This window comes from Paenibacillus tyrphae, assembly GCF_027925525.1.
Classification (GTDB): domain Bacteria; phylum Bacillota; class Bacilli; order Paenibacillales; family NBRC-103111; genus Paenibacillus_G; species Paenibacillus_G tyrfis_B.
This window is the reverse complement of record NZ_BSDJ01000025.1, coordinates 57,672-107,279: the sequence shown is the minus strand read 5'-3', so window position 1 is coordinate 107,279 and position 49,608 is coordinate 57,672. Positions and strand designations below refer to the sequence as shown.

Here is a 49,608-nt window from a genome sequence, read left to right as displayed (position 1 = left end):
CCTTAAAATGGCGGACGAATCAAAATACGCCGAACAAACTGTATTTGTTTGCCGACGCCTTCCCGATTCATCCGCTGAAGCAATACCGGGTTACCCTGCAGGCCAAGCTTTCGAACGATACGGGAGCGACCCACAGATTTGCGGTCGGCTTCGGAAGCAATTCGGATACCGAGAACTATTCGGCCAAAACGCAGTACAAAGATTTTACGGCCGAGGTCAAAACGGAATGGACGACGCTGCAATGGACATTCAACGGTTTGCAGAGCACGAATCAATTTTTTATGTACCTTGCCCGTCCTACGGGGTCGGGAGTGTCCGCCCAAATTAACATCGACGATATCGTGATTGAAGAGCTGTAAAAGGAGGAGAAGCCACCAATGATCGATTTTCGTAAAAAAGCGCTCAAGGCGCTGCTGGCCTTCGCGATTGCACTTCCGCTCGGCCATTATTTGACCGGAACGGGCGCGGCGTTCGCCGAGGGCCCTTCCGATCCGGCCCCTTTCCTTCAACCGGCCGGTCCGGCCAAGGGAATGAAGGTATTGTTCGACAATACGCACGCCCAAACGGCCGGCGCCGCAGACTGGGTCATAGACGGAGGGTTCTCGGATTTTGCGGGTGGCATTGCCAAGAGCGGATACTACGTGAAGGAGCTGCGCAAGTCGGAGCCTATTACGTACAGCGACCTGAAGGATTACGACGTCTTCGTTATCCCTGAGGCCAATATCCCGTACAAAACGACAGAGCAGGCGGCGATACTCGAATACGTGCAAAAGGGCGGCAGCATCTTTTTCGTATCTGACCATTACAATGCTGACCGGAACAAAAACCGCTGGGATGCCTCCGAGGTGTTCAACGGCTACCGCCGCGGGGCCTGGAGCAATCCGGCCAAAGGGATGAGCGCCGAAGAAGCGAACTCGGCGGCCATGCAGGGCGTACAGAGCTCCGACTGGCTTGGTCAGAACTTCGGCGTCCGCTTCCGCTACAACGCGCTCGGCGACATTAACGCCACGACGATCGTCAAACCGGCCCAAGCGTTCGGCATTACCAAAGGCGTCAAAGCGGTAGCGATGCACGCAGGCAGTACGATCGCAATTGTCGATCCGAAGAAAGCCAAAGGCATCGTCTATCTGCCGTCCACTGCGGCAAGATGGAACAATGCCGTGGACAAGGGTGTGTATGCCGGCGGCGGCTTGGCCGAAGGGCCGTATGTCGCCGTGGCGAAGGTAGGACTCGGCAAGGCCGCTTTTATCGGCGACTCCTCTCCCGTGGAAGACGCGACGCCGAAGTACAAGCGCGAAGAAAACGGCCAGTCCAAAAAAACGTACGACGGCTTCAAGGAAGTTGACGACGGCGTGCTGCTGGTCAATATCGTCCAGTGGCTCAGCAAGAAGGAGAACTACCGGACGCTGGACGAGGTGCAGGGCTTGGAGCTGGACCCGGTTACTCCGCTGCTGACGAACGGGGCGGAGAATGAAATTCCGGAGCAAACGGTCGAGCCGAAACCCGAGCCTTGGGCTGCCCCTTCGCCGGGCTACAAATGGTGGGACCCGAGCTCGTTTTCAAGCGGCTCCTACGGCAAGTAAGCTGTGACAAGGTGGTTGAGCAGAAATGTTTGCTCAACCACTTTTTTGATCCTCCTTAATAAAACCTTATGCTGCACTTTACGCGCGATTTACACAAAAAATGTATACTGGACATGGTTCGACATGGGTGTCGTCCCATTTTTTATTTTAAGAGGGGGATCGGGAATTGATATTAAGAAAAACGTTAAAGAAATCCGCCGGCATTTTATTGTCTTTCACTATGCTCTTCGCGGGTCAACTGCCTTCTGTCTCGCCAGTATCGGCAGCCGCTTCCGGCGGGGATTACGTCCGTCATTGGGCGGAAAAAGAAATCCGCAATTGGACCGACCTTGAACTGGTAAACGGTTACGAGGACGGTTCGTTCAAACCCGATGCCTCCATTACGAGAGCGGAATTCGTTGCGCTTGTGAACCGGGCGTTCGGCTTGACGCAGAAAGCCGCCTCTGGTTTCTCGGATGTAAAACCGGCAGATTGGTACAGCGATGAAGTGTCGGCCGCGAAAGCAGCAGGCTACATCAACGGTTACGAGGACGGAAGCTTCAAGCCGAATCAATCGGTGAGCCGTCAGGAAGTGGCGGTCATGCTCCAAGGGCTGCTGAAGCTCTCCGCATCGGATCAGTCCGGCCCTGCGTTTCAGGATGCCGCCGACATTCCGGGCTGGAGCCGGGAAGCCATACGAACGGTTGCCGCTCTGGGGTATATGGGAGGATATCCGGATCGTACCTATCAGCCCGCGCGGTCGATTACCCGGGCCGAGGCGGTTATGACGCTGAATCGCGCCAACCCGCTCGCTTCCAAAACCACTTCTTATGATCAGGCGGGTACATACAATGGCCGCGCCGAGGGTCATGTCATTGTCCGTTCGGCCGGTGTGAAGCTGGAGAACATGACTATCGACGGCGATTTGATTTTGTCCGAAGGCATCGGCGAAGGCAGTGCCGACATGAAAAACGTGACGGTGAAAGGCCGTACTATCGTACGCGGTGGCGGTCCGAACAGCATCGTCATTGAAGATTCCAAGCTCGGTCAAGTGACGGTGAGCAAAGCGAACGGACAAGTGCGTCTGTTCGCCAAGGGAACGACAACGATAGGTGAAGTACGTCTGAATTCGGGAGCAAAGCTCGAAACGAACGGCTCGTCGGGCGCGGCCTTCGGCAAGGTGGATCTTACCTCTCGCATGCCTGCCGGCTCTACGGCCACGCTGGCCGGAACCTTCGATGAGGTATTCGTGAACGCATCGAACGTCACGGTCCTATTCGTGAACGGGAATCTTAAAGCATTTACGGTTCGCGAGCAAGGAAAAGGTTCGAGCCTGAATGTGCAAGGCGGAACGGTAAACGCTTTGACACTGGACGCAGCTGCGAATGTCGCCTTAAACGGAGGCGTCGTCGAGCAATTGAAAGTCAACGAGAAAGCGGACAACAGCTCTATTCAGGTAGGGGAACAAGCCACCGTAAAAACGTTGACGCTTAATGCGGCGAGCACAGTCAAAGGCAGCGGAACAATCGAGAAGGCAATTGTCAATAAAAACGGCAGCACGTTTGAAAAGGAGCCCAAGAAGCTCGAACTGGCTGCCAACGTCGAAACGAAAGTCGGCGACAAGAAAATCACGGGCTCGAATGGGACCGGGTCCCCGACAGGGGGCGGCTCGTCGGGAAGCGGAAGCAGCGACGATGATGTTGTCAGACCCGCACCGCCGGCAGGCCTGACTCTTTCGACGGGAATGTACGGTCTGACGGCCAGATGGAAAGCAGCTGCCGACAGCAAGGTGACCGGGTACAGCGTCAGCTTGTTTACGAAAGACGGCAAGCAGGTCGGTTCGGAAGCCACCACACGGAACTCCTATTATTCTTTCATCGGACTGGAAAAAGGAACGGCGTACAGAGTATACGTATCGACGATCGGCAGTAACGGAACCAAATCCGAGCCGGCAGCATTGGAGACGACGACGCTCGATTCAGGCAATATCCCGGTACAGTTGCTGAGCATCAATGACCTTCACGGAAAAATCGATCAAACGTACTACGAGAAAAACGTGCCGACGCTGGCGAATCCTTCGGTCACCGAAAGCACTTATGTCGGCCGGATGGACTACGTCGCGGCCTACATGAAACAGCGCCAGGCGGCACAGCCGAACACGCTGCTTGTCGAGTCGGGCGACCTGTGGGGCGGCAGTTCTCCGGTTTCGGCCCTGCTTCAAGACGAGCCGACCATTGAAGTGGCGGAAACGATGCGTTTCCATGTCGGAACGGTCGGTAACCACGAATTTGACGAAGGTACCGCGGAAATGCTGCGCATGGTGAACGGCGGAACGCATCCGAAGGGCATCGAAAACTACAAGGGTACCAAATTCCCGCTGCTTGCAGCCAATATCGTGTATAAAGATACGGGCAAAACCGTCCTGCCTCCGTATGCGGTCGTGGAAGTGGCCGGGGTGAAAGTCGGCTTTATCGGCGTGGTTACGACATCGGCAGCCGGTATGGTGATGCCGGCGGGCATTCAAGACATTCAGTTCACGGATGAAGCGCAGGCGGTCAACAAGGCGGCAGCGGAGCTGAAAAGCCAAGGCGTTAAAGCGATGGTCGTTCTGGCCCATATGGACGCAACGCAAGGAGCGAACGGCATCGTTACCGGAGCGTCCGCGACGCTAGCAAAAAATATCGATCCGGAAGTGGACGTTATTGTGGCGGCGCACAATCATGTGGTTGTAAACGGAACGGTGAACAACAAGCTGATCGTACAGGCTTGGGAGTATGGCAAAGCAATGGCCGACATCGATCTGGAAATCGATCCGGTGACCCAGGATATCGTAAGTAAAAAAGCGGAGATCGTATATACGAGACAAGACGCCATTCAGCCGGATGCTGAAATAAGTAACATCATTAAGAAGTATGAAAATCGAATCGCTCCGATGATCAACGAAGTCGTAGGCAAGGCAACCATTCCGATGACGGGTGGTTACGCGAACGACGGCGACAATGCGCTGGGTAATTTGCTTGCGGATGGCATGAGATGGTCGATGAATGCCGATTTTGCGATGATGAACGGCGGCGGAATCCGCGACAACCTGAACGCCGGGCCTATCACGTGGGGAGAGCTGTTCAATATCCAGCCGTTCAATAACGTGCTGATGAAAGTGGAGATTAAGGGGAAAGATCTGGACGCCATCGTCAATGCCCAGATTTCCTCTACATTCGGTCCGGATTATAGCATCAGCGGCTTCCGGTATGAATATGATGCAGCCACGGGCAAAATCACCAAAAAAACATTGCCGGACGGCTCGCCGATTGACAACAGCAAGACGTATACGCTTGTGGTGAACAACTTTATGTATACGTCCACGGGAGCAAAATACGCTCCGATCGGTCAGCTTGGCAAAAATCCGGTCACCGGACCGGAAGATTTGGAGGCCACGGTTGCCTTCGTACGGAATTACAAAGGTGACATCGCGTACGTCCGAGACGGACGAATCGCCAAAGCGAAAGCGCCTGAGCCGGGCCCGGATTTGGGTAAAGTTACGATCCGGCAAGCACGCGCGGCGGCTGACAACAGCAAAGTAACGATCGAAGGCGTAGCCACATCGAAATCGGGCATTTGGGGAAGCAAAGGCTTTTATCTCCAAGATGCTACTGGCGGCATATACATTTTTCAAAGCGGCATCGAACTCAATCCCGGGGACCATGTAACCGTCACCGGTCTGATCGGCAAATACAATGGAGAGCTTCAAGTCAATGCGGATAAAAACGGAGTTATCAAATCCGCAACCGAAGCGGTTCCCTCTCCGCTTAACGTTACGCCTGCTGAGGTCGGTCCTGCCAACGCCGGGCAACTCGTCAAGCTGAGCGGCGTCACGATCGCCAATTTAACGAAGATTAACGATTACGGGACATTTGAATTCGATGCGGTAAAAGCTTCCGAGCAAGTACGGGTACGGGTCGATAACCGGATCGGCCTGACGTACGATCAGTTCCGTTATCGAAACGGGGACACCGTAGACGTAACCGGCGCATCCAGCCGGTTTAACGAGAGCGCTCAAGTAAAAGTCAAGGATTCCGCGGATATTACCGTTCCCGGCGGCATGACGATTACGGACCTGGTGTACGGAGCGAAAACTTCCACAAGCGTGACGCTTCGCTTTACGGCGCCAGCCGGGGCCGCATCCGTCAAAATGATGCAGTCCGCCAATGGGGGAGCGGCATGGACGGAAGCAGACACGCAAGGAGCGCTAGGCGCAAGCTCCGTAACGGCAACCGTGTACGGATTGATACCGGGAACGGCGTACAAGTTCAAGTTGAACGTGACGGGCGGACCGTACAACGGAGATTCCAATGCGGTGGATGTGATCACAGCCAATGCCTCCGGTTGGAACATCGAGAAACTGGACGGCATCGGAGCTCCTTCCAGCTCATATGCTTCCGGTACGGTAGCTGGGATGAATTCGATCGCTTGGAACTACGTATCGGCACGGACTGATTTGTCGACTTACGTCATTGACGGAAAAGGGATTATGCTGAAAGCGGAACGTACCGGTTCGGGAGCGGCCGCTGCAGGGGAAATCGGCGCATCCAATATTCCGGGCGGAATCGGAAGCTTCTCGGTAAAATTGCTGAAAGGTTTCACGGGAGCCGGGGAACGAAAAGTAGAGCTGTTCATTAACAACGTATCCAAAGGAACGTATACCCTGACGCTGGATACAATGGAAACTTTTACGGTCAACAACTTGAATATCCCGGGGAGCTTTGACCTCAAAATCAAACATGTCGGCGCTCCGACGAACGGCGCCAACGGTGCGCAGATCACCGTAGACGATATTTCTTGGACCGGTTACTCCGGATAATTTCATCAAACGAAGAAAAGGCCGTTTCGGAATTCGATTCCTAGACGGCCTTTTCGTATTGCGCGTATTACTCCGCTTCTTGCGCCCATTGCTTCAGCGTACCGTCGCTGGGCAGGAAGAACGTCAGCAGGCCGATGAGCGGCAGGAAGCTGACCAACTGCATGACGAGCGGCAGATGGAAGGTATCGATCAAGCTGCCGAGTCCTACCGCGCCGAGCGCCCCGAGTCCGAAGGCGAGACCCGTGATTAGACCGGACACCGTGCCGACCTTGCCGGGCATCAGCTCCTGCGCATAGACGACGGTGACGGAGAAGCTCGACAGGATGATGAAGCCGTTCACCAGCAGGATGACGTAAGTCCAGAATGCATTGGCATAAGGCAGCGCCAGAGCCAGCGGGGCCGCGCCGAGCATCGCCAGAAAAATAACGTTCCGGCGTCCGATCTTGTCGGACAGCGGGCCGCCCATAAACGTGCCGAGCGCGCCTGCGGCAGCGAACAGGAAAATGTACATCTGCGCGCGCTCCAGACTGATGCCGAATTTGTCCATCAGGTAAAACGGATAATAAATCGTAATGCCCGCATGGTACCAGGAACGGGCAAATACGAGAAAGATCAGCATGCATACGGCAAATGCGATCTGCTTCTTGCGGGCCGGGCTCATGGCGCGGGAGCCGCTTTTCCGGGCCTGCGGCGGGTTGGCCGCCATATATCCCTGATACCAGCGGGAGATATACAGCTGGACGAGGACGCCCGCCCCGGCGACGGCCGTAAACCATAAGGCGCCGAGCTGCCCCAGCGGAGCGAACACGAGCGCCGTCATCACCGAAGCGAGCGATTGTCCGGAGTTGCCGCCCACCTGAAAGATCGACTGGGCCAAGCCTCGACGGGAGCCTCCGGCCATGTAAGCGACGCGCGAACCTTCCGGGTGAAAGATGGCGGAGCCGATTCCGATCAGCAGAACGGACAGCAGAATGAGTTCGTAGTTCGGCGCGAGCGACAGCCCCAAGACGCCGAGAAAAGTAAAGCCCATGCCGATCGGCAGCATGTACGGCATCGGCTTGCGGTCCGAATACAAGCCGACAACCGGCTGCATGACCGAAGCGGTCATATTCAAGGCGAATACGATGACGCCGGACTGCATGTAGCTGAGACTCATATTGTCCTTGAGAATCGGCAGGATCGCCGGAATCACCGCTTGTATCGTATCGTTGAACAGATGCACCAGACTGATCGCGAGCAGAATGCGAAAAACCGTCGGCTTGACGTCCGTCCGAGTTGCCTGCTGGACCGCAGGCGCCGGACCGGTTTGGACTTTCATGAGAAAAGACTCCTTCCGTCTGTCAGTATGCGCTAATCCCGGCGCTTAAACGTTCCGAGCGCTTCTCCGACTTTCACCTTGCTGCCGACTTCCAGAGCGGTCCGCGGCTCGAATGTGCCGTTCTCCATCAGAAGCACGACAGTCGAGCCGAATTCGAAATAAGCCAGTTCGTCGCCGCGCTCCAACCGGTCCGGCAGCGGGACGACGTATTGGATGCTGCTGACGTTCAGCGCGCCGACCTTGACCACGGCGATTTCTCCCGCGTCGTGCTGCATGTAGGTGATGAGCCGCTCGTTGCGGCTAAGTACGCGCGTCATGTGCCGGAGACCGAACTCGTTGACCGGATACACCTTGCCGGGGACGTGCTCCTTCTCAAGAATGTCGCCTGTGACGGGCGAATGAATCCGGTGATAGTCGGTCGGGCTCAAGTAGAGCACGCAGTAGTAGCCGTTCGTATAATTGATCATCCGAGGGCTCTCGTTAAGCAGCTCCTGAATGGTATAGTCCTGTCCTTTGACATTGACGATCAGTCCCTCATGAATCGGCCCGATGCCGGTAATCATGGCATCCACCGGGCTGACCAGCGTGTCCGGCGCCGCGTCGATCGGACGAAGTCCGCTTTTGAGCCGGCGGGAAAAAAACTCGTTCAGCGATCCGTATTCGTGAACCGCCTTTTCCGCGTCCTGCACACGGATGCCGTACGTTTTCGCGAAGCGGGGAATCAGTCCGCGGCTGGCACGGGATTTGGCAAAAGCTCCTGTCAGCCTCGACACCGTTTTACGGGAGGAGAGCTCGGTCAGCAGCCGAAAAAACGAAATCTTCATAGGGTTATGGTTCACCTGTTCCTTTTAATATGGAAATGCAGTACAACGCTTATCTTGACATAGAACAAAGGACAAAGCAACCGCCAAACGGGGCCGAAAAAGCAAGAAAAGCTCCCGAAGGAGCCTTCCGTTCAGACGGTCAGGGCATTAAAGCTTCATCCGCAAAAACTTTCGTTGCGGGGCGGTCACGACTGCTCGAAGCCCAGTCCGCACTTCTTGAAATCGCCGCAGGTCAGACACGTCGCCAAATTAACCAGGATCGGGGTGTTTGACCCGGAATATTTAATGCAGTAGACGGGAGTTCGGTGCAGCGGATCGGGCGAAATCATGACGCAATAAGAACAATGCTTCACCATATCGGTCGTGATCGATTCCATCTCAAGCTGCGATCGAAGCAGTTCGTCCATAGTAAGGCTCCTTTCCTACGTTGAAGACAGCGCTTCCATCGCTTGCATCCTGCATATGGGGACGCAGGGTACAAAGGTTCCGGGTAGTACCAAGTATCCTTTATTTTAGCAGAATCCGACAAAGAAGGCCATAGTTCGTAACCGTTTCCCAAAAAGGAATGCGATTATTTTTCATTATAAGGTAAATTTCTCCTAGTGATTCTTCAAATTTCGACATGAATGCAGTACAAAGGGGCTAAATCCGGAAAGAAAGTTTAACTTCACTAAAAGCGCGAAAGCGCATGTAAACTTTCTGCTCGCAAGAAAAGCTTCCTCTAAGACACGAATGTATCTTCCTCGATAATGCTTCGATAAGAAGCTTTTCTTATTGACAATTTGGTGAACCGTGGTAATATAGGTGTGTCACTAGGGGAGCCGCTTGGGCTGAGATTGGATCGATAGATCCTAGACCCTCTGAACCTGATCTGGTTGATACCAGCGTAGGGAAGTGGAGAGCGTCAGCACGCTTGCATCATATTGTGCTTACAAGAGCCGCTTCCGTCTTATACGGGGGCGGCTTTTTTAGTTGATGCGGAGCTGTGAGCTTCACGGAAATTTACGGCTCCGCGTTTATCTTGGCGTAATCCGCTTGGGCAGACCGACGTTGCTATGTCCCGGACAACACTTTCAGTTCTTCGAAGGAGAGGAAACAGATGAAAAAAGGCTTGAAGCTGACCGACATTCTGGTCACCGTCGTCATCGCCGTCGTCTTCGGTATCGTTTACCGGGTATGGGGAGACGTGTACAACCTGGCGTCAGTGCCGGGCATCCAATTGGAGCAATTCGTATATGGCATGTGGTTTATGGCATCGACTGCCGCCTTCTTGATCATCCGCAAGCCGGGCGTCGCCTTTTTGGCGGAAGTGGCTGCAGCGCTGGCGGAAATGCTGCTTGGATCGCAATTCTCCATCGGCTCGCTGACATACGGTATCGTGCAGGGGCTGTGCGCGGAGCTCGTCTTCGCGGCGTTCGGCTACAAGCGGTATACCGCGGCCGTTGCCGGTCTGGCCGGAATGGCGTCCGGCGCAGGAGCGCTCGTGTTCGACTATTTCAAGAGCTACTTGACCGAATTGCAGCCGTGGAACCTCTCTTTGTATATCGTGCTCCGATTCGTCGGTTCGTTCCTTATTACCGGACCGCTTGCTTACGCGTTGGTTAAAGCGCTGGAGAAGACCGGCGTCACGCAGCTTGTCCGCCCGGCAAGCCTTGACGATTACCAGGCGCTGGACCGGAAATGAGCGGCACAGACCGGATCGCGCACGTATCGGGGCTGCGCTTGAAATTTCCCGGCAGTCCGTCGCTGCTGTTCGACGGTTTGAGCTTCGGCGCCGACGCAGGGCAAAAGGTGCTGCTGCTCGGGCCAAGCGGCTGCGGCAAATCGACGCTGCTGCAGGTGCTGAGCGGTCTGATTCCGCAGGCGGTCGACGTGCCGGTCAAACATGACAGCATCGGCATTCCGCCGTCCTGGGGCTACTTGTTCCAAGACCCCGACGCGCAGTTCTGCATGCCGTATGCAGACGAAGAGATTGCGTTCGTGCTCGAAAATCTTCAGGTGCCGCGCGAACAAATGCAGCTGCGGATTCGAAGCTGCCTGGAGCAGGTCGGCCTGCGGCTTGAGGAACTGCACACGCCGATCGCCGCGCTGTCGGGAGGGATGAAGCAGCGGCTCGCCATCGCGTCGCTCCTGGCGCTGGAGCCGGACGTCTGGTTCCTCGACGAACCGACGTCACTGCTCGACCCGGAAGGCACGACCGAGGTATGGGAAACCGTCAAGCAGGTTACCCGGGACAAGACGGTGCTCATCGTGGAGCATAAGATCGACGAGATCGTCGATTTCGTCGACCGGGTCGTGCTGTTCGATACGCAGGCGCGCATTTTGGCTGACGGGAAGCCGGATACGGTATTCCAAGCGCATAAGCGCGAGCTTCAGGAGTATGGCATCTGGTACCCCGGCGTATGGGAGGACTACGACCGGCGTAATGCCGCTGCGCAGCGGGAGCGGATCGAGCCGGCAGCGACGAAGGAGCCGCTGCTCCGGCTGGACCGCTTCGCCGGCTATTACGGTCCGGTGAAGAAAATCGAAGCGGCGGCGGCTGCCTTGAACGCCGGCGATTGGATCGCCGTCGTCGGCGAGAACGGCGCAGGCAAAAGCACGCTGCTGCAATCGTTGATGCAGTTGCTGCGGACGGAAGGAAGCTATGAGCTGGGCGACCGCATGGTCCGGGGTTTCGACGATGTCGCCGACACGGCGGCTTACGTCTTTCAAAATCCGGAAATGCAGTTTGTCGCGCATACGGTATACGACGAAGTGGCGTTCAATTTCCGCCGGGACGGCGAGCCGGAGCCTGCGGTCCGTGCGAAAACGGAGGAGCTGCTGGCGTGGTTCGGCCTTGGGGGCCACCGCAGCCTGCACCCGTACCAGCTCTCGCTTGGGCAGAAGCGCCGGCTGAGCGTGGCGGCCGCAACCGTCAAAGCGCAGCGGCTGCTGCTGCTGGATGAGCCGACGTTCGGCCAGGACGCGGCCAATACGTTCGCGCTTCTGGAGAAGCTCGAAGCGTGGCGGCGGGAAGGAACGGCCATTGTCATGGTGACGCATGACCCGGACATTGTAAGCCGCTTTGCCACCCGGGTATGGGAGGTGCGGCAAGGCGTCCTTGCCGCGGATATGAGCCCCGAAGCTTACGAGGCGCGGCTGCGCCCGGAGCGGCGGACGACATTCGAAGAGGTAGGGAGTTGACGAGACGTGCCATTGGCCTGGTCCTATAGGGAAACGTGGCTGCACCGCGTCAATCCGAGCTTTAAGCTGCTCGTATCGGTAAGCCTGTTCCTGCTTGTTCTGTTCACGCACGATATCAACGTGCTTGCCAATATGACGTGGATGTATCTGGTGCTGCTCTTTGCCGCCGCCGGACACCCGTGGCGCAGACTGCTGCTGCTGTCCCTGCCGTTTGCGCTGATGTTCGTCTCCTCTTCCACCTCGATGGTGTTTTTCGGCAAGGGAGAGACAACGTGGGTGCGCTGGGGGCTCGTGCATATCACGGAGGAAAGCTTCTTCCGCGGCCTATCTGTCGGGCTGAAAACCGTAAATGCGGCGCTGATCGGACTGCTGTTCGGTTTGACCACCAGCCCGGTAGGCTTGTTTTACTCGCTTATGCAGCAGTGCCGGCTCCCGGCGAAATACGCCTACAGCTTCATGGCCGCGCTGCGGCTCATGCCGATGGTGGCGGCGGAATACCGCACTTTGCAGATGGCGCTCAAAGTGCGCGGGGTCAAGATGAGAAAAGGTGTCCGCGGCTGGATCGATACGCTGAAGCGGCATTCGATTCCGCTGCTGGCGCAGAGCATCCGCCGCGCGCAGCGGATCGCGGTCGCGATGGAGGCGAAGCGCTTCTCGTCCGCCGCGAAACGTACGTATTATTACCGCATCGGATGGTCGGGCAGCGACGGCTTGCTGCTGGCCGTTACGCTGATGGTCTGGGCAGCCGCTTTGCTGCTCGGCTGGAAGTTTCCGTATTTTCCGGTCGGCGACGTGCGATAGTGATGCGGCAATGGTTGGTTTACCGAATTTCAAGGAGGCAGATTCGTTATGAAATTTTCCGAACAAGTACGTCAAGCGGCGGACGCAAGCTGGCAAGCCAGCTTCGAGCATCCGTTCGTCAAGGGCATCGGCGACGGCACGCTGCCGCTCGATTGCTTCCGGCATTACGTCCTGAACGACGCGTACTATTTGTCCCAATTCGCCCGCGTGCAGGCGCTCGGCGCAGCGAAAGCGAATGATTTGGCAACAGTGAAAAGCATGGCGCATCACGCGCAGGGCACCTATGAGGCGGAGCTGTCCTTGCATGAAAAATTCAGCAAGCTGCTCGGCGTCACCGAGGAGGAAAAAGCGGCGTTCGAGCCTGCGCCCACTTCGTATGCTTACACTTCCCATATGATCCGTGCGGCCTATACCGGTCAGCTCGGCGACATCATCGCCGCAATCCTGCCGTGCTATTGGCTGTATTACGAAATCGGCGAACGGCTGGCAGGCTGCACGCCGGAAGAGCCGATCTACCGCGAATGGATCGCAGCCTACGGCGGCGAATGGTTCCGGGTGCTCGTCGAAGAGCAGATCGCCCGGCTGGACGAGCTGGCGGAGCAGGCAACGGCTCAGGACCGGCAGCGGATGCAGAATCATTTCATTCTTAGCAGCCGGTATGAATACATGTTCTGGGACATGGCTTACCGCAAGGAGACATGGCCGGTATTATAATTCTTAATAGAGGTTACGAAGGGGTGGGGTATCCACTTCCGAAATTTTTATTGAAGCCGCTTATCAGCGGATATTTCCCGAAGACAAAACAAGCTCAGGCGCACCGCCGAAATACGGCTGTGCGCCTTTTTCATGCCTGCCGGGCTCATTGAACCGACTGCCGGATTTCACCCAGCATATAGCTGGCGAAATCGGACAGCAGCCGCTTGTCCGGCTTCATGCGGTCCGTTCTGCCGCCATACCGCTCCAAGCATAGACGTACAGTCTCCCCGTACTTCGAAGGTAGCGAATTTAAGCCCCATTCGCCGCCCTCCCGTTTCGAAGAAACGGCGCCTTCCTTGAGATAATATAACACTCTGCACAAATTTAAGACATAATACTCGGGTGCCTCCAGGATGCCTTGGGGAGCGTCCTCCGCATCGTGAAGAATGGATTCCACGTAAAATCGCTTGTCGATAGGCTGCATCACCTCGCGCAGCGGCTTCCCGTATAAAGCGATTCCCCGGTGATAAGCGACCGTAAGGTGCGCTGCCAAGTCCGGATCTTCGCGGCCTCCGCAAATATAATTCCCGTCCGTCCGATACTTGTCCTTGTGCAAAGGGGAATAATGAAATTCAAAAGGCGTAGGATAGACGAACTCGCCCAAACTACTTTCCAGAATGACGCTCAGCTCGATTCCGCCTTCGTTCGGCAGCTCGTCATCGATGGCAAGAAGCTTGTTGGCGATCCGCTTGAACGTTTCCGCTGTCACCTTGCGCTTGACCACAACCAGCAGGTCGATATCGCTTTTGTCCGGGTTAAAGCATCCCATGGCCAAAGAGCCGTGTAAATAAATGCCCGCCAGGTTGTCGTTCAGCTCTTCTTTAAACAGGTTTGTGATGTCGTCCAATGCCGACGGAACAAGCATACTCTCCCTCCTGTGCAAAATCGTTTGCCTCTCGGCGTCACCGTCCCTAGATGCCGGGCCGGTTTGCTTTTCCGGTACTAATTGCTCCCTGTCAAGACATAGGATAGGTTGACAACGTCTTGGAGGGATGGCCATGAAATATTCCCAGATGACCGCCTGGGACGAACACCGGTTCTGGCTTGAAATATTGGAGGATCACGCTTATTTCATGCGCGATTATTTGTCGCCGGCCGAAGAACAGTGGGTCGATACGGCGAAGGAATATATCGTAGCGTTCCGCCGATTGCGGGAGCGCCTGTACGCCGTCGACCCGGACTTGCCTTACGAATCCCCCGAGATGGCGGAGTTCGCCAAGGCCAGCTACTCAGTAGCCGTCGGTTATTTTCAATTCGAAGGGCATATGCAGCATTTGCGGGTGCAAAACCTCGTTATTTTGAACTTGTCGCCGACGTTTCTGAACGGGACGCTGAATGAGAATCAGGAATACCTGCGGCTTCTCCTGTATGCTATGCGGGCGGAGCGGCCTCCGGAGCTTTCGCTGGTCGAATTGTTGGACCTGTGGCTGGAGGATCAGCTGGGGCATGCGGTGTTGGCGCGCAACGCCCTAGATCCGGTCGAAATTCCCTTATCTTTGAAGGTACATCAAGTTGAGCAGGAATTTCAAGCGCATATCATCAAAAACAAAGCCATCAAAGGCTATTTGCGGTTCACTCCGCCGCTTTTTCCGGTGCAGCGGTTGTTTGCCAAGCAAGTGTCCGAGTCCGTCGTGGTCTTCTACCATCTGGTCGAGCATATTCTCGGATTGTACCGGGATTCCCAGCTTTTAAGCCGGACGACGCTTCGCTTCCTGGAGCACCATATTCCGGAGACATGTTATTTTTTGCGCAAGCTGGCGAACTTTAATATCGCCATCTTCGAGATCCCGGATTGTCCGTTAACGAAGCCGACCGTAAGGTAGTCTACATCGCAACCCCGGAGCTTTTGATGGTAACCTTTGGCATTACGCGGACCTTGGCTTCGCCTAACGCCCGACCCCAATCGTTCTCGACTTTTTTCCAATGATCGTAGTGGAACGATTTAGCATATACGCCCAATCCGATCGGATCGATGCGGTGCTTCTGAATTTTTGCGATCAGCGCTTCGCATTTTTTTTGCAGCTCCTGTTCGATAGCTTGCTCCAGCCGCTCCTTATCTTTCTCAAGGTTGTATTCGAACAGCCGTTCCGTCATATTCACATCAATGTCCATTCCGATATCGAAGGCAAACCGGTTATTCTCATGCTTGGACTTGATGTCGTACTTCACATGTCCGATCTCCAGGCTGACGTAGGCCATTCGCTGCTCCGCCTTTATTTTCTGCGGCGGAATGTGCAGCGTAAAAGGGAAGGGCTGCCCTTTTTTTTGCTGCAAAAGCATTAATAGCGTGCTCTCCTCGTTGTTTAGCGAGGTAGCGTATGTGCCTTCTTTGGACAAAAGAGCCGTTCCCGACACGACGATTTCGTTGTCCTTTAGCTTGACCTCCGTCAAGGAAGGCGTTCTTCGCGGATCGAGGAGCTGCTGATGAAATTCCTGCATGATCGTTTTTACGGCCGTTCGGCTGGTGAACGCTGCCTCCGTCTGTTCTTTAATGACGACGCCAGGCCGTCCTTTATCCGCCATATTCGCATACATAATCTCGTTGACAGAGCCGTCCACAGCCACGACGTTTGCGTTGATCTCGCTTTTCGGATCACGCATGAACACATCCAGGTAATACAGCATATTCGCGCGCTGCAGCAGCTTTTTCCCAACCAATACCGTCTGGATCTTCCCGGAAGCGAGCGGGCCGGTGCTCATCGTATCGAGCTTCGATCTGGCCTGTCTTAACGTATCGGCGGTCGTTTCCGATATATTGTATTTTTGCTTGGCCTCCACACTGAACACCGGGGTGGACGTGAAGACGGTCAAATGCTGGTCGCTGCTGAGATCGGCGCCCGTCATCAAAATAATTTGCCGGTTCTCCAAATACATTTTTCGACCGCACCCGGGAACGGCGAGCAGCAGGGAGAGCGTCAGGATGGCGATCAGGAGTCTTTTCATCGCAATGCGCCCTTTCTAAGCTTACGGAATATTCCTTGGTATACCCATAGGAAGATGGGGAACAGAACGGCCGCGCACAACCCTACATTGCCCCATAGCTTTCCCAGTCCGGTAATTTCGGAAAAGGAAGGCGTAAAAAAGAAGGGCATCACCAGCCAGCCGAGTATGATTAGACGCAAGTAGGGACGATGATCCGGTTTGCCGAGCATCCGGCTGATGCCGAATACGGACATGTATAGATAAGGGATCACCGTCATAAACAAGATAAACAAATAGAACGGAAGAAAAATAATTTCAAACCGCTCCAGGATCGGAAGGCGAATGAGCTTTAGCAGGTTCAATGTGGGGTAGACGTACTCCATGATCACATCCTGACTGAAGCGGACGTAGCTGCAGATCGTGATCAGCATAAAAATAAGCATAGACATCGTATTGGCGATAAAGACGCCTTTGACCGCCGATTTTTTGTCCTGCAGGAAAGGGTACAGCATAAACGCGACTTCAAAGCCAAGGAAAGAGAGAACGGTCGCTTTGACGGTCGTCAGAATGGGCATCCACCCCTTCTGGCCGATCGGAAAAAGATTCAGCCAGTTGCTCTCTTGCAAGGTTAAGAACAGGATCATCGGCATCCACAGGGTGAACAGAAACACAAATTCCGCAAACCGGCCGATGACCCGGACCCCTTGCTTGGTCGCCATGTAGACGGGAATGATGAACAGCGGCATCAGCACGTATTCTTTGGCATTGGGCAAAATCCATACCTGAATAATGTGAATCGACGAGATCATAGCGATAGTTGCGGAAAAGGCGGTATACAAAATCCACAGCAAGGTAAACAAGCCGCCGAGCCATCGACCGAAAACTTTTGGAAACAGGTCGAACAGCGAATCGTTGGGATGCTTCTCCATCACTTTAATGATGATGACGCTGAACAGTACGGCGAGCAGCCAGCCGAGCACAAGCGCCAGCCAGCCGTCCGTCCCGGCCGTCTCGGCCAAGTCGCGCGGGAGGGACAGCACGCCGATACCGATCTGGGTTTTGTAGATCGTAAAGATGAACTGCTTCAGGTTGATTTCATTCATGGTATATTTTTTCATGACCGGCCGTCACCTTTTCTCATCGTCCCCTTCCCGGCTGGGGCCCTGCCGTTTCATTTGAGCCGGATTCGCGGAGAACGGTCGCTTGTTCATTTTCCACAGGGGTATGCGTATCCAGATATCTTTCCAATCGGCAATTCGGATGGGGGCTACCGGGCTTCCGTATGGAACGCCGACCGATTCCATCGCTATCAGATGCAGTACGAAGATCGCAAGCCCGATTACGATGCCGACCATCCCGAACATCATGGCCAGCACCATCATCGGAAACCGGATCAGGCGCAAAGCCGAAGCCATGTCGTAATTGGGAATAATGAACGACGATACGGCCGTGATGGCCACGATAATGACCATAATATTGCTGACGATGCCCGCTTGAACGGCCGCCTGTCCGATAATGATACCGCCGACGACGCCGATCGTTTGCCCGAGAGGGCCCGGCAGACGGAGCCCCGCTTCCCGCAGCATTTCGATGGAGGTTTCCATGACAAGCGCTTCGATGATCGGCGGAAAAGGGACTTTAGCCCTCGACTCCCCGATGGAGATCAGCAGCCGCAGCGGAAGCACTTCGTAATGAAAGGAGATAATGGCTATATAAACCGCCGGCAGGCAAATCGTAATAAAAAAGGCAATAAAGCGCAGCATCCGGATAAAGGATGCCACGATCCAACGGCTGCTGTAGTCCTCGATCGATTGAAAGAACGTCAGGAAAGTGACAGGGCCGATGAGCACTCCCGGTGAATTATCGACAATAACGGCAATTCGGCCTTCCAGAAGGTGAGAGACGACCGAATCGGGCCGCTCCGTAATGATGAATTGCGGCAGCAGGCTGGCCGGATGATCTTCGATATATTCTTCCAATTCCCCCGCATTAAAGATGTGGTCCGTATCGATTTGCTGAAGACGGGTCTCTATTTCTTCCACCAAATCGGGTTTGGTGATATCCTCCAAATACAAAACCGAAACCTTGGTTTTTCCTCTTGCGCCAATGACGAATGGCTTGATTTTTAATTCACGGTTCGGCAAATAGCGGCGGATGAGCGCGATGTTCTGTCCGTCTGCTTCCACGAAGCCGAGATGCGCCCCTTTTAAAGTCTTTTCGGTATCGGGCTCCTTAATCGCTCTTTCCGGTCCTCCTTGCGTCGGAAAGATGTAACAATACGGCAGGCCGTCGATGAAGAGAACGCTGTTTCCGTGGAAAAGCGACATTTCGGCATCGGCCCAAAGGGTAATCGTCTGGATCTGCCCGGTGATCGCCGAGGAGTTTGAGAGGTCCTCGACCGAATCCAGCTCGTGAATCAGCGGATGCAGAATATGATTGCTGACGGCGGGCTTGTCCGTCAATCCGTCGAAATACACCAGTAGCGCATGCGCTCCCGGCTTCATCTGGAAATGGCGGGTGATCAGATCGGGCGTATGGCTGAAGGTACGGTAAAGAGTATCCAAATTTTCGGCGATCGATTTCGAAATAAGGTTCATGGTGTTACCTCCTGTGCGCTTCCGTACACGAATCCTCCCTTATCCTTACAAGTTGCGCAGAAATAAACAATAATATACCGTCATCGAATTTCGTCACAGCCGAAAGTGAATTCGACATTTTTCGCCTTTTTCGTCCATAAAACGTTCAATAATCCTTGACTTTAGCTGTGACTTAAATCATAGAGCCTTTTGGTCCAGGACCTCTACAATAAGGACATAAGATGTCCCGCACAAGGGGAGGGAATAAGATGGCTAAACCGCACAACGCCGCATCCCAAATGCATCAGGGGGAAACGCCGGTTGTCAAACAAAAGAACGAAGAGGAAGGCTTGAAAGGTACTTTCGCTTCCGTCATGCTGCTCGGATTGTTTCTGCTGCTGAGTTGGTTCGGGGTCTTCGTATTGTTCATAGTCAGGGGGTAAAACCGTAGACGGGTAACGGGAACGGAACAGAGATTGAAGGAGTTGAAGAAGCATGCATATCCATCGTTTGGAGAAAATTTGGCTTATTTTCGGGATTTCCATGTTAGTCTTGTTTTTGACGGTCGTCGGTGTGGGAGCGTTTGCATTGGGGATGGAGCCGCCTGGCGATCACCGGCATACGGTAAATCCGGATACGCTGACTACGACACCGCCGTTCGATAAGCCGGGGCTTCACCAAATTGGCGACAAAGAGTACGAGGCGATTTTGGTTGCTTTTGCCTTCGGGTACAATCCCGATAAATTGGAAATTCCGGCGGGGTCGAAGGTTCGCTTTCAATTGACCAGTTCCGATGTCGTGCACGGGTTTCAAGTGAACGGAACGACGATCAACATGATGGCCGTACCGGGCGAGGTGAACCATTTCTCCTATACGTTCGATAAGCCGGGGGAATACCTGGTGCTGTGTAACGAATACTGCGGCGCGGCGCACGAAGTCATGATGATGAAAATCATCGTAAAATAGGCGCGCACGGTCGTAGAGAGAACCGTAATATCTAATATTGTGAAAAATATCACAATTCGTGAAGGCGGAAGCGAGCCGATTCCTTCGTCGGAATGTCTTGCCGGTCCGCAATTAAAGGAGCGTATTCCCTATGATTCAAAATCTGAAAAGTTTCGATCGGCGCGATTCGGCCCTGGTGCTCGCCCATATTTTGTTCGCTTTCTTCGCGCTGTTTCTCGGCGGCATTGCCGGCGTCATGCAAGGGCTTGTCCGCGGGGGAATGCTTGCGCTGCCGATGGGCATCGGCTATTACCAGCTGCTGACGGCGCACGGCGTCTTGATGGCGCTCATCTTCACCACCTACTTCATCATCGGATTTTTGTATGCGGGGGTTGCCCGTACGCTCGGAGGCCGTCTGCTGCCGATTGCCCGCAATCTCGGCTGGCTCGGCTTCGGCCTGATGACGCTCGGAACGGCGATCGCGACGGTTGAGATTTTGCTGAACCGGGCGACGGTGCTGTACACGTTCTATGCTCCGCTTAAAGCATCGCCTGCGTTTTACATCGCGCTAGTGTTCGTTGTCGTCGGGAGCTGGATGAGCGGCTTCGGCATCTTCATCAACTACCGCTATTGGAAAAAAACGCACCGCGGAGAGACGACCCCGATCTTTACGTTTATGGCCGTCGTGACGATGCTGATGTGGATTATCGCAACGCTGGGCGTCGCGATCGAGGTATTGTTCCAGCTTATCCCGTGGTCGCTCGGCTGGGTCGATACGGTCAACGTCGTGTTGAGCCGGACGCTGTTCTGGTATTTCGGCCATCCGCTTGTTTACTTCTGGCTATTGCCTGCTTATATGTGCTGGTATGTTGTTATTCCGAAGGTGATCGGCGGCAAAATGTTCAGCGATGCGCTTGCCCGCTTGTCGTTCATCATGTTCTTGCTCTTCTCGATTCCGGTCGGCTTCCACCATCAGCTCATGGAGCCGGGGATCTCGAACGTCTGGAAATTCGTGCAGGTCGTTCTGACGTTCATGGTCGTAATTCCGTCGCTGATGACGGCGTTCTCGCTGTTCGCTTCCTTCGAGATGCACGGCCGCTCCGTCGGCGCGAAAGGACTGTTCGGCTGGCTGAAGAAGCTGCCTTGGAAGGACGTCCGCTTCTTCGCTCCGTTCATGGGGATGCTGATCTTCATCCCGGCCGGAGCCGGGGGACTGATTAACGCCAGCCACGAGCTGAACGCCATCGTTCATAACACGCTGTGGGTAACCGGCCACTTCCATCTGACGGTGGCAACGAGCGTGGCGCTGACTTTCTTCGGCATTACCTACTGGCTGATTCCGGCGATGCTGGGGCGGGAAATGACTCCGCTCATGCACCGGATGGGGATTATCCAAACGATCGTGTGGATGGTCGGCATGTTCTTCATGTCGGGCTCGATGCATACGGTCGGTCTGCTCGGATCGCCGCGCCGGACCGCCTTTACCACGTATCAGGACAGCGCGGATGCGGTAGGCTGGATGCCGTATCATGTGGCGATGGCCATCGGCGGCACGATCTTGTTCATCGGCGTTGTCATGATGATCATTAACATCGTCATGCTGCTCAGCGCTCCGAAAGGGGAAACCGAGTTCCCGATCGCGGAAGCGAGCGAAGCGGCGGAAAAAGCGCCGGCCATCTTCGAGCGCTGGGGCGTATGGGTCGGTGTGCTGGTTGTCCTTATTCTTGTAGCTTACTCCGTACCGGTCATGGATATTATTTCGAATGCCAGCGTTGGCTCGAAAGGATTCAAGACCTGGTAATATTCGATACTCTATTCCTCCATTTTCTCTCTTTTGCCTCCGAACGGGCCATGGGCCGGCGGAGGCCCTTTTTTTGCGCAAAAAGCCCCGCGGTTAATCCGCGGGGGAGCTTGTTGAGAAAGTGGTGAATTGAGGTAATAGAGGTGTACGAGAGGGTGGGGTATCTACTTCCGATCGCTGTTGTCAGCGGGAAATTTTGATTGAAGCCGCTTAATAGCGGGTATTTCCCGCAGACAAAGGCGAACGCTATCGCTTCTCCAGTAGATACCCCACCTACGTATACATCTCTTTTTTCGTAAAACCCCACTTTCTCAACAGCCTGCCCCGCAGTTATCCGCGGGGCTCAGCTTATGGTTAACGTTTCGGGTAAAGCGGGTAATCGACGGTGGTAGGAACCTCGAGCAGCATGATCCGCAGCGTTTCGCCGTCCGCGGCTTGAAGCGAGACGTTCGTGTCCGCGGCTGCTCCGAGCAGCATGAAATCTTTGTGCCGGAACGGAGTGACCGCGTCTTCGGCCGAAGCGTTCGTCCAGGCTCCGTGTCCGCGGACGGCGAGCGCCGTTAACGTACGGCCTGCCGGAATGATGTGCCGGTAGACGGCACCGGGCTCCAGCGTCAAATCCCACATTTTGGCGTCTGCGACCAGCTCGACTGGCGATCCGTCGCCGATGACTGTTTTGCGTACGAACCCGTTTCCGACTTCCTCCGGAAACGCCTCATGGTCGAACTGACGATAAGTCGGCTTCCGTTTCAACGCTTCATTCAGCTCCGGCTCGAACCAGATTTGGAAGCCTTCCATATCCGGACCGATAAACCGCTCTTCGTGGGATACGCCCGATCCGGTCTGCATCACCTGCGCGCCTCCGGGGCCGACGACGCTTCGCGTGCCGAGCGAGTCGCCATGCTCCGCTTTGCCGGCAAGAACATACGTGATGATCTCGAACGCTTGATGAGGATGAGACCCGATATAGCCTTCCTCCGCGGCGAAAGCCCACGCCCAATAAAACAGCGGACCGACCCGCTTAACCACCGACCGTTCGCCGGGAAATCCGATCGGCTTCTGTTCCGTAATCCGGCCTCCGTCAAAGGCTCCGGTTCCTTGCATCGTGGGGGGATAGATCATGATTTGCATCAAAATAACCTCCTAAAGAAGCATAGTTTGGTTTTGGAAAAAATCTCAATATTAAGATATGAGCTGCGGGTCCGCCGGAGGCGACCCGCTATTTGAAGCTTTCCTGCGCCGCGACCCCGAGCTTCTTCAGCAGGCCGATCGCCTGGCGCTTCTCCTCGGCGGTCAAGCCGGCGACCGCGGCTTCGATCGCTTTGCGGTGCTGCGGGAACGCTTCGTCCAGAAATGCCGTGCCTTTCTCCGTAATTTCCGCGAAGCTGACCCGGCGGTCTTCCGGGCACGGCTTTCGTACAACAAGCCCTTTTTGCTCCAGCTTGTCTACGACATAGGTGATGTTGCCGCTGGTCATCAAAATTTTGCCGCCGATCTGCTGCAAAGGCTGGGAGCCCTTATGATACAGCAGCTCCAGCACCGCATATTCGGTCGGATTCAAGCCGTACCGGCGTATATCCCGGTGGGCGTGAGCCGTGACCCATTCGCACGCCCGGGAAAGCACAATGAACAAATGCAGCGATTCGTCCCGGTTGTTTTCTGTGTTCAACGTTCGCAACTCCTTTCGCTGCCGCACGATGAGTCTGCAATCAGTATTCCTCATTCCTAAGCGGCAATACATTCCTGAAGTAGATTAAATTTTAAAATTGGTTGTAGGTGACAAATTCCCCGGTCGGCTTGCGGTAGCCGCGCGGACGTTGTCCCGACACATCCTCTTTGCCGATCGTAATCAACATAGCGGGCACGTAACGGTCCGGAATGTTCAGGACTGCGCGCATCGCATCCGGATCGAAGCCGATCATCGGGCACGTATCCCAGCCGCGGTCTTTGGCGATCAGCATGAACAGCATGGCCGATAAGCTGGCGTTGCGGATCGCTTCTTCGCGCTTGAACGTTTCGCCCCGGTTTTCATAGAAAGCATTGATGTATTCGACCGTTTGGTCATATTCCTGCTTGCTCATCACGCCGAGATGGAGGAAGCCTTCGTTGATTTTCGCCGCGTCTTTGTACGCTTCCGTATCGCCCAGCACCAGAATGGCCGCGGAAGCCGTCAGCACTTTGTATTGCTTGCTCGCAGCTTCGTGCACTTTCGTTTTTAACTCCGGGTCTTTGACGACGACGTAATGCGCGTGCTGCAAGTTGAAAGCGGAAGGGGCGAATTTGACCAGCCCGAACATCTCTTCAAGCTCTTTGTCCGGAATGTCTGTATTCGGGATGAATTTGGTTGCCGATCTTCGCGATTTTAGCAGGGCTGTAAAGTCGTTCATAGGAGGACCTCCGTCGATAGTTACTGTTTTGTCTTAAATTTAAGATAATATTTTTTAAGATGATTGTCAAGTAAAAAGAGTGAAGGTGGTTAGGGCCTTGAGTTTGTTGAGAAAGTGTGAATGAGGAATAGAGTTTACGAGGGGGCGAGGTATCTACTTCCGGTCGCTGCGCCACCCCACAAAGTGAAGTTGAATCAGGGATGCTTAGTCCGAGTACTTTGCGGGGACCCCGGGTCCTCGGGAAACTTTGATTGGAAGCCGCTTATCAGCGGACATTTCCCACAGACAAAGGCGAACGCTATCGCTCCTCCAGTAGATACCCCGCCTCCGTATGTTTCTCTATTCTATTTAAAAACGACTTTATCAACACACTAAGCTAAGCCAGTAGGCTTTGCTTTTTTCCTTGGAGTTGGGCTGCTAGCCGGTCTGTGCTTGTCGGAGGTGGCCGACGTGCTTGCGTTTACGGGAACATCGGATATCGGGCTTGAGATCGCTCCTTGGCAGGATGCCGAAAATTAGTGGGCCGAGGGGACGGAAGGGACGGGCAGAAGGCCTTTCAGACTGCCGCTATAGTATGGACGGCTGCGGCCTGCGCGTCGGCGCACGAGCTCTTTGTAATAGCTTTTGATCGAATGGCTTCCCAGCAGGCCTTTGTTTTGGAAGCGGATCACGTAGCGGTACCGGACATGCCGGTATACGGTTTTGTCGAAGGAGGGCGGCAGCAGTGGCACGAGATCATACCGGTTGGCAATGTGGGTGCTGTGGTGAATTCGGCGGTTAAACCGACGGACAAAATCAGGGTTCCCGACCTTCGGGGCTCCGAACGTGTAGACTACGGGCTGTTTGAAGGGAGTGTGAAAGACGAGGTCGAGCGCGCAGAGCGTAACTAGCGAGCCGCCGATGCTGTGGCCGGCTAGATACAGTCTTTTATGAGGGGAAGCTTTGTTCAAATAGCTCATAATCGGCTTGCGGAGCGCGGATGCGTACAGCTCAGTAAAACCGCGATGCGTTAATCCTGCATTGCGGACAAAAGGGAACGGAATTTGATCGAACTGCAAATCCTTCTTCAAATCGGATGCAGCCGCCGTGCCCCGGAGCGCGATGACGATCGATTGTCTGGACTCGAGAATGAATCCGAGGTATGGAAACTTCTTTTTGTCCAGCACGGCGGCCAGCTTATATCCGGGGGGCAGCTCGAACTTTCCGTTATTGTTATACTGCCGGATGGCCTGATATACGATAGCGGCCAACTGGATAGCCCGGTTGGAAGCGATGGTCATACGACATACTCCTAACTTTGGAATCGGTCGTATAGTGTATTCCGGCGCCTCCGGCAGTGATACGAGGAAGCGCAGAGTGGGTCGTGGGCTAGTCCCGCTTCGGCTCCCCCAAGGGCGGCGCTTCCACCCGGTCTCCCCGGGTCTGCGGGTGCGAGACGACAAGAAACTCGACGTCCCCGGAGGAAACGTTCTTCATTTGATGCGGGACACCCGGCGGCACCTCACAGCCTTCCTGCGGACCGAGGGTATGGAGCTCGCCGTCCACCTCCAGCTCGGCCGTTCCCGTCAGCACGAAAACAATTGGCGCGCCTGCTTATGGTAATGCCGGACCTCGGCTGTATGCGGGGGCATCCGCTCGTGAATAACGCTCAGTTCGGGCTGCCGAACAAGATGCCAGCCGTCGCACTGGTCGCCCCAATTATAATGCGGTGCATTCGCTTTGCTGATTTTCATGGTTACGGTTCCTCTCCCTCGACTTAAGTTGTCTCGCTTTTCTCCTCCGCCTCATCCAGCCAGCGCTGGCGGTAGCAGTTCATGCCGGCCTGCCCCAGCTCCTCAAGCAGGCCGTAGTTGGCCCATGCCCCGACGACGGCGCCGATTCCCGGGACAAGCTGCAGCATTTTGCGGAAATCGATCGTATCGCGGTATTCCTGCTGCAGCTGCCTCCAATCGATGTGCTGAGCGTACGAGTCCTCGGGAGGCAGCGTTTTGACGGTTTGCGGCCAATTCACGACGGCTCGGTACAGCTCGGGCTTTTTGTTCTGGCTGGAGAAAGCCACCTGAAATACATGCAAAATGTACAAACGTTCGCGATAATCGAGCGTGGAATGCCCATAAATGTGGGCGAGCTCGAACAAGAACTTCATCTTGATGCCGATCAGGATCGGAAAATCGGCGAGCCCGAGAAAAATTCCTCCGGCCCCCGTACCCGCGCCTTCCGCCGCTGCCAGTTTTTTGTAAAAGCCGATCAGTTCCTCGGCTTTGTGGTCGCGCGACGCCAAGGTCATGCCTTGGAGCGGTTCGCTTTTCGGAATATAGTCCAGACTGAACAGCGCTGTCTGAACAATGCCTTTGACCGCTGCGGTAATGGCGGTATGCACTTTCTCGGGTATGGCTTGATTGATTCGCGTTTGCAGCGCTCTGGACGTTTTTTCGAGCATGCCGGGCGGCTTGAGCAGCTCCTTCTCCCACCCGATCAGCTGCTTCCGGATCTGCTGCTCGTATACCGTAAATGAATGATTCATAGAACTACCCGCCTGATGTTTGGAATGGTTCGGCTTGACTGCGCCGGGTTCGGATATGTCGTGTGCGAAGCGTCTGTGCGTCGCGTAATATCCAATATTATACTTGATACGTGCCGGCATCGAAAAGATTTCAATCCGTCGAAATGTAAAACGATGACAAAAGGTGTCGCAATAATGTGGTATAGTAGGGAAAAAAGGAGAGGAGGCTTCCTATGGAATGCCGCTGTGGCTGGTGTAACGAAGATCCTTTATATATCGACTATCACGATAAGGAATGGGGAGTTCCCGTTCATGACGACCGGAAGCTGTTCGAGATGCTGATCCTGGAAGGGGCGCAGGCAGGGCTGAGCTGGTATACGGTACTCAAAAAAAGAGACCGGTACCGCGAGGCGTTCGACGGTTTCGATCCCAAGGCAGTAGCCGCTTACGACGATGCTAAATTGGACGAGCTGCTTGGCGATCCGGGCCTGATCCGCAACCGGCTCAAAATGCGTGCCGCCGTGACGAACGCGAAGGCTTTTCTCGCGGTGCAGGAAGAATTCGGCAGCTTCGACCGCTACATTTGGCAGTTCGTCGGCGGGGATACGATTCGCAACCGCTGGCAGAGCCTGAAGGACGTGCCGGCCATCACACCGGAATCGGATGCGATGAGCAAGGCGCTGAAGAAGCGCGGCTTCACCTTTGTCGGCTCGACGATCTGCTATGCGTTTATGCAGGCGACCGGCATGGTGATGGACCATACGGTCGATTGCTTCCGGTTTGCGGAGCTTTCCGGAGCCCGGGCGGATTAATCCGCCCAGCAGCCCCGCCGGAATACCGGCTCCACTGTCCCGTCCGGCAGCTCTCCGTCGATATCGAGCTCGTCCGACCCGATCATAAAGTCGACGTGTACCAAACTGTGGTTGGCTCCGTGCTGCGCCAACTGCTCCCGGGTCATGGCGGTGCCGCCTTCCAGACATAGCGGATACGCGTTGCCTAACGCCAGATGGCAGGAGGCGTTCTCGTCAAGCCCCGTATTGTAGAACAGCACGTTCATCTCGGCAATCGGCGAATTTTGCGGCACGAGCGCCACTTCGCCGAGCCGGGCCGCGCCCTCGTCGGTTGCGATGAGCCGCTGCAGCGCCTCTTGTCCTTGCTCCGCCGTACACTTCGTGACCTTCCCGTTCTCGAACGTCAAGCTGAAGCCGTCGATCAGCGCTCCGTTCCAGTTCAGCGGCATCGAGCTACGCACGGTTCCGTTGACACCGTCGGCGCGCGGAAGCGTGAACATTTCCTCTGTTGGAATATTCGGCACGAAAAATACGCCTTTGGCGTTATGCATACCGCCTGCGACCCACTGGTGCGCCGGGGGCAGCTCCACATTCAGTTCCGTCCCCGGCGCAAGATAGATCAGCCGGGCGTACCTCTTCGCATTCATTCGCTCCACCTTCGAGCGAAGCTCCGCCAGATGCTCCTGCCAAGCTTCCACAGGCTGGTCCCGGTCGGCTCTTGCCGCTTGCACGATTCGTTCCCACAGCGCACGAACCGCCTCTTCTTCGTTTGCCTCCGGGAACACTTTGGCCGCCCAAGCGGCCGAGGGGACGGATACGATCGTCCAACTGATTCGGCCGGCCTGCATCATGCGGCGGTATTCCAGCATGGCGGTGCCGTACGCTTTGCTCGCCGCGGCGATCCGCTCGGGCTTCGCCTGTTTGAGCAGATCGGGCGTGGGGGAGTAGACCTGCAGGAACGCCGCTCCTTCTTCCGCTAATTGACGGAAGCCGTCGGCTTTCCATTGCGGATATTCATGGAACGCTTCGTCGGGGGCCTGCTCGTACTTCAGCCGTTTCAGCTCATCGTCGTCCCATTCGACATAGACGTGCTTCGCTCCGGCCTCGTACGCTTTGCGGGCGACGATGCGGACGAAATCCGCAGCCGATACGGGCGAGGTTACCATAAGCGTCTGCCCCTGCTGCACGTTGATTCCCACCTTTACGGCGAGCTCCGCGTAATGTTCGATATACGTTTCTAATCGGCTCACGGTCTGCACTTCCTTTCGGGATATTCGCAAGTTCGTTCTTTTATTATGACGCCCTGCATGGCAAAATTCAAACGGCCCAAACTGCGTCCCGGACAACGATAGCCTATCCATATCCGCTGCGCCAAGAATATACTGACAAAAAGATCGCGGGGTGGCTGCTCCATGAAAGAGCATGATGTCGTCTTCGTGACGCCGGGTTCGTTCGTCATTCCTTCGGGCAACAGCAGCTCCGTCGAATTGGTCGTGGAACAAATCGTCCGCCGCTTGCAGAAGCACGTTCGACTGGCGGTGATCGGGCGGCGGGGTCGGACGCTTCGCCGGACCGAAATTCGCGAAGGTGTCCTCTACGAGCGCGTGCCCGCCGCTTCGCCCCGCCGCTATGTGGAGGGTGTCAGCCGCAAGCTGAGAAAGCTGCGGCCGAGGGTCATTCAGGTGGAGAACCGCCCGCGCTTCGCCCGGTTTCTCAAGCGAAGGCATCCGGGAGCACAGGTGTGGCTGTCGCTGCATTCCGTTACGTTCGTCTCCAAGCCACATATCCGGCGGCCCGAGCTGCGGCGTTGTCTCGCTGCGGTGGACCGGATCGTGGTGAACAGCCACTATCTGAAGGACGAAATGGTGCGCAGAGACCCGCGTGTCCAAGCCAAAATTATCGTGAATCATCTCGGGGTCGATCCGGACCGTTTTATTTCCCGATGGTCTCCGGAAGGGGCAGTCAAGCGGGAGGCGCTGCTCCACAGACTCGGCCTGCAGGGCCGAAAAATCATTCTGTACGTCGGCCGCCTGATTCCGACCAAGGGTGTGCACCATTTGCTGGCGGCGATGCCCGAAATTGTGGGCAAGGTGCCGGAAGCGCTGCTGCTTGTGGTGGGGGGAGCCTTTTACGGTTCGAGACGGCTTACCTCCTACGTGAGGCGGCTTCAGAGGACGAGTGCGCCGTTGAGCAACCATGTACGCTTCGTTCCGTATGTTCCACACGGCGAAGTGGACGATTGGTTTCGCTTGGCCGATGTCCTCGTCGTTCCGTCCGTCCGCCGCGAGGCGTTCGGTCTCGTCAACGTGGAAGCGATGGCCGCGGGCGTCCCGGTTGTCGCCACCCGTGCCGGAGGAATGCCGGAAATTGTGGAGGAGGGCGTCACCGGACTGACCGTAGAGCCGGACGTCCTGGAGAGCGGCCTTGCGCCGGCGGTCATTTCCCTGCTGCAAAACGAGGGCAAAGCCTGCCGCATGGGGGAACAAAGCGTGGAGCGGGTACAGCGGCTATTTACATGGGAGCGAATGGCGGAGCGGTGGCTGACGTTTTACGACGGGCGGTGAACGAGACCGCCTGTTTTTTGCGTGTTGCGGTTTGATGGAAAAACGGCGCGGCTTTCTTGTGCGAATGCCCATTTTTAACCGGGCGAATGACCTCCTTCTAGGTAAATGCATATGTTACAAGTGTCTAAATGCAATCATTTCCAGCATGGCCAACTAGGCACTACACCATATGGGAGGACCTAGCATGAAACGAGAAAACCGCCGGGGTTCCGGTACGCGACGTCCGGTGCGCAGCAAGCGCATGGACTCGTACGTTAACGAGCTTAAGTGGCTGGACGACAAGCCGCGAATTTTGAGGCCGCAAGCCGACTTTGATGAGGATATCAGCATCGGTCAATTAGACTTTGAGGAAGGAGAAGAAGAAGAACAGGATGCTGCCGAATCGCAGGCGGTTCCGGACACTCCCCGGGCAGTTGAAGAGCCGGTCACCCGGGTAGTTGAAAAGCCGGCCACTCGGGTAGTTGAAGAGCCGGTTACCCGTACAGTTGAGGAGCCAGTCACCCGGGTAGTTGAAAAACCGGTCACCCGTGCAGTTGAAGGGCCGGTCATCCGGTCCGTTGAAGAGGCGGTCAGACCGCGATTTATACAGGGAGCCACCGTGTATACGGACGATTTGGCCGAAGAGTCGGTCACGACGGAGAAAATCGCGCGTTATGCCGTCGACGGTACCCGGATCAAACGGAATAGCGTCGGTCGGGACAATCTGACCGACTATGCGGTCGATAGCACCAAGCTGGCGGACCGGAGCGTCACGACACAAAAGCTCGGTTTGCAGTCGGTAACGGCGGAGCATCTTGCCAAAGCTTCGGTCTCGACGGATAAAATTCAAGACCGGGCGATCAGCGGAGAGAAGCTTCAGGACAACAGCATCACTTCGGAGAAGCTGGCGGATAAGACGATCGACGGGATGAAAATTGCCGAAAAATCGATTTATACGAAGCATTTTGCCGACGAGGCGATTACCGGCGAGCTGATTCAGCATCAGTCGATCACGTCGGATAAAATCCGAAGCGGTGCCATTCATTCGATTCATTTGGCTAACGGCGTAGTCAATTCGTCGAAGCTGCTGGAAGGCGCGGTGACGACGGAAAAGCTGCGCGATTTTTCAGTGACCTCCGCGAAGCTGGCCGATGGAGACATCGGCGCCGAGAAGCTGGCTCCCCAGTCGGTTACGGAGGAGAAGCTGGCGCCATGGAGTGTAGCTTCCGAGCATTTGAAGCTGAATTCGGTGCTGAACGATCATTTGACGGCGGGGCTGATCCGGGGCGTTAACATTTCGCCGAAGCAGATCGACGCGAGCCATCTGACGGAAGATGCGGTGCAGAACGTTCATCTGAAGGACGGAGCCGTGACTTCCGGCAAATTGTCCAAGGAAGCGGTACATGGGCTGCATGTGCAGGAAAGGGCGATTGAAAGCCGGCATTTGCAGCAAGGAGCGGTGGAAGGCCGTCATTTGGCCGCTCACGCGGTGACAGCGGATAAATTGGCGCTTTATAGCGTCGGCACGCAGCAACTGGCGGATTCTACCGTCACCTCCGAGAAATTGGGCGAGCAAGCCGTTACCTCGCGGAAGCTGGCGAAAAAATCGGTATCCGGCGAGCATTTGACGGAAGACGCCGTCAATTCGATGCATCTGGCTGACAAAGCCGTGCAGACCGTGCACATTGCCTCGTCGGCTGTCGGTAGCGATCATTTGCAGGAGCGCTCGATCGCGACGGAGAAGCTGCAGGACCGGGCTGTCACCTCCGATAAGCTGGCCGGTGGGGCGGTGCAGGCCCAGCATTTGCATGAAGGGGCGGTACAAACCACGCATCTGGCGAAACACAGTGTCACCACCTCCAAGCTGTCCGGTGAATCGGTATCGACCGACAAGCTGACCAATTTGGCCGTGACGACGGCGAAGCTGGCTTCCGCAAGCGTAACATCGGAGAAGCTGGGCAAGGAATCGGTGCAGGCGGAGCATGTGGCCTTGGGTGCGATTCAACATGCGCATCTCGGAAAAGCATCCGTGAAGACGCACCAGCTCGCTACCGGTGCCGTTACCCGCGATAAGCTGGAAGACGGCGCGGTAACGTCGGAGAAACTGGCGGAAAACGCGGTAACGGCGCTGCACCTGACCGAAGGCTCGGTACGCGGTTCTCATTTGATAGAGGGAGCGGTCGACGGAAGCCGTTTGGCCGCGGGCGTAGTGACGGCGAAGCACTTGGTGTCCGGTGCGGTGACAGCGCCGCATCTAGCGGAACGGGCGGTGCGAGGCCAGCATCTGGCGGAAGGCGTGGTGAGCAGCAGCCATCTGGCGGAAGGGGCAGTCATGGCGGTGCATCTGACGCCCGGTGCGGTCGGTGCGGAGAATCTGAGGACCGGAGCCGTAGGCGAAGCGCAGCTGCAGGCGAAGGCCGTCACGACGGAAAAGCTGGCGGAAGGCGCAGTCACGGCGCTGCATCTGGCGGAAGGCTCGGTACGCGGGCTGCATTTGGCGGAAAGCGTGGTTGACGGCAGCCGCTTGGCGGCAGGGTCCGTGACGACTGCGCATCTGACGCCGAATGCGGTCGGTGCGCAGCATTTGATGGCGGAAGCTGTAGGCGAAGACCAACTGCAGGCGCATTCGGTAACGTCGGAGAAGCTGGCGGAAGGTGCAGTCATGGAGCAGCATCTGATGGAAGGCTCGGTGCGCGGTCCGCATATGGTGGATGGCGCGGTGAGCGGTAGACATATAGCGGCGGCCGCGGTGACGTCGGAGAAGCTTGCGGAAGGAGCGGTGACGGCGCTGCACCTTGCGGATGGATCGGTACGAGGCCGTCACCTGGCGGAAGGCACGGTTGACGGCAGCCGCTTGGCGGAGGAGTCCGTGACGGCGCTGCACCTGGCGGCAGGTGCTGTCGGTGCGGTGCAGCTTGCGGCGGAAGCCGTAGGGGAAGTACACCTGCAGGCGCAGTCGGTGACGTCGGAAAAGCTGGCGCTGCGTTCGGTGGCGGGGATTCATCTGAAGCCGGGCGCCGTCGGCTTGGAGCAGTTGGCGGCGGAAGCTGTTGGCGAAACGCAGCTGAAGGCGCAGGCGGTGACGTCGGAGAAGCTGGCGGAAGGCGCCGTGACGGCGGATCATCTCGCAAAAAACGCAGTCGACGGCAGCCGCTTGGCGGAGGGCGCCGTGACGATGGCGCATCTAACGCCGGGCGCGGTGGGCGCGGAGCAGCTTGCGGCGAAAGCGGTAGGCGAAGCGCAGCTGCAGGAGCAGGCGGTGACATCGGGAAAGCTGGCAGCGGAGTCCGTGACGGCGCAGCATCTGGCGCCGGGCGCCGTAGGCACGGAGCAGCTTGCGGCGGAAGCCGTAGGCGAACCGCAGCTGCAGGCGCAGTCGGTGACGTCGGGAAAGCTGGCGGAAAACGCGGTGACAACGAGGCACCTCGCAGAGGGAGCGGTCGACGGCAGCCGTCTGGCGGAGGAGTCCGTGACAATGGCGCATCTAACGCCGGGCGCGGTGGGCGCGGAGCAGTTGGCGGCGGAGGCCGTAGGCTCAGCGCAATTGCAGACGGAGGCCGTAACGTCACAAAAGCTGGCGGAAGGCGCGGTGAAGGCGAGGCACCTCGCAGAGGGAGCCGTAGGCGCAAGTAGCTTGGCGGAGGAAGCCGTAACGATGGCGCATCTGGCGCCGGGCGCGGTAGGCGCGGAGCAGCTGGCGACGGAGTCCGTAGGCGAAGCGCAATTGCAGGCGGAGGCTGTGACGTCGGAGAAGCTGGCGGGAGGTGCGGTGACGGCGAGGCACCTTGTGGAGGCGGCGGTTCGCGGCTGGCATCTGGCTGAAGGCGCAGTCACGGCGCTGCACCTTGAAGAAAGGACTGTGCACGGCCGGCATTTGGCGGAAGGCGCGGTTACAAGGGAGCACCTCGCAGAGGGCGTGGTTGACGGCAGCCGCTTGGCGGAGGGCGCCGTGACGACGGCGCATCTGGCGCCCGGCACAGTGGGCGTGGAGCAACTGGCGGAGGAGGCCGTAGGCCCGGCACAACTGCAGGCGGAGGCTGTGACGTCGGAGAAGCTGGCGGAAGGCGTAGTGACGGCGCTGCACCTCGCGGAAGGCGCCGTACATGGACGGCATTTGGCGGAAGGTGCGGTCACGACGTTGAACCTTGCCGAAGGGGCCGTGGACGGCAGCCGCTTGGCCGAAAGCGCAGTGACGCCTCTGCACCTTGCGGAAGAGTCGGTGCGAAGCCGGCATCTTGCAGGAGGCGCGGTGATGGCCCTACACATTGCGGAAGGGGCCATACGCAGCCGGCATTTGGCCGAAGGCATGATTGGTCCGGAGCAGTTGGCGGCGGAGTCCGTAGGCGAAGCGCAATTGCAGGCGGAGTCCGTAACGTCGGAGAAGCTGGCGGAAGGCGCGGTGACGGATCTGCATATCGCAGAAGGGGCGGTCCACGGCCGGCATCTGGCGCCCGGCGCGGTGGGCGCGGAGCAGCTGGCGGCGGAAGCCGTAGGCGAAGCGCAATTGCAGGCGGAGTCCGTGACGTCGGAGAAGCTGGCGGAAGGCGCGGTAACGGATCGGCATCTCGCAGAAGGAGCGGTCCACAGCCGGCATCTGGCTCCCGGCGCGGTGGGCGCGGAGCAGCTGGCGGCAGAGTCCGTAGGCGAAACGCACTTGCAGGCGCAAGCGGTGACGTCGGAGAAGCTGGCGGAAGGCGCGGTGACGGAGCTGCACTTGGCCGAAGGGACGGTACACGGCCGGCATCTGGCGTCCGGCGCGGTGGGCGTGGAGCAGCTAGCGGCGGAGGCCGTAGGTACAGTGCAATTGCAGGCAGGGTCCGTGACGTCGGAGCAGCTGGCGGCGGAAGCTGTTGGCGAGACGCAATTGCAGGCGGAGGCCGTAACGTCGGAGAAGCTGGCGGAAGGCGCGGTGACGGAGCTGCACTTGGCCGAAGGAGCGGTTCACCGCGGGCATCTGGCCGAAGGCGCGGTGGGCGCAGAACAGCTGGCGGCGGAGGCCGTAGGCGAAGCGCAATTGCAGGCGGAGGCCGTAACGTCGGAGAAGCTGGCGGAAGGCGCGGTGACGGAGCAGCACTTGGCTGACGGCGCGGTACACGGCCGGCATTTGGCCGAAGGCGCGGTGGGCGCAGAGCAGCTGGCGGCGGAGGCCGTAGGCGAAGTGCAATTGCAGGCGGAGGCCGTAACGTCGGAGAAGCTGGCGGAAGGCGCGGTGACGGAGCAGCACTTGGCTGACGGCGCGGTACACGGCCGGCATTTGGCCGAAGGCGCGGTGGGCGCAGAGCAGCTAGCGGCAGAGGCCGTAGGCGAAGCGCAATTGCAGGCGGGGGCGGTGACGTCGGAGAAGCTGGCGGAAGGCGCGGTGACGGAGCAGCACTTGGCTGAAGGAGCTGTACACGGCCGGCATCTGGCATCCGGCGCGGTGGACGCGGAGCAGCTGGCGGCGGAGGCCGTGGGTGAAGCACAGCTGCGGGCGGAGTCCGTGACGTCGGAGAAGCTGGCGGAAGGCGCGGTGACGGAGCAGCACTTAGCCGAAGGAGCTGTACACGGCCGGCATCTGGCCGAAGGCGCAGTAGGCGTGGAACAGTTGGCGGCAGAAGCCGTAGGCGAAGCGCAATTGCAGGCGGAGTCCGTGACGTCGGAGAAGCTAGCGGAAGGCGCGGTGACAGAGCAGCACCTGTCCGACGGCGCGGTACACGGCCGGCATCTGGCGGAAGGCGCGGTGACGGATAAGTACCTAGCCGACGGAGCGGTTCACAGCCGGCATTTGGCCGAAGGCGCGGTGGGCGCGGAGCAGCTAGCGGCTGAATCCGTAGGCGAAGCGCAGCTGCAGGCGCAAGCGGTGACGTCGGAGAAGCTGGCGGAAGGAGCGGTGACGCCCCTGCACCTTGCGGAGGAGTCGGTGCGAAGCCGACATCTTGCAACTGATGCGGTGATGTCCCTGCACCTTGCGGAAGGGGCTGTACGCAGCCGGCATTTGGCCGAAGGCGCAGTAGGCGCAGAGCAGCTAGCGGAGGAATCCGTGGGCGAAGCGCAATTGCAGGCGGGGGCTGTGACGTCGGAGAAGCTGGCGGAAGGCGCGGTGACGGAGCAGCATCTGACCGAAGGAGCAGTTCAAAGCCGGCATCTGGCGTCCGGCGCTGTGGGCGCAGAGCAGCTAGCGGAAGAATCCGTGGGCGAAGCGCAATTGCAGGCGGGGGCTGTGACGTCGGAGAAACTGGCAGAAGGCGCGGTGACGGAGCAGCATCTGGCTGACGGCGCGGTACACAGCCGGCATCTGTCCGAAGGAGCTGTGGGCGCAGAGCAGCTAGCGGAGGAATCCGTAGGCGAAGCGCAATTGCAGGCGGGGGCTGTGACGGCGGAGAAGCTGGCGGAAGGCGCGGTGACGGAGCAGCACCTGGCTGACGGCGCGGTACACAGCCGGCATCTGTCCGAAGGAGCTGTGGGCGCAGAGCAGCTAGCGGAGGAATCCGTGGGCGAAGCGCACTTGCAAGCGCAAGCGGTGACGTCGGAGAAGCTGGCGGAAGGCTCGGTGACGGAGCGGCATCTGTCCGAAGGAGCTGTGGGCGCAGAGCAGCTAGCGGAGGAATCCGTAGGCGAAGCGCAATTGCAGGCGGGGGCAGTGACGGCGGAGAAGCTGGCGGAAGGCTCGGTGACGGCGGATCATTTGTGCGTCGAGTCGGTCGACGGGCTGCATATCAAGCAGGAGACGATCTCAGGCTACCATCTGGTGCCAGGCACGATTTCCTTCATTCATTTGGAACCGTCGCTGCAGGCACTGCTGAACAGGCGGCCGGCTGAGGAAGCGCGGGACGATGCCGCCCACACGGCCGACGATCCGGATCGATTCGATCCAAGCGACGAAACGGAAGACGACGGCATCCAGAGCGAAATCGAGACACCGGAAGCGGATGAGGCGGCAATTGTCATGGAATCGGAGGAAGGATTGGTTGCCGAGCTTGAGCCGGAGCTGGCGGAGGCCCATATTCGTGCGCTGGATCTCTTATGGGACGCCGTATCTGCGCAAGTATCGGAAGCCGACGCTACAGCGGGCAGCCAGCTGCAGCCGGAAAGCATCAAGTCGGAGCATTTGGCGGCCGGAGCGGTCACTCCGGAGCATTTGTCCTTCCAGCCGGTGCAGGCGGTTGGGGTCCGGACGACGGTGCAGCAGTTCGGGATTAGCCCGTTCCTGCTAAGTCTCGAAGACGAATTGACGGAAGTGGTGCTGATATTTGAGCGGCCTTTCGCAGACAACAACTATGTACTGGTAGCTTCCACAGATCAGACGAACACGTACGCGGTCGTTCAACAGAAGGAGCCCGACGGCGCTATTTTGGAAGTGGTCCGTTCCAAATTTTCGCCGGAGCTGCAAGGAGTGGTCAACTGGATTGCAATCGGCGCGGCGAACGAGTAATTGAAACGGCCATGTTTTCCTCAAGGACGGTAACACATCCCTGTAGAGCGGCGGCTTTGAAGCCGAGCTTTACGGGGATATTTTTTGACCTGACACCCGCTCTGCGAAACTATTTTTCGGCCTTCTTCGTATAAAAGTTAAATGAACGGACAAGTATGGCTAATAAAGGAGAAGGACGGGCCTGGAATATGGACGATTTTGCTTTATATACGATGCTTTCCTTGATCGTTCCGATCATCGTTTTACTTACGATCATTATCTGCAAGATGATTGCCGGCAAGGCGATCCCGAACAGCGATTACACTCCCTTCGATCAGATTACGGGAAATACGCCGATCGAATTTCACGAAGAAAAGCAGGAGAAGGAAGAGAAAGACGAGCAAGGCGACGATAAGGACAAAAATATAAGAAAAGCTCTGTATTAACAGCTTTTTCGGGAACACCCATTCTAAGCGGCGGGCGAAGGAACGACAATCCTTCCCCGTCGTTTTAATTATGGCGAAAATGTGATGTTGTTTTCCGTACTAACGCTTGTAATCTGCGGATTTTGGTTTATAATCAAGAATATCACTTAAATTAGCTTAATATAACTTATAAAAACTTAATTTAAGGCCAAGTATTCGGAAGGGGAATACGCATGTTTCAAGAAGAGAGACTGATTGCGATTGTACAGAAGTTAAATGAAAAACAGCGCATCACCGTCACGGAAATTTGCGAGTGGCTGCAAATCTCGTGGGATACCGCCCGGCGCGATCTGATCAAGCTGGAGGAGCAGGGGAGCATCATCCGTACCCGCGGAGGCGCCATGCTGCCGTCGATCTCCAAGGAGGTGCCGAACTACGAGCAGCGGCTTCAACTGGACACCCCGTCCAAGCAGGCGATCGGCAGGCTGGCGGCGACGCTGATTCACGACGGCGATTATTTGTATACCGATTCCTCCACTACGGTGCGCTGTGCGATGGAATCGATGCGGACCCGGCGCAATGTGGTCGTCACCAACTCGATCGATCTGGCGGGCATGCTGACGCAGAAGGATGAAATCCGCATCCATCTTCTCGGCGGCTTGCTAGATAACGAGCAGCGGTTGGTTTTCGGGGCGCGGACGCTGGAAATGCTGTCCGAATATCAGGTGGACAAAGCGCTGCTCGGCACATGCGGCATAGCGCCGCACGGTCTGACGACCATGTTCGAGGAGGAAAGCTATTTGATCCGGCAGGTCATGCGCAAGTCGGATCAAGTGATCGTACTGGCCGATCATACGAAATTCGGCAAAAAGCTGTTTCACCGCGTCGCCGGGCTGGAAGGGATCGACATGATCATAACGGACCGGGAGCCGAGCGACGAAATGAAAGAAGAGCTTCATAAGCATCAAGTGGAGCTGCTGATCGCCGGTGAAGGAGAACATCATGATTAACCGGTTGATTTGGATGGGATGCCTGTGTTATGTCATCACAGGCGTGGGCACGGTCATCGTCGGCGCGGTGCTGCCTGAGCTGCTTGCGCATTATTCGCAAAGCTACGGCAGCGGGGGCATGCTTATTTTTGTGCAGTTTGTCGGTTTGCTCAGCGGGGTGCTCTCGATGCCCGCAATTTCCCGCAAGCTCGGCCGTAAATCGGCGGTCATGCTCGGTCTCGGATTGGTCGGGATGGAGCTGTTCGCCGGTTTACTTCCTCCGTGGCCGGCGGTCGTCCTGCTGGCGGGGCTGGCTGGATTCGGCACCGGCTTGGTCGAATCGTGCATCGGCACGATCATTCTTCTGGCCGTGAAGCAGAAGCAGGCGGCGGCCATGAGCAAGCTGGAGGTGACGTTCGGTGTCGGTGCGCTCCTCATGCCTTCGATCGCCAGCTTTTTGATCGCCAAAGGGTTGTGGACGTATTCGTTTTTTCTGCTGGGCATCGGCGCGCTTGCGACGGCGATCGTCTGGAGGCGGATGTCCTTCGGGGAAATGGACGGCATGCTGACCCGCAAAGAAGCGGGGTCCGGCGAAAAACAGACGCAGCGCCCGGCGTATGCGAGATCGGGCATCCCGTTTCTTGCGCTGTGCGCCGGGTTCTTTTTCTTGTACGGCGGCAGCGAAGTGTCGGTCGTCCATTTCTTCCCTTCGATCTTTATGGAGCGGTGGGGGATCGATAGCTCGCTTGCAACGCTAACCGTCACCGTCTACTGGACGGCGATGGTGATCGGACGAATCTTGACCGGCATTCTCGGCGACCGGTGGACTTACTTCCGTTTTTTGTGGGCGGCTACTCTGTTGAGCCTTGCGGCGCTGCTCGTCCTGCCGTTCAGCCAGTATGCATGGGGAGGCTTCGTACTCAGCTTCCTGCTTGGATTAGGTATGTCCGGAATGTTTGCGGTGGCGCTCATTTACGCCAATCAATCGCTGCCGGGCATGACCGAGCGGACGACCAGCATTTTGCTCGCGGCTAACGGGCTCGGCGGTTCGCTGCTGCCGCTGGGCGTCGGACGGGTAATGGACGCTTTCCCGATTCAAACGGCCATGTGGCTCTACTCGGCCGTGATGCTGATCATGCTGGCCGTGCTTACGATTTCGAAAAGACGCCCTCAACCGGAAAGCGTCCCCCTGCATGCCGGCCGCAGCATGGAATAGAGGCGTGCAGGCACGCATGAATGAACGTGCGTAAACTTTGCTGCGCGAGTGGCGCAAAAGGACAGCCGTTCGAAGAAAAACAAAGGACGGCTCTTGCCGCAACATGGATGCGAACAAGAGCCGTTTTCTGCGTTGATTCAAACAATCATAGTTTTGTTTTTTTCTTTCTTGCATCTAAAATAGCAACAAAAATTGTCATAATAACAGAGTACAATAAAGACCTAGCAAAGCTTGGTTCAGGGAAAATAAAGTAGGTAACTACAAAGTTAGTCAGGAAAAAAATTAAGTAATTCATGATGATATTCATGTTTTCGACCATTCCTATTCTTAGAACCAAGGCTCTATAATAGTGGATCTTGTCGGATACCGCGTGAAAGTGGCCGTTGATAACTCACTTAGGTTTGTATTCAACGTAAAACTTTGTTAAAGCCTTGTTCGGGGTAGCTTTTTCCTGCTTTGAATAGATAACAATTCGAAAAATTCCCTGTTTAGGTAACTCAATTGTTGTTTTAAAGTCGCCTTTTGTGATAGGAGTTTTCAAACTTTTTTCCGAAATAAATTCTCCATTATCCCAATACTCCACTGTCAGATTAAGTTCTTCACCAACCGCTTTTTCAACCGTACCGGAAATTGTATAGGAGGGATCGTGGATTAAATTGTAGCCTGATGATGGTGTCGTAAGAATAATGTGACTATAATCCCCGTATATAACCGGTTGCTCTACATTTAGCGGAAAGGCTTCCAAAGGGCTGAGTGTTAAGGTTTTTGGATCGTACGTAGTTATAAATTCTGGTGCTGGATATAGCATATCTAGCTTTGACTTCACGTTTTTTATAAATGTGACGGCTTCTGCTCGTGTTAGCAACTCGTTTCCTTGGAATCCCGAAACCGTATTGTCTGTTTTACCGTTGGATAGTCCGCTATCTAAAAGAAAACGTATGGAATCATCAAAATCGTAGCTTCTACCGCTTGCATTTGTGATGAGTTTCGCAACATACATACGCGGTTCCGAAATTTCAGGTTTGGGGAAAGAGGATAATTTACTTGCTGGAGGTGTAATATAGCTTGCACCCCATCCCATTTTAAAGCCATATTGAATATAAGGTGTTCTCCAGTCGTTGTCACTAGATTGTTCAGAAAATCCTTTCGGTTTGTAAGCCCGAATAAGCATGGCAAGAAATTCAGTCTGACCTACGGACTGCTCGGGTTTAAATGTACCATCAGGGTATCCATCAACAATGCCACTTTCTTTGGCCCACGAAATGGTTTCATATCCCCAATGATCCGGACTCACATCCTTAAATTCACTTCCGTTTGCGGAAACACCTGCCGGCATTACATTACAAAGCAATAACGCGCCTAACACAACAGCGAGTGCTTTGCTTTTTTTCTTATGACACATACATAAGTCTCCCCGTACTTTACTTCTGATATGAAATTAGACGCGATTTAAGTCAATTTGTTTCATAAAAATTTATAAAAATCCCAACAATAGGATTTGTTTATGTCTATAAACTTAGTTCAAATTGGCCCAACCCTATCCAGCCATGCCACCATATCCAGCTAGGGATAAAATCGTAGTGATAATGGGACCAGCAGGACCAAGTATTGTTAAAAATGCCCTCTACTCGATTTTAATGGAATAGACATAAGATGAGTTGCCGCTATCCATCCTTTTTTAATTATTTGCTTAAGACTTTCACCGCTAAACCAATAAGCATAGTTATTATCATTAGTCGAATGTTGAGATTACAAACAGATTGCCGCCCCGATAGGAATCCACCGTTACGGTATGAGTTGTATGGCCGCTGCTGGAAGAATGTCTAATAACTTAAGCTAATGTGATTATATTAATTTTATTTGTATTCATATCGATAGTTAGGCTAATTTCATTACAAAATGCTAAAAAAGTCCTAATTGTAACATTTTCTTTAAGTGAATCACTTAAAAACCAGTTATTCGGCAGGATATTGAATTCACCTTCTTGTAAAATAAAAGATCCTTTGAGAAATGACCATGAGAGTTCAAAGTCAGAAGAATAATATGGTGATAGCTTCTCCTTATCTACTATAAATGTTTTGCAATTGGAGAAATCTAGGGAACCACTACTGGAGCCTGTATATAAATCTTTTATTTGGGGCTGTAGTTGATTTGATTTTATTAATTCATTAAAGCTTTCCATAGACTCTTTTTTTAATCCTTGTAAAATTACATATTTCATCTGATTATCGATATATATTGCTTTGGGGTAATAGAAATGGGGGACGATCTCATCGATTAATGTCTTTTCTTCCACTCCTACCGGAATCTGATATACACCATTTGGTTCTTTAAAAACAAAAGGAGCAACGATATATTGACATGCAGGTGATATATTTATCCCGCTAGTATCGGATGGAATCTTACGTATTTCGAAGTTATTTTCAATATTGTTCTCGTGGCTATTCTCTATTTCCTCAATTTTCTCAATAAGCCAATCATTCATAAATCAACTATTCCTCCTAGACTTCCCAATGTAAAAAAGCGTTAAACCAAGCTAAAGTTAACCTCTAGCTTGGTTATCGGTATAGGCCCTTACAACCCGCTTTCACTCAACCGGACGCTACGCGCGCATGCAGTCGTCAATTGCAGAGTTAGATTCCCCGGGTTGACATGTCTTCCGGCATTGCCCCGGGAGCCCGCCGTCACGCTGTCGGATACCGCGTGAAAGTGGCCGTTGATAACTCACTTAGGTTTGTATTCAACGTAAAACTTTGTTAAAGCCTTGTTCGGGGTAGCTTTTTCCTGCTTTGAATAGATAACAATTCGAAAAATTCCCTGTTTAGGTAACTCAATTGTTGTTTTAAAGTCGCCTGTTGTGATAGGAGTTTTCAAACTTTTTTCCAAAATAAATTCTCCATTATCCCAATACTCCACTGTCAGATTAAGTTCTTCACCAACCGCTTTTTCAACCGTACCGGAAATTGTATAGGAGGGATCGTGGGTTAAATTGTAGCCTGATGATGGTGTCGTAAGAATAATGTGACTATAATACCCGTATATAACCGGCTTCTCAACGACAAGCGGAAAGGCTTCAAAAGGGCTGAGCGTTAAGGTTTTTGGATCGTACGTCATCATAAATTCTGGTGCTGGATATAGCATATCTAGCTTGGACTTCACGCTTTTAATAAATGTGACGGCTTCGGCTCGTGTTAGGAAGTCGTCTCCTTGAAATCCTGCCACGGTATTGTCTGTTTTTCCCTTGGATAGTCCGCTATCCAAAAGAAAACGTATGGAATCATTGAAATCGTAGGTTCTACCATTTGCATTTGCGATGAATCTCGCAGCGTACATTCGCTGTTCCATATACTCAGGTTCGGGGGAAGAGGATAATTTACTGCTTGGAGGTACAATGTAACTTCCACCCCACCCCATTTTATAGGCGTATTGAACGTATGGTGTTCTCCAGTCGTTGTCACTAGATTGTTCAGAAAATCCTTTCGGTTTGTAAGCCCGAATAAGCATGGCAAGAAATTCAGTCTGTCCCACGGATTTCTCGGGTAAAAATGTACCGTCAGGGTATCCGTCAACAATGCCATTTTCTTTGGCCCACGAAATGGTTTCATATCCCCAATGATCCGGATTCACATCCTTAAATCCACTTCCGTTTGCTGAAGCGCCTACCGGCATTACAGTACAAAGCAATAACGCGCCTAACACAACAGAGAGTGCTTTACTTTTTTTCTTATGACACATACATAGGCCTCCTCTTTTACTTCTGGTATGAAATTAGACGCGATTTAAGTTGATTTGTTTCACAAAAATTGAGACGCATCCCATAAAATGGGGATGCGTCTATCTCCATAAACTTAGTTCAAATTAATATCTACATAATAATCGTGGTAGTTCGCCATCGTAGAGACGTTTATCTTTGAGATTTCAATTGGAGTTCCTTTTTTCTGTTCGTGAACAACCACGGATGGGTCCATCAAAGAGTACCAGCTTGGACTGTACACAGAAGCATTATAGATATGCCCATGTCTGAGAAAAGAGCCGTCATTTACCGAGTTCACATTTTTATAGGCCATACTAAATCCTGTGGCCATTTCTACGTTAGATCCATCTGCCTTTAAGTAAATGTCCGGGAACCAGTAGGAAATAGAAGTAATATAAACGTAATTGGAATCTGAAGCGGTGATTTGGAGCTGATTATCTGCTGAAACCTTATAATTTAAGTATATTTTGCCACCTGGAAGTTCCTTTGTTGATTGTGTCCAATAGTTGTTGCCAGCTTTGCTCTTACCGTTTATGGCAAGTTTCCAAACTCCCCATTCATAAAATGCACCTACATCTGCACCGCCAAAATATTCGGAATTGTTCCAATTTGTAACATATGCGCCTCCCAGAACGTAGGGGATAATTCCACGAGGAGTAGTGCTATAAACCCAAGGTAAATCAACCCAATGAGTTACTTGATTGAAACCAACTCGTGCGTCAACGTTATAATATGGTCCATGTGCAGTAGCTCCCGCAGGTGAAACTTTGTCTTCCGATCCCTTGTTTCTTTGCGGTACTGGGATTTTGTGACCATTCGAAAGGGTGACCATTCCGTCTACAACTTCTCGTGTTACTTGCACACTTTCGTCAACAATGCCCTTTTCGCGGTTTTCTTTGACTTTGCGTTGTTGTTCGTTCGCTTTTTCAATGCCGTCAATGTAATTATTGATTTGCTCCTTCGTCAAATTTTTCGTTTTGATTTCATTTGTTAGAGGGTAAATGTCTTGACCAAGTTTCGAAATGACCTCATCTGTTAGCCCGTGTTTTTTTAATACAGCGGCACTTGTTTGAAATAGCTCCGTCTTTGAGACATCAACTGTAGAATCTTGAGCCATAGCGCTCGAACTAAACACAAGCATTGCTGACAACATTAGGGAGCCTGCGATTTTTAATTTCATTTTTTAATTCTCCTCGCTATTGAGATTTTGCAAAGCATGCTTCATTTTAGTGTCCCATGTTGTTTACCCGATAAAAAAACATTCTCTCGCGCAACAGTTTCTCAACTTCCTCGTCGGTATAGCCAAGCTCGGCCAATCTTCGGGCGGCAAATCCGGCACCTGACGATGCTTTGTAGACCGCGTCATGTAAATCCTTAATGCCGTAAAGCTTTTCAAAGATTGCGCCGATCCGGGCAAGGTATACAATCCGCTCCTCGCTTTCTCCAACCAACAACTTTTCGTATTGCATCATCCACACACCTTCAGCTTCGGCTTAGAAGAAGACTTTTGAGCCATCAGAATATACCGATCCAAACGCTGGCTGAGCTGCACCACCTCCTTGTCGGAAAACGAGCCTTTTTTTCAACTAACCGTACCAATTGTCGCTGCAGCTTTCTGATTTTTTGCTTTAGCTTTTTATTCATATCACCCATCCCTCGGATTCAATTATAATACTTTACTTCCAAATAAAGGGCATACTGATTTTTTGAATAGTTTTTTGACAATAAAAAAGCATTCTGCCTTGTGCAGAATGCTGAGCATCCCCCTAAGAATTCTTTCCGATATGGCATCTTCTGCGCTCAATCAGCCCAAAGCTTGATGGATTCATAACACTGGACCTGTTCTTCTGATGCATATTTTCGATGTTTTTCAAATAAAGAGACACAGCGGGCAAGGTCTTCATATCGCTTCATATCCAAGCATAGGGAAATACAATGTAATGTTTCTTTCACTCCGTTTTCGCAACGCTCTTTATTAAACTCATAAATAGCTTTGTGATACCGATATTGAAGATGTCGATCCGAAAGAATCGGATCATGGTTAAATAAATCGAACCGGGCAATGGAGCCGGAAAAGCGCAACAACACATGGTCAACATTGAACCCATATGTATTCGCTGACTTTACGATGGCAATTAGCCCGGACACAACGTCATTTAACCGGTTAAGGTTCTCCAAATAATCGGCATACTCACTAACCATGCTCTCGTTTCCAGTTAACATTTCAAGGGTGTATAAGTTTGCTTTCCCCCAAACTTTAAACTGCTCCACTTCTTTTTGGCCAGATTCATCAAGGGGTTCTAACCATTCCAGATCAGCATAGCTTCGTATATATTTTTTCGACTGCTCATATAACCCTTGCCTTTCAAGCACAGCTCCTCTATACAAAAGCCCCATGCCGTAATAATAAACAGGATGCCGTTTAGGCGCGACCTCTCTATCACCGCATTGAATCGTGCTTAGCTCCACCATCTCACTCGCATATTTTTCAACCTCATTCCACTTTTTCAAGGAATAACACGCTCGTGCTAATTGAAACAATGCATCAAAACAATAACTCTCTGGTAACCGGTTTCGAAACGGATCGAATCGGATAACGGCCATCCAATTCTTCTCCGCATCCGTACCTTGCGTGACCGTAAATAACCGGTAGTGACTCATCGCCAGTATTTCGGAAAAGCTGTCTTTGACATTCTCCACGACAATCTCATAAAAGTGTTCCGATTCTTTTTGTTTTCCCTTATGAAACAGCTTTTCTGCCACATCAAAGATGACTTTGACGTTTTTTTGGTTATCAAGAATTTTAGATACGACCGTGTCAATACAATCATTTCGGTCCACTTCCGCACATCGTACCAAATAAGGAACTAACCGTCGCCGGGATAATCGTTCTTCGGAGATGCATTCTTCCGTGTACAGCTCATACAACCATCCGGGCACCTTCCCGAAAATTTTGCCTAAAGCATCCAGTTGGTTTATCGTGATTGATCGGGAAATGCCATTCAAGGCGCTGCTCAGATTACCTGGGTTAATCCCGGTGAGTTCAGCCAATTGATTGACATTATAACCACGCAGCTTCATTTGGTCTTCAATTTCCCAACGCAAAGAGCGATTAACGACCCGCACGAAAAAAACCTCCCCGGAAAATATAAAACCATATTACCGTAATATTCCTTTTTATTAAATGAAAATATTAATAATTATTATGAAATAAGTTCAATTTTTACATATAGTGAAAAGTTTTAATCCCCCGGGATTCTTGATGTGATCTGCTTTTCCGTTTTGCTCGAAGTGTTTATCATAAGAATAAAAACCGATAAGGGAGCTTCGAACGATTGAAAATAGTTGACGCGCGGAAACAAAAGCAGTTATCTCAAGAAAAAATAAGCCGAATCATAAATGTGTCATTGAAGCACTACCAAAACATCGAATACGGTATGACAATACCAACCGTAACTATAGCTTTGCATATTTGTGAAGTTCTCGGGATCGATCCGCGAGAGATTGACGAATGGAAGGATAGACGGCAGCCATTCTAAATGCCCGGAAAGCTGAACATGTATACAAATTTGTAATTCTGACGCTGCATATCGTCGATGTGCGGGTGACGAAGCAGTAGAAAGGTAAATGCATAGGCAACAAAAGGCATGCGCCACTTCTTCCGAATGGGAGAGCGGGCATGCCTTTTTCGGCTGCATCGTTTTTTTGAAGTTGACATTTTTGGATTACGCATGTAGTCTTATAGAGGATTACATCGGTAATCCAGATGAACGGAAAGGAGAACACAAGATTCATGAAAGAACTGCCTAAAATATCCGAGGCCGAGTGGGAAGTGATGAAAATCCTCTGGACCCGGTCCCCGCAGACGGGCAACGAAGTCATCGAGGCCCTCGAAGGGCAAATGGACTGGAAGCCGAAAACGGTCCGGACACTGATCAGCCGGCTGCTCCAAAAAAATGCAATCGCCTTTCAAGAGGCGGGCAGGACCTACTTGTACTATCCTCTGGTCTCGCAGGACGATTACGTGCAGACCGAGACACAGTCCTTTCTCAAGCGGCTGTACGGCGGGGCGGTCAAACCGCTGTTGGTCCACTTCTTGCGGGAACAAAAGCTGTCTTCGGATGAAATTAGCGAACTCAAACGGATTCTCGACGAGAAGACGGAAGAGGGGCCGGATCGCGATAGAAGAAAGGACAGATGACATTGGACGATCTAAGCCTTTCTCTCTTGAGCTTTTTTGACTGGGTATTGGAGACCTCGCTGATGGCCGGGGTGCTGGTGGGGCTTGTCTTATTAGTCAAAGTCATCGCGAGAAACAAGCTGTCCCCCAGATGGCACTATATGCTGTGGCTTGTCATTATGGCCAGATTGCTTCTGCCGTGGGCGCCAGAAAGCTCATTCAGCGTGTATAACCTGCTTTCCTACGGCCAGGAAGCTCTACGGACACCTGATGCGCCTTCGCCGCGTCTGCCGGTAGCATCACCTGTTCACCAGGAAATGACGAACAACGCGCCAGCGAAGACCGCTTCCGTAGAAACCAAGCAGGAACCGCCTGTTCAGACGGCCGAACCGGTGGAAAAGCAGCCTTTGGCAAGCTTATCGCTGTATAAGCTCGCGTTTGTCGTGTGGCTGCTGGGCGCGGTTTGTCTCGGGATCTTGACCGTCGCCGCGAACAGGCGCGTATATAACCGGCTCGCAAAGCAGCCCGTCATTACGGACCCCGGAATTGTCGGGCTGTTCGAACAATGCCGGGAGATGATGGCGATCCGGCAATCGATCCCGTTAATCACGGCGGGACGGATTTCCAGCCCGGCTGTGCTCGGGTTTCTACGTCCGCGCGTCGTGCTGTCGGATTCGCTCATGAACATGCTGGACGATCGACAGCTGCGCTATATTTTTTATCACGAGCTGGCCCATGTGAAACGCAAGGACGTCGCCGTGAACTGGCTGATGAACGGCTTATTGATCCTGCATTGGTTCAATCCCGTTCTGTGGTATGCCTATTACCGGATGCGCGAAGATCAGGAAATAGCTGCCGACGCGCTTGCGCTATCCTACATCGGTGCGGGGCAAAAAGAAAGCTACGGCCATACGATCATTCGCCTGTTGGAGCATTATGCCACCTTGTATCCGACCCCGGGTATGGCCAATTTATCGGGAGGCAAACAACAAATAAAAAGGAGAATCATCATGATCAAAAATTATCATAAAAAATCTTACCGCTGGTCGGCGCTCGGGCTGGCTTCCGTCATCGCCCTTTCTTCCGTGACGCTGGTCAATGCCAAAGCTCCAGAGTCCGCATCCGGCAATCTGTCGGCGCCCCCTATGATCGCGACGGAATCGTCCGGCACTTCGCAAGCGAAGAAAAAGCTCACGATTCACGATATCCCGTTGGACAAGAATGTCGTAGACGCGGCCCAGGAAGAGCTGCGCCGTTTTCTGGGAGATTCGCAAGCGGAGCTTTACGAAGTGGCGGACCCCGAAATTACGGCAGAGTGGATCTTATTGAATAAGAACGGAAAAGGACAAGTCGCCATTGACCGGAAGACGAAGCAAATTGTGAACGCTTATGTCCAATACACGTGGGACGAAACGGATGCGGCTGTGAAAAATGCTGCTGCGGAAGCTTTTCGTCAAGTGGATGCAAACAAAACGTTTACCGCCGAGACCGTAGAGAGAGAGAAACGGTTTGCGGACGGTAAATCGACGCATAAATGGTGGCTTCAGAGCAAGGACATGATCGTAACCCTGGATGCGGACACGCTGAGCAAAAGAGGCATATCGATCAGCTATCCTGTCGCACAGGGGAACGAGAAAGCGAAAAACGCTGCGTTGAAAGCACTACAAACGATAAATGTCGGAAAGCCGGTAACCTTTAAACAGGCGGACCATAACTATTCCGAGGGGCAATACGATACATGGAAGTTTTTTGACGACGGCGGCAATTATGTCGTAGTGATTGGCTCCAACACAGGCACAATCAAGTCGATCTCGGCCTACGGCAAAAAAGACGACAATGAAGCGAATTTGCCCCTTCTCCTGGATAAGGATAGAAAGCCGATCT

Annotated in this window: 40 protein-coding genes, 2 pseudogenes and 1 riboswitch (1 of these 43 cut by a window edge); of the genes and pseudogenes, 21 read left to right on the top strand and 21 right to left on the bottom strand. The window is 54.2% G+C overall.

Annotated elements, in window-relative coordinates; all coding sequences use genetic code 11:
- From QMG93_RS25175 to QMG93_RS35435, 3 genes and pseudogenes are all read left to right on the top strand, one after another.
- Positions 1 to 359, top strand: a 359-nt coding sequence (locus QMG93_RS25175; protein WP_281941397.1) for a hypothetical protein, incomplete at its 5' end; no start/stop codon positions are given.
- 18 nt (positions 360 to 377) lie between these two features.
- Positions 378 to 1,577 (top strand): annotated as a pseudogene (locus QMG93_RS25170) (DNA-binding protein); the annotation flags it as partial.
- Positions 1,578 to 1,749: 172 nt separating this feature from the next.
- A complete protein-coding gene (locus QMG93_RS35435; RefSeq protein ID WP_413789335.1) occupies positions 1,750 to 6,420 on the top strand; it encodes an S-layer homology domain-containing protein in 4,671 nt (1,556 codons plus the stop codon).
- A 67-nt stretch (positions 6,421 to 6,487) separates the two neighbouring features.
- Here QMG93_RS35435 and QMG93_RS25155 read toward each other — a convergent pair whose 3' ends face one another.
- The 3 genes from QMG93_RS25155 to QMG93_RS25145 form a co-directional block, all read right to left on the bottom strand.
- Positions 6,488 to 7,738 carry an MFS transporter gene (locus tag QMG93_RS25155; protein ID WP_281941393.1) on the bottom strand — a complete coding sequence of 417 codons (1,251 nt, stop codon included), beginning with the start codon at positions 7,736 to 7,738 and terminating at the stop codon, positions 6,488 to 6,490.
- A gap of 32 nt (positions 7,739 to 7,770) precedes the next feature.
- Positions 7,771 to 8,562, bottom strand: a complete 792-nt coding sequence (gene asd / locus QMG93_RS25150; RefSeq protein WP_281941391.1) for an archaetidylserine decarboxylase — start codon at positions 8,560 to 8,562, stop codon at positions 7,771 to 7,773.
- Between the two features lie 185 nt (positions 8,563 to 8,747).
- A complete protein-coding gene (locus QMG93_RS25145; RefSeq protein WP_281941389.1) occupies positions 8,748 to 8,969 on the bottom strand; it encodes a hypothetical protein in 222 nt (73 codons plus the stop codon).
- Between the two features lie 397 nt (positions 8,970 to 9,366).
- Positions 9,367 to 9,472, top strand: a riboswitch (TPP riboswitch).
- A gap of 189 nt (positions 9,473 to 9,661) precedes the next feature.
- Here QMG93_RS25145 and QMG93_RS25140 point away from each other — a divergent pair.
- From QMG93_RS25140 to tenA, 4 genes are read left to right on the top strand one after another with little or no spacing between them, the layout of a single operon-like run.
- Complete coding sequence (locus QMG93_RS25140; protein ID WP_281941387.1) at positions 9,662 to 10,246, top strand: ECF transporter S component; 585 nt, start codon at positions 9,662 to 9,664, stop codon at positions 10,244 to 10,246.
- Complete coding sequence (locus tag QMG93_RS25135; RefSeq protein ID WP_281941386.1) at positions 10,243 to 11,745, top strand: ABC transporter ATP-binding protein; 1,503 nt, start codon at positions 10,243 to 10,245, stop codon at positions 11,743 to 11,745. Before QMG93_RS25140 ends, QMG93_RS25135 begins: the two co-directional genes overlap by 4 nt.
- Positions 11,746 to 11,751: 6 nt before the next feature.
- Positions 11,752 to 12,546: an energy-coupling factor transporter transmembrane component T family protein gene (locus tag QMG93_RS25130; protein WP_281941384.1), complete on the top strand. Its 795-nt coding sequence runs from the start codon at positions 11,752 to 11,754 to the stop codon at positions 12,544 to 12,546.
- A gap of 48 nt (positions 12,547 to 12,594) precedes the next feature.
- Positions 12,595 to 13,260, top strand: a complete 666-nt coding sequence (gene tenA / locus QMG93_RS25125) for a thiaminase II (RefSeq protein WP_281941381.1) — start codon at positions 12,595 to 12,597, stop codon at positions 13,258 to 13,260.
- A 145-nt stretch (positions 13,261 to 13,405) separates the two neighbouring features.
- Here the strand turns inward: tenA and QMG93_RS25120 are convergent, their stop codons facing one another.
- Positions 13,406 to 14,167, bottom strand: a complete 762-nt coding sequence (locus QMG93_RS25120; RefSeq protein ID WP_281941379.1) for an aminoglycoside adenylyltransferase domain-containing protein — start codon at positions 14,165 to 14,167, stop codon at positions 13,406 to 13,408.
- Positions 14,168 to 14,300: 133 nt separating this feature from the next.
- On the opposite strand from QMG93_RS25120, the gene QMG93_RS25115 reads away from it, so the two are divergent.
- On the top strand, positions 14,301 to 15,125 hold the full coding sequence (locus QMG93_RS25115; RefSeq protein ID WP_281941377.1) for a DUF2935 domain-containing protein: 825 nt from the start codon (positions 14,301 to 14,303) through the stop codon (positions 15,123 to 15,125).
- A 1-nt stretch (position 15,126) separates the two neighbouring features.
- Here the strand turns inward: QMG93_RS25115 and QMG93_RS25110 are convergent, their stop codons facing one another.
- The 3 genes from QMG93_RS25110 to QMG93_RS25100 are packed head-to-tail and all read right to left on the bottom strand — an operon-like array spanning position 15,127 to position 18,821.
- Positions 15,127 to 16,245, bottom strand: a complete 1,119-nt coding sequence (locus QMG93_RS25110; RefSeq protein ID WP_281941375.1) for a Ger(x)C family spore germination protein — start codon at positions 16,243 to 16,245, stop codon at positions 15,127 to 15,129.
- Positions 16,242 to 17,342 carry a GerAB/ArcD/ProY family transporter gene (locus QMG93_RS25105; RefSeq protein ID WP_281941373.1) on the bottom strand — a complete coding sequence of 367 codons (1,101 nt, stop codon included), beginning with the start codon at positions 17,340 to 17,342 and terminating at the stop codon, positions 16,242 to 16,244. The genes QMG93_RS25110 and QMG93_RS25105 overlap by 4 nt, the downstream gene beginning before the upstream one ends.
- Positions 17,343 to 17,351: 9 nt before the next feature.
- Positions 17,352 to 18,821 (bottom strand): spore germination protein, encoded by a 1,470-nt coding sequence (locus QMG93_RS25100; protein WP_281941371.1) that lies wholly within the window; start codon positions 18,819 to 18,821, stop codon positions 17,352 to 17,354.
- Between the two features lie 248 nt (positions 18,822 to 19,069).
- Here QMG93_RS25100 and QMG93_RS25095 point away from each other — a divergent pair, with 248 nt between their 5' ends.
- The 3 genes from QMG93_RS25095 to QMG93_RS25085 all read left to right on the top strand — a co-directional run bounded on the left by QMG93_RS25095 (position 19,070) and on the right by QMG93_RS25085 (position 21,546).
- Positions 19,070 to 19,243, top strand: coding sequence for a cytochrome c oxidase subunit 2A (locus tag QMG93_RS25095; protein ID WP_081890242.1), 174 nt, complete (start codon positions 19,070 to 19,072; stop codon positions 19,241 to 19,243).
- Positions 19,244 to 19,295: 52 nt separating this feature from the next.
- Complete coding sequence (locus QMG93_RS25090; RefSeq protein WP_108533369.1) at positions 19,296 to 19,766, top strand: cytochrome c oxidase subunit II; 471 nt, start codon at positions 19,296 to 19,298, stop codon at positions 19,764 to 19,766.
- 130 nt (positions 19,767 to 19,896) lie between these two features.
- A complete protein-coding gene (locus QMG93_RS25085; RefSeq protein ID WP_281941363.1) occupies positions 19,897 to 21,546 on the top strand; it encodes a b(o/a)3-type cytochrome-c oxidase subunit 1 in 1,650 nt (549 codons plus the stop codon).
- A 354-nt stretch (positions 21,547 to 21,900) separates the two neighbouring features.
- Here the strand turns inward: QMG93_RS25085 and QMG93_RS25080 are convergent, their stop codons facing one another.
- The 6 genes and pseudogenes from QMG93_RS25080 to QMG93_RS25055 form a co-directional block, all read right to left on the bottom strand.
- Complete coding sequence (locus QMG93_RS25080) at positions 21,901 to 22,677, bottom strand: pirin family protein (protein WP_281941362.1); 777 nt, start codon at positions 22,675 to 22,677, stop codon at positions 21,901 to 21,903.
- Between the two features lie 88 nt (positions 22,678 to 22,765).
- Positions 22,766 to 23,215, bottom strand: coding sequence for a MarR family winged helix-turn-helix transcriptional regulator (locus QMG93_RS25075; RefSeq protein ID WP_281941359.1), 450 nt, complete (start codon positions 23,213 to 23,215; stop codon positions 22,766 to 22,768).
- A 91-nt stretch (positions 23,216 to 23,306) separates the two neighbouring features.
- Positions 23,307 to 23,933, bottom strand: a complete 627-nt coding sequence (locus QMG93_RS25070) for a nitroreductase family protein (protein ID WP_281941357.1) — start codon at positions 23,931 to 23,933, stop codon at positions 23,307 to 23,309.
- Positions 23,934 to 24,448: 515 nt separating this feature from the next.
- Complete coding sequence (locus tag QMG93_RS25065) at positions 24,449 to 25,213, bottom strand: lipase family protein (protein ID WP_281941356.1); 765 nt, start codon at positions 25,211 to 25,213, stop codon at positions 24,449 to 24,451.
- 88 nt (positions 25,214 to 25,301) lie between these two features.
- Positions 25,302 to 25,666: pseudogene (locus QMG93_RS25060) on the bottom strand (cupin domain-containing protein).
- Between the two features lie 23 nt (positions 25,667 to 25,689).
- Positions 25,690 to 26,457, bottom strand: a complete 768-nt coding sequence (locus QMG93_RS25055; RefSeq protein ID WP_281941354.1) for an EcsC family protein — start codon at positions 26,455 to 26,457, stop codon at positions 25,690 to 25,692.
- Positions 26,458 to 26,669: 212 nt separating this feature from the next.
- On the opposite strand from QMG93_RS25055, the gene QMG93_RS25050 reads away from it, so the two are divergent.
- Positions 26,670 to 27,248, top strand: coding sequence for a DNA-3-methyladenine glycosylase I (locus QMG93_RS25050; RefSeq protein WP_281941352.1), 579 nt, complete (start codon positions 26,670 to 26,672; stop codon positions 27,246 to 27,248).
- Here QMG93_RS25050 and QMG93_RS25045 read toward each other — a convergent pair.
- Complete coding sequence (locus tag QMG93_RS25045) at positions 27,245 to 28,477, bottom strand: aminopeptidase (RefSeq protein ID WP_281941350.1); 1,233 nt, start codon at positions 28,475 to 28,477, stop codon at positions 27,245 to 27,247. The two genes, QMG93_RS25050 and QMG93_RS25045, sit on opposite strands and share 4 nt — an antisense overlap.
- A gap of 162 nt (positions 28,478 to 28,639) precedes the next feature.
- On the opposite strand from QMG93_RS25045, the gene QMG93_RS25040 reads away from it, so the two are divergent.
- From QMG93_RS25040 to QMG93_RS25015, 6 genes are all read left to right on the top strand, one after another.
- Positions 28,640 to 29,791 (top strand): glycosyltransferase family 4 protein, encoded by a 1,152-nt coding sequence (locus tag QMG93_RS25040; RefSeq protein WP_281941348.1) that lies wholly within the window; start codon positions 28,640 to 28,642, stop codon positions 29,789 to 29,791.
- A 184-nt stretch (positions 29,792 to 29,975) separates the two neighbouring features.
- Positions 29,976 to 37,181 (top strand): WIAG-tail domain, encoded by a 7,206-nt coding sequence (locus QMG93_RS25035; protein ID WP_281941347.1) that lies wholly within the window; start codon positions 29,976 to 29,978, stop codon positions 37,179 to 37,181.
- 155 nt (positions 37,182 to 37,336) lie between these two features.
- Positions 37,337 to 37,606, top strand: coding sequence for a DUF3951 domain-containing protein (locus QMG93_RS25030; protein ID WP_281941345.1), 270 nt, complete (start codon positions 37,337 to 37,339; stop codon positions 37,604 to 37,606).
- Between the two features lie 212 nt (positions 37,607 to 37,818).
- Entirely contained in the window at positions 37,819 to 38,595 is a 777-nt protein-coding gene (locus QMG93_RS25025; RefSeq protein ID WP_281941344.1) for a DeoR/GlpR family DNA-binding transcription regulator, read from the top strand.
- Positions 38,588 to 39,790 carry an MFS transporter gene (locus QMG93_RS25020; RefSeq protein ID WP_281941342.1) on the top strand — a complete coding sequence of 401 codons (1,203 nt, stop codon included), beginning with the start codon at positions 38,588 to 38,590 and terminating at the stop codon, positions 39,788 to 39,790. Before QMG93_RS25025 ends, QMG93_RS25020 begins: the two co-directional genes overlap by 8 nt.
- A 20-nt stretch (positions 39,791 to 39,810) precedes the next feature.
- Positions 39,811 to 40,044: a hypothetical protein gene (locus tag QMG93_RS25015; RefSeq protein WP_281941340.1), complete on the top strand. Its 234-nt coding sequence runs from the start codon at positions 39,811 to 39,813 to the stop codon at positions 40,042 to 40,044.
- Positions 40,045 to 40,181: 137 nt separating this feature from the next.
- Here the strand turns inward: QMG93_RS25015 and QMG93_RS25010 are convergent, their stop codons facing one another.
- From QMG93_RS25010 to QMG93_RS24985, 7 genes are all read right to left on the bottom strand, one after another.
- Entirely contained in the window at positions 40,182 to 41,192 is a 1,011-nt protein-coding gene (locus QMG93_RS25010; RefSeq protein WP_281941339.1) for an S-layer homology domain-containing protein, read from the bottom strand.
- A 429-nt stretch (positions 41,193 to 41,621) separates the two neighbouring features.
- Entirely contained in the window at positions 41,622 to 42,275 is a 654-nt protein-coding gene (locus tag QMG93_RS25005) for a hypothetical protein (RefSeq protein WP_281941337.1), read from the bottom strand.
- Between the two features lie 239 nt (positions 42,276 to 42,514).
- Positions 42,515 to 43,525 carry an S-layer homology domain-containing protein gene (locus QMG93_RS25000; protein ID WP_281941335.1) on the bottom strand — a complete coding sequence of 337 codons (1,011 nt, stop codon included), beginning with the start codon at positions 43,523 to 43,525 and terminating at the stop codon, positions 42,515 to 42,517.
- 113 nt (positions 43,526 to 43,638) lie between these two features.
- Positions 43,639 to 44,724, bottom strand: coding sequence for a hypothetical protein (locus QMG93_RS24995; protein WP_281941334.1), 1,086 nt, complete (start codon positions 44,722 to 44,724; stop codon positions 43,639 to 43,641).
- A gap of 46 nt (positions 44,725 to 44,770) precedes the next feature.
- Positions 44,771 to 45,016, bottom strand: coding sequence for a hypothetical protein (locus tag QMG93_RS24990; protein ID WP_281941332.1), 246 nt, complete (start codon positions 45,014 to 45,016; stop codon positions 44,771 to 44,773).
- A complete protein-coding gene (locus QMG93_RS35240) occupies positions 45,013 to 45,096 on the bottom strand; it encodes a hypothetical protein (RefSeq protein ID WP_309299686.1) in 84 nt (27 codons plus the stop codon). Before QMG93_RS35240 ends, QMG93_RS24990 begins: the two co-directional genes overlap by 4 nt.
- A 248-nt stretch (positions 45,097 to 45,344) precedes the next feature.
- On the bottom strand, positions 45,345 to 46,670 hold the full coding sequence (locus QMG93_RS24985) for a helix-turn-helix domain-containing protein (RefSeq protein ID WP_281941330.1): 1,326 nt from the start codon (positions 46,668 to 46,670) through the stop codon (positions 45,345 to 45,347).
- A 209-nt stretch (positions 46,671 to 46,879) separates the two neighbouring features.
- Here QMG93_RS24985 and QMG93_RS24980 point away from each other — a divergent pair, with 209 nt between their 5' ends.
- The 3 genes from QMG93_RS24980 to QMG93_RS24970 form a co-directional block, all read left to right on the top strand.
- Entirely contained in the window at positions 46,880 to 47,083 is a 204-nt protein-coding gene (locus tag QMG93_RS24980) for a helix-turn-helix domain-containing protein (RefSeq protein WP_281941328.1), read from the top strand.
- Between the two features lie 254 nt (positions 47,084 to 47,337).
- Positions 47,338 to 47,745, top strand: a complete 408-nt coding sequence (locus tag QMG93_RS24975) for a BlaI/MecI/CopY family transcriptional regulator (RefSeq protein ID WP_281941326.1) — start codon at positions 47,338 to 47,340, stop codon at positions 47,743 to 47,745.
- A protein-coding gene (locus QMG93_RS24970; protein WP_281941324.1) for a M56 family metallopeptidase crosses the window boundary here: on the top strand, positions 47,742 to 49,608 show its 5' portion. 215 nt of this gene lie beyond the right edge of the window; the window shows 1,867 of its 2,082 coding nt (coding positions 1-1,867); the start codon lies at positions 47,742 to 47,744; the stop codon falls past the right edge of the window. The genes QMG93_RS24975 and QMG93_RS24970 overlap by 4 nt, the downstream gene beginning before the upstream one ends.

Coding starts and splice junctions, on each gene's coding strand:
- QMG93_RS25155 (WP_281941393.1), bottom strand. CDS start 7,738: ATGAAAGTCCAAACCGGTCCGGCGCCTGCGGTCCAGCAGGCAACTCGG.
- asd (WP_281941391.1), bottom strand. CDS start 8,562: ATGAAGATTTCGTTTTTTCGGCTGCTGACCGAGCTCTCCTCCCGTAAA.
- QMG93_RS25145 (WP_281941389.1), bottom strand. CDS start 8,969: ATGGACGAACTGCTTCGATCGCAGCTTGAGATGGAATCGATCACGACC.
- QMG93_RS25140 (WP_281941387.1), top strand. CDS start 9,662: ATGAAAAAAGGCTTGAAGCTGACCGACATTCTGGTCACCGTCGTCATC.
- QMG93_RS25135 (WP_281941386.1), top strand. CDS start 10,243: ATGAGCGGCACAGACCGGATCGCGCACGTATCGGGGCTGCGCTTGAAA.
- tenA (WP_281941381.1), top strand. CDS start 12,595: ATGAAATTTTCCGAACAAGTACGTCAAGCGGCGGACGCAAGCTGGCAA.
- QMG93_RS25120 (WP_281941379.1), bottom strand. CDS start 14,167: ATGCTTGTTCCGTCGGCATTGGACGACATCACAAACCTGTTTAAAGAA.
- QMG93_RS25115 (WP_281941377.1), top strand. CDS start 14,301: ATGAAATATTCCCAGATGACCGCCTGGGACGAACACCGGTTCTGGCTT.
- QMG93_RS25110 (WP_281941375.1), bottom strand. CDS start 16,245: ATGAAAAGACTCCTGATCGCCATCCTGACGCTCTCCCTGCTGCTCGCC.
- QMG93_RS25105 (WP_281941373.1), bottom strand. CDS start 17,342: ATGAAAAAATATACCATGAATGAAATCAACCTGAAGCAGTTCATCTTT.
- QMG93_RS25100 (WP_281941371.1), bottom strand. CDS start 18,821: ATGAACCTTATTTCGAAATCGATCGCCGAAAATTTGGATACTCTTTAC.
- QMG93_RS25095 (WP_081890242.1), top strand. CDS start 19,070: ATGGCTAAACCGCACAACGCCGCATCCCAAATGCATCAGGGGGAAACG.
- QMG93_RS25090 (WP_108533369.1), top strand. CDS start 19,296: ATGCATATCCATCGTTTGGAGAAAATTTGGCTTATTTTCGGGATTTCC.
- QMG93_RS25085 (WP_281941363.1), top strand. CDS start 19,897: ATGATTCAAAATCTGAAAAGTTTCGATCGGCGCGATTCGGCCCTGGTG.
- QMG93_RS25080 (WP_281941362.1), bottom strand. CDS start 22,677: ATGCAAATCATGATCTATCCCCCCACGATGCAAGGAACCGGAGCCTTT.
- QMG93_RS25070 (WP_281941357.1), bottom strand. CDS start 23,933: ATGAACGACTTTACAGCCCTGCTAAAATCGCGAAGATCGGCAACCAAA.
- QMG93_RS25065 (WP_281941356.1), bottom strand. CDS start 25,213: ATGACCATCGCTTCCAACCGGGCTATCCAGTTGGCCGCTATCGTATAT.
- QMG93_RS25055 (WP_281941354.1), bottom strand. CDS start 26,457: ATGAATCATTCATTTACGGTATACGAGCAGCAGATCCGGAAGCAGCTG.
- QMG93_RS25050 (WP_281941352.1), top strand. CDS start 26,670: ATGGAATGCCGCTGTGGCTGGTGTAACGAAGATCCTTTATATATCGAC.
- QMG93_RS25040 (WP_281941348.1), top strand. CDS start 28,640: ATGAAAGAGCATGATGTCGTCTTCGTGACGCCGGGTTCGTTCGTCATT.
- QMG93_RS25035 (WP_281941347.1), top strand. CDS start 29,976: ATGAAACGAGAAAACCGCCGGGGTTCCGGTACGCGACGTCCGGTGCGC.
- QMG93_RS25030 (WP_281941345.1), top strand. CDS start 37,337: ATGGCTAATAAAGGAGAAGGACGGGCCTGGAATATGGACGATTTTGCT.
- QMG93_RS25025 (WP_281941344.1), top strand. CDS start 37,819: ATGTTTCAAGAAGAGAGACTGATTGCGATTGTACAGAAGTTAAATGAA.
- QMG93_RS25020 (WP_281941342.1), top strand. CDS start 38,588: ATGATTAACCGGTTGATTTGGATGGGATGCCTGTGTTATGTCATCACA.
- QMG93_RS25015 (WP_281941340.1), top strand. CDS start 39,811: ATGAACGTGCGTAAACTTTGCTGCGCGAGTGGCGCAAAAGGACAGCCG.
- QMG93_RS25010 (WP_281941339.1), bottom strand. CDS start 41,192: ATGTGTCATAAGAAAAAAAGCAAAGCACTCGCTGTTGTGTTAGGCGCG.
- QMG93_RS25005 (WP_281941337.1), bottom strand. CDS start 42,275: ATGAATGATTGGCTTATTGAGAAAATTGAGGAAATAGAGAATAGCCAC.
- QMG93_RS25000 (WP_281941335.1), bottom strand. CDS start 43,525: ATGTGTCATAAGAAAAAAAGTAAAGCACTCTCTGTTGTGTTAGGCGCG.
- QMG93_RS24995 (WP_281941334.1), bottom strand. CDS start 44,724: ATGAAATTAAAAATCGCAGGCTCCCTAATGTTGTCAGCAATGCTTGTG.
- QMG93_RS24990 (WP_281941332.1), bottom strand. CDS start 45,016: ATGATGCAATACGAAAAGTTGTTGGTTGGAGAAAGCGAGGAGCGGATT.
- QMG93_RS24975 (WP_281941326.1), top strand. CDS start 47,338: ATGAAAGAACTGCCTAAAATATCCGAGGCCGAGTGGGAAGTGATGAAA.